The sequence below is a fragment of the uncultured Cyclobacterium sp. genome (assembly GCF_963977555.1).
In the GTDB taxonomy this organism is placed as follows: Bacteria; Bacteroidota; Bacteroidia; order Cytophagales; family Cyclobacteriaceae; genus Cyclobacterium.
Genome location: NZ_CAXBPD010000002.1, coordinates 230,685 through 288,355 on the forward strand (window position 1 = coordinate 230,685; position 57,671 = coordinate 288,355).

The window sequence follows — 57,671 nt, forward strand, 5'->3', positions numbered from 1 at the left end:
ATAATTCATTCCTACAGTTACCAGATTCGAGACAAATCGCTTGAAATAATCTATGAGCCGGACTTTGCATTGCCAAAGCTACTTATAGGAGACCCTGTTCGAATTGCTCAAATCCTCAATAACCTTATTAGCAATGCCATCAAGTTTACGGACGAAGGCTATATTAAAATCTCTCTTGAACTTGTCAGCCAGGAAGAGGAATGGGTAAATGTACGGTTCACAGTGCAGGATACAGGGATAGGAGTATCACCTAGTAAGGTTAAGTCAATCTTTGATGCCTTTACTCAGGCCAGTACTGATACTACCAGAAAGTACGGCGGAACTGGATTAGGGCTAGCGATTGTCAAAAAACTTACCAAATTATTTGGCACAGAAATTCACCTAGAATCCAAAATTGGAGAAGGGTCTACCTTCTGGTTTGATATAAACTTTGAAATCCAGAATGAGCAAAAATTAAAAGCTATTTCAGAAACAGTGGTTATGGATGGTAAACTTGGAGACAAGAGTATATTAGTGGCAGAGGACAACCTCGTGAACCAGGTGCTTTTAAGAAAATACTTGTCCAAATGGGGCGTTGGAGAAATCAAATTTGCAGAAAATGGCAAAATTGCTTTGGATCATTTTATAAAGCAGGATTTCGATTTGGTTCTTTTAGATCTTCAGATGCCTGAAATGGATGGATTTGAAGTAGCAAAAATAATTAGAAAACTAGACTTACTATCCAAAAGAAATGTCCCGATTATTGCCCTTACTGCTTCATCTTTGCTGGAGGTAAAAGACCAGCTTGAAGCTTCAGGAATGGACGATTACATCTCTAAACCTTTCACCCCTGAGAACCTTTATGGAAAAATAATCAATTATCTATGATTAGCGATGGTTTTTTATGGTTAAAAGGTAGCGGAATTCACCAGCTAAAATGATATCTTTGCAACTTTGATTAGCCCTATGAGATGGATTTTATACATACCGCTTTGGCTGGGATTAACCTTTAATCTGCATGCACAGGGCAAGGTTTCCGAGCGATCGACGATTTACGTTTTGGCAGGTTCCTCGGGAGCAAACCTAAGGGAGTTCAATGAGATGCTTTCCGATAAAGGCATTTCAAACCTTAGAGGAGGATACTCTACTTTGGGTATTGGCTATCAATACCGCTTGTCTGATTTTATTCTTGGTTTTGAACTGTATCAAAATACAGGGGCCAACTCCTATTATAAAGATTATATTATAGACAATAAGAGCACACGCTTTTATTTGAATGTGGGCTATTCTCTCACTGAGGAAGGTAAATTTCACCTTATTCATTACATGTCCTTAGGGGCTGGTTATGTAAATTTTGAGATGCTGAAAGACCAGAGCAAGGTGGATGATCTGAGTGCATTTTTACAGCAGCCAGCGCAGGGTTTTATTTTAAGGGAGCGCAATATTCACAAAGGGACGCAAAATTTTGGTGGGTTTTTGACAGAAATAGGTTTTCAGTTCGGTTATGATTTTAATGTTCCTGGACTTGAAGAAAATGTCAGCCTTCTTGGTAAATTCGGTTACTCTTTTAGCCCATTTGAAGGAGCCTGGAAAATGAATGACATTACTTTTGACAATCTACAAAGTGGTGCATTTTTTAGGTTAGGGGCTGGTATTTCTATGCCAGATGAAAATCTGTTTTTTCCAGATGCTGGTATTGGTGTACACTTTTTTTATGGTTTGAACTTCACCAATCCAGACAAGCTTAATGATTATTTGGTAAACAATGGATTGGCACCTTTCAATGAAACACCTAATAATATTGGGATGAAAATCATTGGTGAAAACCGAAGGTGGATTTATTCATTTGATGTCTTTAACATCGCCAATGCCGGCAGGGCTGATGAAATCCGTGAGCATACCTTAAACAGTGTGAGGTTATATGGTAATTATGGTTACCAACTTTATAAAATGAGAAATTTGGAATTAGGGGTTACTGGTGGATTGGGATATGGAAACATCCGATATACTTTAACAAACAACAATAAACCAGATTTTCCCGCCCTATTTGAAGAACCTGATTATGATGGTTATTTAAAAACCAGAGGGTTTATGGGAAAGTCTGAGGTAATGGTTGCTTATGCAATACCCGTTTTTAATAAAATGTTTAGGCTTGTAACCTCTGCGCATGCAGGTTATGAATTACCATTAAGCACCTATAAATTAGGAGAACTGAACATGTCAAGCTATATGGCAGGCCCCTATTTGCAATTTGGTATTGGTTTAAGACCTTAAAATTTATCCGTTTCAGGCTTTGTTAAAATACGTGCATTAAATCGTCCCATCTTCTGTTAGGTTTAAAGGTAGAAGGTTTTTCTGTTGCCAATGATTATTTTTTAACTTATGCCAAAAAAGTAATTTTTATTTGGAGATCACAGCCACTTGTGGTCGCTAATGTTTTGGGAATTTTGGTCAACAGTATTATATAATCCAGTTCTAACCAGGGAATTTTAAAGTTTTTCGGAAAAAGAGAATCTTTTTCCTGAATTCATGTTACTTTTGAATTGCTTATCGAGAAAGACGGAGGGTAGGGCCCTATGATGTCTTAGCAACCTGAGTTGACAAGGTGCTAATTCCCATTCCGGAAATGCCGGATAAAGATGAGCCGCAAAAGTTAGAAACGCTCTCTAGTTTTACTCGGTTCATGCTCGTATAAGCTTTTTAATTAATATACGAACCACATGGAAAGAAGAACTGACTTATTACTCCAACAATTACAAAAGCGAATTTTGATATTGGATGGTGCTATGGGTACCATGATACAAAGATACGGCCTACAGGAAGAAGATTTTAGAAATCAAGAGCTTGCTGCTGTAAAGAAATCCTTAAAAGGAAACAATGACTTACTTTCTTTGACCCGTCCGGGAATTATCAAGGACATACATAAAGCCTATTTTGAAGCTGGAGCCGATATTGTCGAAACCAATACCTTTAGTAGCACATCTATCGCTCAGGAAGATTATGGTCTATCTGAAATAGCCTATAAACTTAATTATGAATCAGCAAAGATTGCGCGTGAAGTAGCGGATGATTTCTCTGCCAGAGAACGGGATAAACCCAGGTTTGTCGCTGGGGCAATTGGACCTACCAATAGGACCGCTTCCTTGTCACCAGATGTCAATGATCCAGGATTTAGAGCTGTTAGCTTTGATCAACTGGTGGAAGCCTATTCAGAGCAGATAGAAGGCTTAATAGAGGGTGGGGTTGACCTTCTTTTGGTAGAAACAGTTTTTGATACTTTAAACGCCAAAGCAGCCATTTTTGCTATTCAGGAAGTGTATGAAAAGCGAAACATCCCCTTAGAACCAACAGAAGGTGGTATCCCTATTATGGTTTCAGGTACCATTACGGATGCCTCTGGAAGGACCCTTTCAGGCCAGACTACCGAGGCATTTTTGATCTCTATTTCACATGTTCCTTTACTTAGTATTGGATTAAACTGTGCATTAGGAGCTGCCGAATTGAGACCTTATCTAAAGGTGCTTTCAGATAAATCCCCCTTTAATGTGAGCGTTTATCCCAATGCAGGACTTCCCAATGAGTTTGGTGAATACGATCAGGGACCAGAAGAAATGAGTGAGGAAGTGACCCTGTTTTTGAAACAAGGTTGGCTCAATATTGTAGGTGGATGTTGTGGGACTACCCCTGAGCATATAGCAGCCTTGGCAAAGTCAGCCAGTAATTTCCCACCTAGAATTAAGCAGGTATTAACCGAAGAAGATTAATTTCATGAGCAATTCTACAAAAGTGTCCAACTTACAGTTATCAGGATTAGAACCCTTGGTTTTCAATAAGACCTTAAATTTTGTAAATATAGGGGAGCGTACCAATGTAACTGGTTCTAAGAAATTCGCAAGGCTTGTTCTTAATGACAATTATGATGAAGCCCTAGAAGTGGCTCTGGATCAGGTAAGGGGAGGAGCTCAGATTCTCGACGTCTGTATGGATGAAGCCATGCTTGATGGCGAAGCTGCTATGGTGAAATTCCTTAATCTAGTGGCTTCTGAACCAGAAATTAGCCGGATCCCGGTAATGGTCGATAGCTCCAAATGGAAGATTATTCTGGCAGGACTCAAATGTATTCAAGGCAAGGGAATTGTTAATTCAATTAGCTTAAAGAATGGTGAGGAGGAGTTTTTGTACCAAGCCAAAATGATCAAGAAGTTCGGTGCAGCAGTTGTTGTCATGGCTTTTGATGAAAAGGGACAAGCAGATACCTATGATCGACGCATTGAAATATGCAAAAAATCCTATGACCTACTGACACAAAAGATAAAATTCAAACCCCAGGACATTATTTTTGATCCGAATGTCTTTCCAGTGGCTACTGGTATGGACGAACATAAAAACAATGCCGTAGATTATTTTCGTGCCACGAAATGGATAAAGGAAAACCTACCTGGTGCAAAAGTAAGTGGAGGGGTGAGCAATGTCTCGTTCTCATTTAGAGGGAATAACCCTGTAAGAGAAGCCATGCATGCAGTATTTTTATACCATGCCATCCAACATGGCATGGATATGGGGATCGTCAATCCAGCAATGCTGGAAATATACGATGATATTCCAAAGGAATTGCTGGAGCGGGTAGAGGATGTAATGTGGAACAAGAGAGAGGATGCTACCGAAAGGTTGCTCGATTTTGCTGATTCTGTAAAATCCCGGGGAAAAAAGGGCAAAGAAGACGAAGCCTGGAGAAGTTTTACAGTAGAAAAGCGAATGCAGCATGCCTTGGTCAAAGGAGTGCTAGACTATATCTTGGAAGATACGGAAGAAGCAAGGCTAAAATTAAAGGATGCGCTAAAGGTAATAGAAGGTCCTCTCATGGATGGGATGAATGTTGTTGGAGACCTGTTTGGGGAAGGGAAAATGTTCTTGCCTCAAGTAGTGAAAAGTGCAAGGGTAATGAAAAAAGCCGTAGCCTACCTCGAGCCATTCATGCCTTTGCCAGGCACCAATGAGACGACAGGTGAGCAAGAAGACAATGTGAAAAGGATTTTATTGGCTACTGTCAAAGGTGATGTCCATGACATTGGTAAAAATATCGTGGGCGTAGTGCTGGCTTGTAACTCTTACAAGATTATTGATTTGGGGGTGATGGTGGAAACGGATCGAATCATTCAGGAAGCGCTAGACAATAATGCCCATATTATAGGTCTAAGTGGATTGATTACACCATCTCTTGATGAAATGGTAAATGTGGCTGCTGAAATGGAAAGGAGAGGTTTGGATATACCTCTTTTAATAGGAGGGGCGACCACTTCTAGAATTCACACAGCAGTGAAAATTGATCCGGTATACAGTGGCATAGTAGTACATGTTGCAGATGCTTCTAAATCAGTTCCAGTAGCAGGAGACGCCATAAATAAAGAAACCAGAGCCGCGTATAAAAAGGAAATAAAGGCTACTTATCAGAAACTTCGCGAGGTACATGCCGCCAAGCAGGAAGTTAAACAAATGGCCACCTATAAAGAAGCCAAATCAAACCCTGTAGCCATTGATTGGGCAAACTATGTACCTGTAGAACCAAATAAAATAGGAGTATCGGTATTAAATGACCTGGACCTCTCTGTCATTAGAGAATACATAGATTGGACACCTTTTTTCAGTACTTGGATGCTATCAGGTAGATTTCCAAAGATTCTAAAGGATCCAGTGGTAGGAACTGAAGCACTCAAATTATACAATGACGCTAACAAGATGCTTGACCGAATAATCAACGAGGGTTGGTTAAAAGCCAATGCTGTCTTCGGTCTTTTTCCTGTGCAAAGGTCAGGAGACGATTTGGTGGTAGATCCGCAATTCACGGGAGGGAAACCCTACTCCTTTCATTTTCTAAGACAGCAGGGGCGAAAGGGAAAGAATGTTCCTAACCGGTCTTTGACAGATTATATTCATCCAGATGCTACGGATTATATGGGCGGCTTTGCTGTGACAGCAGGCCTGAACATTGAAGAGAAGCTCAAGGATTTTAAGGAGCAGGGAGATGATTACAATGACATTATGTTGAAAGCCATGGCAGATCGCTTGGCTGAAGCAGCTGCGGAATACTTGCATTTAAGGGTTAGGAAAGATTTCTGGGGCTATTCACCTGACGAGTCTTTGGAAAATGAAGCCTTAATTAAGGAAACATACACGGGTATTCGTCCAGCACCGGGATATCCTGCTTGTCCTGAGCATTCAGAGAAAAGGACGCTCTTTGACTTGTTGGAGGTGGAGAAAAATGCCCGTATGACGCTAACAGATAGCTTTGCAATGTATCCAACCTCCTCTGTGAGCGGGTTTTATTTTGGTCATCCAGAAAGTAAATATTTTGGTTTAGGCAAAATTGGCGAAGACCAGGTTGCCGACTATGCACGTAGAAAAGGAGTTTCCTTAGCGCAAGCGGAAAAATGGCTTTCGCCCAACCTTGCTTATACACCAAAATTAACTTCCGCACCCCAATAGGTCTGCAGCACCAATAGGAGTAATTGAATCAATAGCGCTACCTTTACTTATTCCGTCAGTAATAATTGGACTATGGCCTGTTATAGGATTCAAGAAGTTTAGCGTAGAGAATAAATTCAGAAATTTTTAAAAGCACCTTATATTGCTTATCAATATACTATCATGAAGGTTACCGAATACTTAAAAGATACAGATAAAACGCATTTTTCTTTTGAAATTCTTCCTCCGCTTAAAGGACAGAGTTTGACCAATCTATTAGAAGGAATTACCCCTCTAATGGAATTCAATCCCCCTTTTATAGATGTCACTTATCACAGAGAGGAGTACATCTATAAAAAGCACGCCAATGGATTCCTTGAAAAAATAAGTACCAGGAAACGACCAGGGACAGTCGGAATTTGTGCGGCGATCATGAACAAGTTTAAGGTAGATGCAGTGCCTCATTTATTATGTGGAGGATTTTCCAAGGAAGAGACGGAGAATGCACTTATCGATTTGTATTTTATAGGAGTAGAGAATGTATTGGCCTTAAGGGGGGATGCCCCAAAATTGGAACCGAATTTCACTCCCAATAAAGATGGGCACCGGTTTGCCTCCGAGCTTGTAGCGCAAATCACAGGAATGAATCAGGGTAAATACCTTCATGACGAGACGGAGGTTGGCTTTCAAACCGACTTCTGTATAGGAGTTGCTGGCTATCCTGAAAAACACTTTGAAGCACCCAGTCTGAATTTCGATTTAAAAAAATTGAAGGCGAAAATTGCCGCTGGTGCTACCTATATTGTAACCCAAATGTTTTTCGACAATCAAAAATATTTTGATTTCGTAGAAAAGGTAAGGGAAGCAGGAATAAATGTTCCGATCATTCCAGGGTTGAAACCCATCACTACGCTTTCACAGATGGTTAATTTGCCGAAAATGTTTTTCTTGGATTTGCCTGATGATTTAATGGTCGAATTGGAAAAATGCAAAAACAATGCTGATGTTAAAGAAGTAGGGATTGAGTGGGCCATACAGCAAAGTAAGGAATTGGTTAAATATGGTGTGCCTACTTTGCATTATTACACCATGAGTAAAGCCGATACCACTTATAAGGTGGCCAAAGAGGTGTTTTAACAAATAAAAAAGTAAAATTGTGGACTATAAGGAAGTAAGTAAACAGTTTACCCATACAGGTCAATTAAGTTTTCAGGACAAAAGTGGAACCAGCTTTACTTTGATAAAAGCGGAACTATGGGAACCGGAAATGGAGGGCCTATTTCTGGTGCATGAAATTTATCAGTTAAAATCCTTAGTAGGTAACTTTTCTGATGTTGCCTTGGACATAGTAGAATATGCAGCAGACCAGACTATTTTCCTTAGTCCACAACCGACATGGAATATAAATAAAGGTAAATCCGGTGGATTAATTAAGTTTGCATTGGTAAGCTCAGCCTACTGGAAGCAGCTACTTCACCAAATTAGGGAAATAGTATTTCTGAAATGGGAGGATGATGTGCTGCCTTCAGCTATCAAAGGGACTCAAAATTTTCCTTTCAACAGGAAATCAAGGGTTATGGAGCTACATGAAGACGGTAGAGTGAAAATAATAAATGGATGAATCTGACAAATTCTTTGGGAAATATTCAAACCTTTGAAAAGGTTGGTGAGATAGCCGATAAATTAAATCTAGAATCCTATGTAGTAGGTGGCTATGTTCGGGATATCCTATTAAAACGGCCAAGCAAGGACATTGACTTTGTATGCATCGGTGATGGAATAAAGTTGGCAAAAGCAGTGGCTGATTCCCTGGACAACAAACCTCCTGTTTCGGTTTTCAAAAATTTTGGTACAGCCATGATAAAAATGGATGACTGGGAGCTGGAATTTGTAGGTGCGAGAAAAGAGTCTTACCAAATCGATTCTCGAAAACCTAAAGTAGAGGCGGGAACGCTTCAGGAGGACCAGGAACGAAGGGATTTCACCATCAATACCCTTGGTATTTCCTTGAATGGCAAAAATTTCGGAGAACTTTTGGATCCCTTTGATGGGGTCAAAGACCTTAAAAGAAAAATCATTCGTACGCCTACAGATCCCAACATTACTTTCTCGGATGATCCCTTGCGGATGATGCGTGCTGTCCGATTTGCTGCCCAGTTAAAATTTGACATTGAAGCCAGTACCTTTGATGGGATCATCAATAATTCCCACCGAATGTCTATAATTTCTGGTGAGCGGACCATAGTAGAGCTCAATAAAATTATAATGTCTGATAAGCCCTCTTATGGTTTTAAGTTGCTTTTTGTCAGTGGATTGCTAAAAGAGTTTTTTCCAGAGATGGTGGCGCTTCAGGGGGTAGATTCAGTAGGAGACAAGTCACACAAAGATAATTTTTACCATACTTTACAAGTACTGGACAATGTGGCTTCCAGGTCAAATAGCCTTTGGCTAAGATGGGCTGCCATTATGCACGACATTGCCAAGCCACCTACCAAGCGATTTAACCAAAAAGTGGGTTGGACCTTCCATGGACACGAAGACAAAGGAGCCAGAATGGTCCCCGGAATTTTCAGAAGATTAAAGCTTCCTATGGATGAAAGGATGAAATATGTGCAAAAATTAGTAAAATTACATCTCAGACCCATCGCCTTAGTGAATGAGACGGTAACTGATGCAGCTGTAAGAAGACTTCTTTTTGAAGCTGGAGATGATGTAGATGACCTAATGCAGCTTTGTAGAGCAGACGTTACCTCTAAAAACAACAGTAAAGTCAAACGATTTTTAGCCAATTTTGACAGGGTAGAAATCAAACTTCAGGAGGTAGAATCAAAAGATCAGGTAAGAAATTTTCAACCTCCTGTATCTGGTGACGAAATCATGGTTATATTTGGTTTGAAACCATCAAGGGTGGTCGGAGATTTAAAAGAAGAAATCAAAGAAGCCATCCTGGAGGGACATATTCAAAACAATAAAAATGAAGCCTTGGAGTTAATGTACAAGTTAGCTGCAAAAAAAGGAATAGTGAAAACAACTTAAGATAGATGATGAAAATGAAATTTGCCGTATTGATTTTGTTGCTGTGCATCAGCGCACAAAATATTTCCCTTGCCCAGGAAGAAACAAAAATCACCCCTGCTACAAAGGAGTCCAGTGAAAGCATCAAAGCTAAAAATGAATCGGATAACAGGATCTATTCTCTTGCCATGAGATACAATGATGCCTCTGTGGCTAAATTAAAGCTCTATGAGTTGATGGAAAGGAATCCTGGAAATCTTGCTTATGCTGAAACCCTATCTTCCATGTATTTCGAAATGGAACAGTATGGTTCTGCAGCCCTTGTTGCCCTGGATTTATTAGAAAGAAATGACAAAAGTTTGACAGCCTTAGAAGTGGCTGCATTTTCTCTTGAGCAATTGGGTGCATTAGAACGTGCATTGCCACATTTCGAGTCACTTCATTTATTGTCAGGTGACTTGTTCAGCTTGTATAAAGCGGGGTACCTTCAGTACACATTAAAGAAATACGATGAGGGGCTAAACTCTGTTAACATGTTGATTAAGGACAGCAAAGCCGCAGAGCAAAAATTGAACTTCCCAAAAGGAGAAAACAATGAGATGCAAGAAGTAAGCATGGTGGCTGCCGCTCAAAACCTTAAAGGCTTGATCTACAAAGATCAAGGAAGTGTTGCAGAAGCCAAAACTGCTTTTGAAGCCGCTTTGGCTGATAACCCTGATTTTGAATTGGCCAAAGAAAATTTGGCTGGATTATAAAATATTCACATTTCTATTATTACGTGTTGGATACCCCAAAGCATAGAATTTTGCTTTGGGGTATCCAATTCTCGTTTATGGATATTTAGTATTGGTGAAAACTGATTTGAAGACAGTGAAACGTTACATAATGATGCCTACTTAGGGAGATTTTGTCAGCATTGTTGCAGAAAAAAAGCAACAATACCGCCAAAATCGCGTAATGCTCATTGTTTTTCCAAGGGCTTTGGCCCTTGGCTACAAAAATGTCACTCCTCTGGAGTTTTTCGTATTTATGAAAGTTCACAGGCCACATTTACAAAGAAACCTCTGTCCGATTTAAAATTGTCCTAATAAAACGGCCAAATCCTCATTGCGAATCCTTTCGAGTGGCTATGGCGTAGGGAAGGGGTGTGGCAGTTTCAACCTACCGTCACTGCGAAGCCTTTTGGGAGGGCAAAAGTGAGGAAAGGCTGCGGCAGTCTCGATCAATCCTCATTGCGAACCCTTTCGGGTGGTCATGGCGTAGGGAAGGGGTGTGGCAATCCCAGCTGTTTAAGTATTCACGAAACTTTATCAACAGTAAGGACCAATCAATCTACTAGCGAGGGATTCCCACGGCTTTCTTCCCACAAAGCCCTCGCTAAGCCTCGGAATGACGATCATTTTCCGTCATTGCGAACCCTTTCGGGTGGCCATGGCGTAGGGAAAGGGTGTGGCAATCCCAGCTGTTTAAGTATTCACGAAACTTTATCAACAGTAAGGACCAATCAATCTACTAGCGAGGGATTCCCACGGCTTTCTTCCCACAAAGCCCTCGCTAAGCCTCGGAATGACGATCATTTTCCGTCATTGCGAACCCTTTTGGGTGGCCATGGCGTAGGGAAGGGATGTGGCAATCCCGGCTGGTTAAGTATTCACGAAACTTTATCAGCAAGAATGACAAAACCAGGATATACCGCGAGAATAATTACCTGCGAGGGATTCCAATGACTTTCACCGCGCACAAAATATTCTCTAAACTTACCGATAACGGATTTTTCATAAAACTGAATTGGGTTAAAGTCATATGGTAAATTAATTTCCGCCTTGTAGCTTTTTGGGGTTAAAAAATTTGAGCAGGGATTGGCAAAGGCACAGGCACTGTTTGACGAAGTTTTTGGTTTAGATAACATCCATAAAGTAACTCAAATATTAAAACCAAAAACATGGAGTTTGCCTGAGTGCGGGAGGCCTTAAATTTTAGCCAAAAAGATATTCAGCAGCGGGCTTTTCCCCGAAGTCTCAGGACAGGTTGGTTACTTTTTGGGCCACTGACTAGGGTCAGGACAGGCCTGCAGCAAAAAAGTGATAATCGAAATGGTGAAAGACTCGGTGTAGATATACTAAATTGTTTTTGATTTAAAATCTCAATTAGAGTTACAATTGTTCTAGCAATATCGTTCCATCGTCATTACTAACCATTTTTAGGGGAGTGTGCCGTTGGTAAGACTGCGGCAGTCCCTCATTACCGATGATCTTCGCAACATTCTCCAATCAAAGCCCAACTGGGGATTTCATTGCCAAATTGATTGATTAAGCCTAATCCGAATTTAAGAAAGGATTAAAATGATATTTGCTTCAGGCTTTCCTCCGTTTTATTTCCATTTTAGGGAATAAAATTGCAGTTTTGCAAAAATAAAAACAGCTCATGACCGTACGCTTCCAGTCACTGAAAATCATCACAGAAAAAGAAATCCTACCTGCCGCTGATTATGTATTTGATGGAGAAACCATAAAAAAAGCAAACAGGGACAATGCTACTGAAGACCAAATACTGGTTGATTGTAAGGGCTTATTGGGCTCAAAGGGATGGACTGATTTAAGGTGTTTTTCTGGTGAACCGGGTCAGGAGTACCGCGAGACCCTTGAAAGCCTGGCAAATGCCTTAATGCAAGGGGGCATGACTGAAGCAGTTCTGCTTCCTAATAGCAATCCCCCCATTCAGTCTAAAAGTGAGGTGGCTTATTTAAAGAACCACAGCCATCTATTGTTTCCAACCTTTAATGTGCAGGCGGCTGTTACTAAAAATTTTGAAGGCAAGGAGCTAACTGAAATGTTGGACTTGAACCATTACGGTGTGAAGCTGTTTGGTGAAGGTTTGGTCTCCCTCGCTCATTCAGACCGCATGATGAAGGCATTGCAATACCTTCAAAAATTCAATGGCGTATTGTTCGATCAAAGTCAGGATCCTATGCTGGCTCTTTTTGGTCAAATGCATGAAGGTATTCCTTCCACCATGTTGGGGTTAAAAGGCATCCCTGACCTGGCTGAAGAAGTCGCGGTACAAAAAAACCTGGAAATCCTTCGGTATACAGGAGGTAAGCTGCATTTTCAAACCATAAGCACTCGCGGTGCAGTGGCCCAAATTCGGAAAGCCAAGAAAGAAGGTTTAGCAGTGACTGCGGATGTTTCCATCTACCAATTACTTTTTACTGACGATGATTTATTGGATTTTGATACCCGACTAAAAGTACTTCCCCCTTTTCGAGGAAAAGCACAACAAGCAGCGCTAATTGAAGGACTAAAGGATGGGACGATTGATGCTTTGGTCTCCAACCATATTCCTCATGAGCCAGATGCTAAAAACATGGAGTTTGACCTTTCCCCATTTGGGATGGCTGGTTTGCCTACCTTTGTGCCTGCAGTGGTCAAATTATCGAAGGAGTTGGGGTATCCCTTATTGATTGAAAAGCTAACCAAAGGTCCTCAGGCCATCTTAGGGAACGAAGCCAAGGAATGGAACAGTCTCACCGTATTTGATCCTAATGAAGAATGGTTATTTGATGAAAAAAGCAACGCCTCCTTGGCTGATAATAACCCTTACTTCAATCAAACATTAAATGGAAAAGTAAAATACCTGATAAACCAGGGCAAAATTGAAGGGTTAAATGAATAGGTATTTAAAAGCAGCGTTACCCTTTGGACTATATGGTGGAGGCTTGTGTTTCCTGGGATATTTGACGATTTATTTGTTGGATATTGAGCCTATTAGTATGAATTTAATTATTGGCTACCTCGTTACGCCCATTTTTGTATTCTTTGGGGTGAAAAGTTTCCGGGACAATTTTAACGGCGGAAATCTTTATTTTGGACAGGGAATGACGGTAGGCTTTTTTACCTACACAATTATTGCCATGATTTCTGCACTTTATATTTTTGGGAGTATTCAGTTAGATGAGGAATTGTTTACCACCTTCAGACAAATCAATCTTGAGTTGATGAGCGCGAATAAAACGGTTTTAGAGGAAAACCTGAATGAAGCGGCCTATGAAGAAACATATGCCAATATTTCGAAAATGTCCATTTTTGATGTAGCATTAAACGATTTTTTAAGAAAAATATTCCCTGGTTTGTTCTTTACCATCATAATTTCCATAATTTTAAAGAGAAACGTTGAATTTTAAATAGCTGTAATTATGGAACAACAAACAATATCCCCATCTAAGGCTGCACTTAAACCTGGATTTGTCACTGGCTTAATTATGTTGGTGATTACTTTTATAATTTATTTTATAGACTATACTTATTTAGTATCCGCTTGGTATGGTTTTGTATCCATCATTTTTTTCTTTGGACTTGTGATCTATTTTGGTAGGCAATACCGGAAGGAAATTGGTGGTTTTATGACATTTGGCACAGCTTTTCAGTTTGCCTTTGTCACTTTAATTATTGCTGGATTGGTTGCCATGGTAGGTAATATACTGTTGTACCAAGTAATCCATCCCGGCTTGTCTGAGCTTTTGGTGAAAGTTCAACTTGAAAACATGATGGACATGCTCGATAATTTCGGTGCGGGTGACAGTCTTTCAAGTGACCAAATTAAGGACATGCGTACAGATATGGAGGAGGCCTATACCTTTGGAGGACAAATCAAAAGTTTTGGAATTGCCTTAATCATCTATGCCATTCTGTCCTTAATTCTAGGCGCTATTATCAAAAAGAGAGATAAATCAACTGACTTTTAATTGAGTATGCCCCAAATTTCTATTATTATACCTGTTTACGATGAAGAAGAATCATTGCCGGAGTTACAGGCATGGATTGTAAAGGTAATGGAAACAAAAGGCCTCAGTTATGAAGTTATTTATGTAGACGATGGCTCCAAAGATGATTCCTGGCAGGTGATCAGCGACTTGTCTTTGCGGAATGGGAATGTGAAAGCCATCAAATTTATTCGTAATTATGGTAAATCTGCAGCACTAAATGTAGGTTTTTCAAAAGCCACGGGTGAAGTGGTGGTTACCATGGATGCTGATTTGCAGGATAGCCCAGAGGAGATTCCAGCGCTATACCGCATGATCACAGAAGAGGGCTTTGACCTTGTCAGTGGCTGGAAACGCAAACGCCATGACCCTATGTCCAAAACCATCCCTTCCCGTTTATTCAATGGGGTAACCAGGTTTATCTCTGGTATTAAGCTTCATGATTTCAATTGTGGCTTGAAAGCCTATTCCAACAAAGTCGCAAAAAATATAGACATCTACGGGGAAATGCACCGGTACATCCCCCTTATTGCCAAGTGGAATGGCTTTGGCAAAATAGGCGAAAAAGAAGTGGCCCACAGTCCCAGAAAATACGGTACAACCAAATTCGGTATTGAGCGTTTTGTCAATGGTTTTTTAGATTTGATTTCCGTTTCATTTGTCAATCGATACCGGAAGAACCCCATGCACTTTTTTGGAAGTTTGGGATCCCTTTCCTTTGTATCCGGTTTTGTGATTACAGTCTGGTTAATCTACGAGAAAATTTCGGGCCTTAGAAATGGTTTGCACGTAAGAGAAATTACCGACCAACCTTTGTTTTTTCTTGCCCTTGTCGCACTGATTGTAGGTGTACAGCTATTTCTTACCGGTTTTATGGCAGAAATGATGACCTCTAACAGCACCCATAAGAGCGATTATAATATTGACGACGAAATTAATGGAGAAGCCTAATGCGTTTTTCGGTGATCATCCCCGTTTACAATCGCCCTGAGGAACTCCAAAATTTACTTGAAAGCCTGAGTCTTCAGACGTTTAGTGACTTTGAGGTAGTCATAATAGAAGATGGCTCGGAGCAATCTTCTAAGGCTATTATTGGTGAATTTCAGGAGAGCATCAACCTAAACTATCACTTTCAGGAAAATACCGGACAGGGCTTTGCCCGCAACAAGGGCATAGCATTGGCAAAAGGCGACTATTTTGTTTTCTTTGATTCTGATTGTGTGATTCCGGCTGACTATTTGAAAATCCTTGATGCAGCCATTGAAGAGCGGAAACTGGATGCGCATGGTGGCCCGGATGATGCAGGAGAAAGTTTTTCTTCCTGGCAAAAGGCCATGAATTTTAGCATGACTGCTTATCTGACCACGGGTGGCATACGTGGAAAAATGAAAAAACCTGCCAAGTACCAGGCCCGTGGATACAATATGGGTTTTTCCAGAGAAGTGTATCAAAGGGTAGGGGGATTTATTCATCCCAACATGGCCGAGGACATAGAGCTTAGCATTCGGATCAAAAAAGCCGGTTTTAAGTTGGAATTGGTGCGTGAGGCCTTTGTGTACCATCACCGGAAAAATGATTTTTCATCCTTTTTCCGCCAGAGTCATCAATTTGGTAGGAATCGCGTTTTCATCACCCAATTTCACAAAGACGCCCTCAAACTGGTGCATTTGCTTCCGTTGGTTTTTTTATTAGGCCTTTTGGTTCTTCCATTGGCTTTTCTGATGTTTTCGCCGTTAGGGTATGCAATAGGTGCCGTGTATTTACTTTGGACAATTGCGGTTTTCTTCAGTTCCGGTCCAGGTTTAAAAGTAAAATGCTTAGCCTTGCTGACCTCCTATGGACAATTGATAGGATATGGTACAGGAGTACTGCGGGAAGCCATAAAGCCAGCATCCAAAAAGCACCATTAAGCCCAACGCTACCGTCATTGCGAGCCCTTTTAGATTGGCCATAGCGCAGGAAAAGGGCGCGGCAATCTGGATCTACCGTCATTGCGAACCCTTTCGGGTGGCCATAGCGCTGGGAAAGGGTGCGGCAATCTCAGCTGGTTAATTATTCACGAAACTTTATCAAGAGGTAGTATAAAACCAGGACATTGTATGGCGATCTTGACTTTCGAGAGATTGCTTCGGCTTTCTCCACACAATGCCTGCCCTAATCCTCGCAATGACGATCTGCTACCGTCATTGCGAGCCCTTTTGTGAGGCCATAGCGTAGGGAAAGGCTGCGGCAATCTCGACCTTCGAGGGATTGCTTCGGCTTTCTCCCCACAACGCCTGCCCTAATCCTCGCAATGACGATCTGCTACCTTCATTGCAAACTTTTTTTGTGAGGCCATGGCGTAGGGAAAGGCTGCGGCAATCTCGATTTACCGTCATTGCGAGCCCTTTTAGATTGGCCATAGGGCAGGAAAAGGGCGCGGCAATCTCGGCCTTTGAGGATTGCTTCTGAATTCTTCCCACAAAGCTTGCCCTAATCGGCGCAATGACGATTTTTTTCTCCAAAAGAACTTATATAGCACAAATGACACATTTCACACATCATTTAATGTATTTCGACCTATCAATACCGCCATTTGGCCTTTCTAATGAAAAAAAGGTATTAAACAGTTTTTTACTGGCTGACTTTTAAATATCTTTGCCAAGAATTATAAAGTTCATTTTATATAACCAAAATGAAGCCACTCAACAGATTATTTTTTACCCTTTTGATTTTAATTGCTGCCGGCTCTTGCGTTTCCAATAAAAAAATCATCTACATGCAAGACATGTCTGAAGAAGACACTCCCCTTTTTACTGAAAGCGAGCTTGTGGCCAACAGTACTGATGAATATTATTTGCAATACAACGATGTTGTGGATATCAATGTTACAACTACCTCCACGGAATTGAATAAAATTTTTGGAATAGCATCTGGAAATCAAAATTCCAATATGAACATGAGTCAGGGTGCTCAAAATGGTGGAGATATCTTTTTTATCAATGGATATACGGTTGATGAAAATGGAATAGTGGAATTGCCTTTGCTTGGGGAAATCAAATTATTGGGATTGACGACCAAACAGTCTCAGGCATTAATAGAATCAAAGCTCAAAGCCTATGTAAACAAAGAGGATTTTTTTGTAAGGGTACGTCTAGGAGGTATCCGTTTTTCTGCATTAGGTGAATTCAAAAAGAATGGTAATTATACCATTTTACAAAATCGCATTAGTATTTTTCAGGCTATTGCACTTGCTGGGGATTTAACCACCACTGCTAAAAGAGATCAATTGGTACTGATGCGACAATATCCTGAAGGAACCAAAACCTTTCGAATCAACCTTACAGATGAACGACTAATAGCCTCTGAATTCTATTTTATTCGTCCCAATGACATGCTTTATGCAGAGCCCATGAAAATCCGGGAACTGGGTACAGGAGTGAATTTTGTCCAAACTTTTCAATTGGCAGTGACTACCCTTTCAGCAGTTTTACTAGTTCTGAATGCCATCAATTAATTACTAAATGAACCAATCTGAAATCAACAGAACACCGGTAATCGGACAGGAAGAAGAAGTAATCGATATCAAAGATATTGTCCTTAGGATTTGGCGCATCTGGCCATACATTGCACTTTCGGTTATCATTGCCTTGGGTATTGCCTATATGCTAATCCGATATTCGGTACCGGAATACCAGGTATCTAGTAAGTTTTTTGTTAAGGAGCAGGAAACACCTTTCAATTTATTTGAATCCACAGGCTTGGGTTTGGGCGGTTCTGGTGAAATGGAGTTGGGCAATCAAATCATCATATTAAAATCCAGACCAATTGCAAATGCAACCTTAGATCGTTTAAATTTTGAAGTAGAGTATTTCAAAGAAGGAAGATTTATACAAACGGAAATATACGAAAAGACACCTATTGCCGTAGAAGTGGATTGGACCTATCCCCAACTGACAAATGGAGATTTGCTAATTAATTGGTTGGATAGGCAGAAATTCACTGTGACCTATTTGGATGAAGCCTATAGTCAGGTTTTTCCAGATTCCGATAAAAGGGGATCCTTGAAAGATCCCAGTTCTCCTACACAAACCTTTCAGTTTGGTGAATGGGTAGAGTTACCCATGAATCGATTCAAGGTTAGTCAAACTTCTATGGAGGAAAGTGGGCAAATTATTATTAGGTTTAGGGATCGTCAGAGTTTAATCAATCATTATACCGGGGCGAGTCTTGAGGTCGCTTCTATTGATAAGCAATCTACGATTCTTAAGCTGACAATTAATACGGAAACCCCAAATAAAGGAAGGGACTACCTTAATACCTTGCAAGAGGTTTACCTAGAGGATGAGTTGCAGGAAATGAACACCATGGCTACCAATACCATTGATTTCATTGACAATCAGCTGGTTTTATTGTCTGATTCTTTGATGTACATAGAAAATAGGCTGGAAACTTTTCGTTCTAACAATTCCATTTATGATTTAAGTTCTGAGGGCACAGCTATTTTTCAGCAACTGAAAGCACTTGAAACGGAGTTGGCCAAAGAGGAATTTAAAAGAGAATATTACCAACAACTCGACAGCTATCTCAAAAGAGGGGATTACAATAGTATTGTGGTACCTTCTGGATTGGGAATTGATGACCCCATTTTAAATACCTTGATTGAAAACCTTTTGGAGTTACAGGCACAGAAATCAATGCATGCCTCTAAAATGACTGCCATATCTCCACCATTAAGGGAAGTTAGTAGGGAAATAGAAGACATGAACTTGTCAATACTCGAATTGTTGCAAAATGTGGACAATAATGCCGAGTTGTTGATCAACGATTTAAAGGCTCGTATAGATAAAATTACCAAAACCTTTAGTAGTTTGCCTCAAACTGAGCAAAATTTATTGCGCATTCAGAGAGAATTTTCCTTAAATAATGATTTGTACACCTTCTTACAAGAAAAAAGAGCGGAATCCGCCATTACCAGGGCGTCCAATACGCCTAGCAATAAGATCATTGAAACAGCATTGATCAATTCTACTCCGATTAGTCCTAAAAAGACTTTGACTTATCTTATTGCCCTTATATTGGGATTAGCTCTACCAATAGGCTTTACTTTGGCACGCACTTATTTTAGTAATAAAATTAAGGATGGAAAGGAACTGGAGAAAAAATCTCAGCTCAATGTAATCTCTACCATTGGCCTAAGTGAAGAAGGGGACAATTTGGTGGTACTAAAAAAACACCGATCTGGTGTCACGGAAGCATTTCGATCGCTTAGGGCGAATATGAATTTCCTTCTCCCTAAGGACAAAAGCGCTATTGTTTTGATTACCTCCAGCATCTCTGGAGAAGGGAAGACTTTTTCGAGTATAAATTTGGCTTCCGTTTATGCTTTGAGCAATAAGAAAACCTTATTGATAGGATGTGACATGCGGAAACCCAAAATCTTTGATGATTTTGGAATTAGCAATAAAGAAGGTTTGTCAACTTATTTGAGTAACAATCAAGACGATGTCAACAAAGTCATCCAAAAGACAGCTTATGAAAACCTGGACATTATTGTTTCTGGCCCTATCCCTCCAAATCCGGCAGAATTGCTGATCACCAATCGTTTTGCAGATTTGTTGGAAGAGATGAAAGGGCGTTATGATATGGTGGTGTTGGATACCCCTCCTGTGGGGCTTGTTTCAGAGACTTTAGACCTTATAAGACTGGCGGACATTTCCCTTTTTGTGGTCCGTTACAATTACAGCAGCAAACAGTTTATTGACCATATCAATAGTCTGAAGCAACAGGGAATTCTGACAAAGGCCTATATTATATTTAATGGGCTGGACAAAGAAGCCAATCATTATGGGTATGGAACAGGTTATGGTTACGGTTATGGCTATGGTTACGGTTATGGATACTACGATGAAGACCAGGACAATAGAAACTTCATTAAAAAGTTATTTCGAAGAAAGTAGTATATAATCACACCCAGGCTATATACTAAATTTCTAAAATAGTTATACATCTAAGGCATTAGCCTTCTTGGATTTAACAATATTTTTTATTGAGCATTTGGCTCGTTTCAAATTTTACTTGGGACTGAGGAGGCGAAGCTGTGTAAAGTTGTAGTCATTTTTCACAACTCCCCATTAAGGGGTAAGGGGATTTCAACGAGAACATCTCGTTGAACAATCTTTAAAAAGTTGTTGAATATTATTTTACTACTATTTTAAATTTATTGTTTACGAAAAAATCCCCCTGCCCCCTTTGAAAAGGGGGATTCTTCTTGCCACTTTTTTTCGGAGAATTTCTGCCAAGACAAATTTTAACAAAGTATAATTAAAAGTAATAACACAATGCGGATTATAAGAAGTCAATCATTTCACTGGATTCATTGATTTATTGAAATAATATTCTGTTTGTACTGAAATCTAGACAGAAACAATTATTTAAATTAGCGTATATTTGCACTTTACTTATTTTAATCTTTACAACTAATATTTTTATCCACATGAGCGTTCCTTTAAAAGATGTGAAAATTGCCGTAATTGGGCTGGGTTATGTTGGACTTCCCTTGGCAGCAGAATTTGCCAAAAAATTTCCTGTAGTTGGTTTTGACATTTCCTCTAAAAGGGTAAATGAATTGAATAGTGGTCATGATTTCACCCTTGAGGTAGAAGACCAGGATTTACAAGCAGTATTGGCTACAAAAAGCTCAAAAGACAAAGGACTTTTTAATTCTAATAACCCTGATGATCTTGCAGATTGTCAGGTATACATTGTTACTGTTCCTACTCCAACGGACAGACACAATAGGCCAGTATTGACGCCCATGCTGAAGGCATCCGAGACCATTGCAAAATACTTGAAAAAAGGAGATGTGGTCATCTATGAATCTACCGTTTACCCTGGGGTAACTGAGGAAGAATGTGTGCCTTTACTGGAGAAAATCAGTGGATTGACCTATAATGTAGACTTTTTTGCTGGCTATTCTCCTGAAAGGATTAATCCAGGAGACAAGGAGCATACTGTTTCTAAAATATTAAAAGTAACGTCTGGCTCAACACCTGAAATAGCTACCTATGTAGACAATCTTTATCGTGAGGTAATTGTAGCAGGAACCTTTAAAGCAAGCAGCATAAAGGTAGCAGAAGCTGCCAAGGTAATCGAAAACTCACAAAGGGACATCAACATTGCTTTTGTCAATGAATTGTCCAAGATTTTTAATCTATTGGGAATAGACACCCAGGAAGTATTGGAAGCTGCAGGAACTAAATGGAATTTCCTTCCTTTTAAACCGGGATTGGTTGGTGGACATTGCATTAGTGTAGATCCTTTTTACCTGGCACAAAAAGCACAGGAAGTAGGCTATCATCCAGAGATCATATTAGCAGGAAGAAGGTTGAATGACTCTATGGGCAAGCATGTTGCCACAGAGGTCATCAAGCACATGATGCGAAAAGACCTTAAGGTCATTGATAGCAAAGTATTGATCCTTGGTTTCACTTTTAAAGAGGATTGTCCTGATGTCCGAAATACCCGTGTCATTGATATTTACACAGAATTGAAAAATTTTGATATTGAAGTGGATGTGTATGATCCATGGGCAAATCCTGAAGAAGTGTCCCATGAATATGGTGTAAACATCATAAGTGGCAAAGCTTGTCCACCACTCGATGAATATTCAGGAGTAATATTGGCCGTAGCGCACAAAGAGTTCAAAAACCTGCCAATAGAGAAGAGCAATAAATTAGTGGTTTTTGATGTCAAGGCTGTATTAGACAAGGACAAAGTCGATGCAAGACTTTAATTAAACCTCGCTTGAGTAATTAATTTATGCAGAATGATAAATAATTACACCTACTTCTTGTCATTTCTCCTAAGGGAACGCAGGAATAAGGCTAATCAAAACAATTATGTGTAATTATTTAATAGCATCAATATATTGACCAAAGTCAAGAAGTTAGCACTTTCTGGAATTATTTGGAACATCATCCAGCTGCTAGTCAATCAAGGGGCATCTTTTATTGTCAAACTTGTGCTTGCCAGGGTGCTTTTCCCTGATCAGTTTGGTTTGGTTGGCATGGCGGTGGTTTTTATAGGTTTTGTTCAGGTATTCAATGATTTGGGTATTGGATCAGCCTTAATTCAAAGGAAAGAAGCCGATCTTAAGGAGGCTCACTTTCATACAGCTTTCTGGACTGGAGTGACATGGTCCATTTTAATGTATTTGTTCATTTGTTTTGTCGTGGCACCCTTTGCTGCCAATTTTTATGGTGAACCCCTATTGAAAGACCTTGTTCCTGTTCTAGGACTGGGAATATTGGTCAATCCTTTCAACATGGTTCACAAGGCGCAATTGACCAAAAAAATGAACTTTAAAAGAATGGCCCTAATCAACAATACGGCTAATATTTCTGCTGGGATATTGTCTGTCATTTTGGCCTTCTCAGGTGCAGGGGTTTGGTCTTTGGCTTTTAATTCCGTTGCCACATTTGTAATCACCGTACCCCTGTATTTTAATGCCACAAAATGGGTTCCGAAATTTATATTTGAAGCGCAGGCCTTTAAAGATATTTTTGGCTTTGGGATCTACACTACTGGAACGAATATTACCAATTACCTTATAAGTAATGTAGATTATTTGTTGATAGGTAAGTTGGCGACCGCTCAGGCATTGGGTATTTATACTTTTGCCTTTATTTTAACGGATATATTTAGAGGAAGGTTAATGAGCGTGATGAATACGGTATTTTATCCACTGTATAGCAGAATGCAAGACAATCCGGCCTCCTTAAAAAAGTACTACCTAAAAGTAGTCGAATACAATAGTATAGCAATATTCCCAATCATGACTTTTTTCATTTTGATGGGAGATCCTGTTATTTTGATTGTTTTCGGAGACAAATGGCAAGATTCTTTAGATCCATTAAAAATCCTGGCTTTAGCGGTGATGGTACATATGGTGGTCAATAGCAATACGGCTTTAATTCGAGGTTTAGGCAAGCCTGATTTGGAAATGAAATTGCAAATTTTTAAAGCGATCCTTTATTTACCTATAGTTTATTATGCCATCCTTAATTATGGGATTATAGGAGCAGCCACGGCAGTACTAATCAATAAAGTCATAGCGGTAATCATTGCCCAAATTACCTTTAACAAGTTTTTATCTGTAAAAATATCCTCCATGGATTTTTTCAGAGCGATCAGAGTGCCCTTATTGGCTACGATTTTCACCTATATCGTCATTAATTTTCTAAACAATACCCTGCATTTTCACTATATATTGTCCTCAGTGCTTTTATTCGGAATATATGGAGCAATTATCTGGTTTGTAATGGGCAAAGAAGCATTGGCAGAGTTTAAAGAAATAAAATCAATGTAGCAATGTATTTCAAACTCGAAATAAACCTAGCCCTGAAGGGCATCCTCTCACAGGGATGGGTGCAGCCCATCTAACAATAGGGCTAATCTAATTTTAAAGCCCCGTAGGGGCGTAATAATATTTCTATTTTGGATTGAAACTGATTTTATGTCACCCTTTCAGGGCTTAAAATCTATATATTTAGCTTTTTAATCACAGGGCTTCACCCTGTGCTAAGGTATATCGCCCTTTCAGGGCTAAAGAAAAGTAAATTTGTGGTAGTACTAACAAGGAATAAATTTTAAAACGGTAAACTTTTTTCATGACGGGTCATATTTCGAAATAACCAAGCCCTGAAAGGGCATCATCTCACAGGGATAGGTGCAGCCCATCTAGCAATAGGGCTAATCTAATTTTAAAGCCCTGTAGGGGCGTGATAATATTTCTATTTTGGATTGAAACTGATTTTATGTCACCCTTTCAGGGCTTAAAATCTATATATTTAGCTTTTTAATCACAGGGCTTCACCCTGTGCTAAGGTATATCGCCCTTTCAGGGCTAAAGAAAAGTAAATTTGTGGTAGTACTAACAAGGAATAAATTTTAAAACGGTAAACTTTTTTCAGGACGGGTCATATTTCGAAATAACCAAGCCATGAAAGGGCATCATCTCACAGGGATGGGTGTAGCCCATCTACAATAGTGATAAATTTATTTTCAAGCCCTGTAGGGGCGTAATATCGATTTTATGGGGCAGTCATTAGTACAAAACTACATCCATTTAATATACAGCACTAAGAACGCGGTGCCATTCATTCAACCACCTGTTGAAACTGAATTGTATGGTTATTTAGGCGGTATTTGTAATCGGCTGGATTGCCAGTCCATAATAGTTGGAGGATATTATGATCATGTCCATATGTTATTCAAGCTTTCTAAAAAAATAGCACTTATAAAGTTGGTAGAGGAAGTGAAATCACATTCTTCAAAGTGGATTAAAACTAAAGGAGTAGCATATAAGGATTTTTATTGGCAAAATGGATATGGTGCATTCTCGGTAAATCCCAAACAAGTGGATACCGTAAAGACATATATCGCACATCAACATGAGCATCATACTAAGGTTACTTTTCAAGAGGAATACCTAGGATTTTTGAAAAAATACAATGTGGAATATAATGGTCGCTATATTTGGGATTGACATTTAATTGATGTCACCCTTTCAGGGCTTAAAATCTATATATTTAGCTTTTTAATCACAGGGCTTCACCCTGTGCTAAGGTATATCGCCCTTTCAGGGCTAAAGAAAAGTAAATTTGTGGTAGTACTAACAAGGAATAAATTTTAAAACGGTAAACTTTTTTCAGGACGGGTCAGTCCCTCTTTCAGCCTACAAACACAGTCCGATTATCAGAAAAATGCACGTTTGGTTAAACGACTACGACTCCCCCTTTTGAAAGGGGGATTTGCTGAAATGGAATGGTTAGGCTGATTTGTTATCCTTGAAACGACCTGAACAAATAAACGCCATCTTACCGGAAGAAATATAAATCAGCATCAGAGATGCTTCTATTGGCAATAAGATAGCCATTTAGTAAAATTCACGTTTAGTTAAACGATAACAACTCCCCCTTAATAAAGGGGGCAGAGCCTGTCCCGACCAAAGTCGGGAGGGATTTTAACGGAAATAATGAACTATTACGAATTGAAATTGAGAATGTTGGCTAAAAAAAATCCCCCTTACCCCCTTTTGAAAGGGGGATTTGCTGAAATGGAATGGTTATGCTGATTTGGTATCCTTGAAACGACCTGAACAAATAAACGCCATCTTACCGGAAGAAATATAAATCAGCATCAGAGATGCTTCTATTGGCAATAAGATAGCCATTTAGTAAAATTCACGTTTAGTTAAACGATAACAACTCCCCCTTAATAAAGGGGGCAGAGCCTTTCCCGACCAAAGTCGGGAGGGATTATAACGAGAATAACGAACTATTACGAATTGATATTGAGAATGATGGCTAAAAAAAATCCCCCTTACCCCCTTTTGAAAAGGGGATTTGCTGAAATGGAATGGTTAGGCTGATTTGGTATTATTGAAACGACCTGACCAAATAAACGCCGTCTTAACGGTAGAAATATAAATGAGCATCAGCGATGCGCTAAAAAAATTTATAACCCCCCCCTTTTAAAACCAACGCTACCTACAATAATTAATGATTAAAAAAATATTAAAATATCCTTTTAAAAAATTCTCAAAGGTTAAAAACAGCCTTTATAAGGAAAAACTGCCGCTTTATTTTCACAACAGCACTTTTCTTTCCTCCCTTTATTATTTTTTATTTAGCCCGACTTTTAGGAGGGAACATAGAGCTGTATTGTCCGGTAAAGTCAAACATATCCAAGAGGCGAAAAAATCTAAATACAATTATTTTTTATTGGTTCGAAATACCCATAGGATTGAGAAGGGTCTTTTGATGCGTCCAAGGAGGGATTTCTTTGCCGCCGATTTTATAGGGGAAACTGTGGACTCTTACCTAGGGGTAATCAAAAACCAAGAATTGGAAAAAAATCCTCAAATTAAATGGTTTAAGGATGTCTTGACAGAATATTTTAAAGTTTGCAAGCCCCATAAGGTGATAGATTCTGAGAGAGAAAGGTTTTTGAAGGCTGATACTGCCTTGTCTGGCGCAGACGTCTTATGCACTCAAATAGGTTCTCTTCCTTATAAAAGAGACCCGGATTCCTTTTCTGGAATAAGTTATGAGGACTATTATAAACTAAGCAAGCAAAGAAAATCCGTTCGATGGTTTTTAAACAAACCCGTAGATCGAGCACTTATTGACAAAGCTATATTGGCAGCTGTACAAGCTCCCAGTGCCTGCAACCGCCAACCCTTTGAATACCATATTATCGACGACAGGGCAAATTTGGATCAAGTGATAGAACTTCCCATGGGCACTAAGGGGTATGCCCATTCCATCCAAACTTTTATTGTGGCGGTAGGGAATTTAGATGCTTACTTTGATGAACGAGACCGTCACTTAATATACATTGATGCCTCCTTGGCCAATATGTCCTTGATGCTGGCTTTAGAAACTTTAGGACTTGGCAGTTGTCCAATTAACTGGCCTGATATAGAGCTTAGAGAACAAAGAATGACCGAATTTTTAAACTTAAAAGCGCATCAAAGACCTATTATGTGCATAGGGATTGGGTACCCTGATCCTGAGGGAAAAGTAGCATTTTCTGAAAAAAGATCACTGGATGACATTCGAAAATATTTAGCATAGCATACTTAGAAAAAATGATTGTAGAAATTAAAGGAGTTGGGACTACCAATAAGGGTGCTCATTTATTGTTGTTGGCCATACTTCAGGAATTTTCAAGACGTGGAATAAATGCGGAATTCTGTGCCTCCCCAGGATTTGGCATGGATTATTTTTCTGCAGCCAAACATGGGTTAAAATTAAAAGTTACCTTACCGTCAAGCAGGCTTCCGTGGAGCAGTATTTTAGGTCTACTGCCTAAAAGTACCAGAAATTCTTATGGCCTTATTTTGGACAAGGACATTGATCTGGTATTGGATGCTTCGGGATTTGCTTATGGTGATTTTTGGGGGGCTAAAAAACCCTTGTTCCGTCTAAACAATGTTATCGAAGGAAAAGTCCCAAGCAAAGCCAAAACGATCCTACTGCCACAAGCATTGGGGCCTTTTGATAAAAAAGAAGTCAAGGATTCATTTCATAAAGTGGTGGATAAAGTAGATTTGATTTTTGCCAGAGATACGGATTCATTGAATAACCTTAAGCGCAATTACGGCGATCAAAGCAAATTTTTACTGGCCCCTGATTTCACCAACTTATTGGAAGTGGTAGCGGCAGAAACTTACCCTGAAGGGAATGTGTGTATAGTACCTAATTATAAAATGATTGCTGAAGGCCAAAACAGTTACTTCAATTTCTTAAAAGACGCGCTCGTACATTTAATGCAGGAAAATGCAAAACCTTATTTCCTGATTCACGAGGGAGAGAAAGACAAGGCCATAGCAGATAAGCTTAACAAGGAGCTTAAAATCGACCTTCCTATTGTTATGGAGGAGGATCCTTTAATGATAAAGAAAAGGATAAAGGCCTCACAATTAATCATAGTTTCTCGTTTTCATGGCCTGGTAAGTGCTTTGTGTCAAGGAGTTCCTGTGATCGCAACTTCATGGAGCCACAAATACAAAATGTTGTTACAAGATTACCAAAAAGCAACTTCTTTGGTAGATATTAACAGTTACCAAAAGGAAGAATTGAATGCAATGATTGGGGAAAGGTTAGCCCTTTCAAAGAGAGAATATTATATTCAACAAAAAGAGATCATTCAAGAGCAAAAGAATAAAACTACGGACATGTGGGACAAAGTTTTTGACCTTATAAAGTGAAGGTTTTAAAGCATTTATTTTTAATAGGAATATAAGAAATAGCGTTAAAAGAAAATATGTCTTACGAGATTAAAAAACAAAAAGTGCTGGTAACAGGTGGAGCTGGATTTATCGGCTCCAATTTGATAGATGCCTTATTGGCAAATGAAAATACATTGCTTTGCTTGGACAATTTTTCCACGGGTAATATTGAAAACCTGGAAGCAGCCCAAAGTAATCCAAATTTCACCTTAATTGAAGGAGATATTCGTGACAGGGAAACCTGTATGAAAGCAGTTGCAGGCTGTGATTATGTGTTTCACCAGGCCGCTTTAGGATCAGTACCTCGTTCCATCGCGGATCCCATCACTAGTACTGAAGTGAATATCCTTGGCTTTGTAAATTTATTGTTTGCAGCCAAGGAGGCAGGGGTAAAGCGATTTGTCTATGCTGCCAGTTCCTCAACTTACGGAGATCATCCTGCTTTACCCAAGGTGGAACATGTCATTGGAAATTCGCTTTCTCCCTATGCCATTACAAAATATGTAGATGAACTTTTTGCCAAAAATTTCTCAGATAGCTATGGGATAGAAACGGTAGGTTTGCGTTATTTTAATGTTTTCGGCAGGCGTCAGGATCCCAATGGCGCTTATGCTGCGGTGATTCCTAAATTTGTTTCCAGCTTAATAAAACATCAAAGCCCTTATATCAATGGGGATGGGGCCAATTCCAGGGATTTTACCTATATAGACAATGTGATTCAAGCCAATCTATTGGCGGCAGCGGTTCCTACTGCTGTTTTTAAGGAAGGATTGAAGGAGTACCAAGAAAACACAGCGGGTGTACCTGAAGTTGAAAATGAAGCTATTATTTCAGAGGTATTTAATGTGGCTTTTGGAGAAAGAACTTCTTTAAATGAATTGGCAGAAGCCCTAAAGAAGGGGCTTACACCCTATGACCATGCAATTTCTAAAGTGGAATTTCAATATGGACCCAATAGGGCAGGCGATGTGGCCCATTCCATGGCTTCCATACAAAAAGGTAAAACGGTTTTGGGTTATAATCCAAAATATTCTTTTCAATCGGGTCTGGAAGAAGCTTGTGCCTGGTACTGGGAGAATATGGGGTAAGTTAATGAGTTTGAATTTATTTAATTACTTCCACTAGTGGAGAAAAGAGTTTTTCATTGATCATAATTAACTATGTCATAATGTATCCTTTTTAATCAAATCTCTCAATTGTTAATAAATTGTTTAATTAATATACACAATAACTTTTTTTTAATAGAATAACATTATGATTTCATCATTTATTACTTGCTCAGATTATTTAATATGCCCAAAAATAAGTCCTATTTTACTTCAAAAATAAAGATAGAAATTATTGTTTTGGAAATTTACAATTTGAAGTTTAGGTTTTAAAATTCCCAACATCAAAAACTCTAATTCTGATTTAGAATTGCTGCATTGTAATAATTGTAAAATCTAGAATGTGTTTTTTCTGGAGAAAGTTTTTCATTTACTTAATTCATCAATTGAGCTTTTAGGCTAACGTTTATATATTTTTATTCATGACAATTGAAACATCCTCGCAGCGAAATAAGCGAATAGCAAAAAACACACTTCTCCTATATGTTCGGATGATCATTTCGATGGGGGTGTCCTTGTATACAGTTCGTATAATTTTAAATACACTAGGCGTCGAGGATTATGGATTGTACAATGTTGTTGGTGGGGTGGTTGCATTACTTAGTTTTCTACCGGGTTCAATGGCATCGGCAACCCAACGATTTTTTTCACATGCACTAGGGCAGAAAGATCAAAAAAAATTGAATAATATATTCGGTGTTAACGTCTTAATTTATTTAGGAATAGGAATTATTGCTCTTGTAGTTCTAAATACTGGTGGAGTTTGGTTTGTTGAAAACCAACTTCAAGTCCCTGAGGGTCGGCTTGATGCATTAGTTTCTCTTTTTTATATAGCAGTATTTACTTTCGTTTTGACTATTTTGAAGGCACCTTTTATGGCTATCATTATAGCTCATGAGGACATGAAAATCTATGCTTACATGGCAATTGTAGATGCATTGCTAAAGTTAGGCGCTGTTTTTTTATTGATTTATCTACCAGGGGATAAAATTTTGGTTTATGGATTACTTCTATTAGCTGTTTCTTCAATTGATACTTTTATTTATTTATTAATTTGCTTTAATAAATATGTTGAATGCCGAATTCAACATATCAGTTGGGATTCTGGCTTAGCGAAAGAAATTGTTGGTTTTACAGGATGGACTTTATTTGGTCAATTGACGACCGTAGCCCGAGGAGCTGCTATAACCATACTTTTAAATCAATATTTTACTCCGGTTGTTGTTGCAGCGCGAGCTATTGCGGTCAACATTGCTGGGCAATCTAATTTGCTCGCCACACAATTTAACACAAGTTTATATTCTCCAATTATAAAAGCATATGCAGCTAATGAGAGAAAAGAGATGATCGAACTTGTGATTAATGGCTCAAAGGCTACCTTTTTTCTTATGTGGATTCTTGCCCTACCTATTTTTATTGAAATGAAAAGTATTCTTTCTATATGGCTCAAAAACACGCCAAATTACACTGTAGAATTTGCGAGATTAACTTTGGTTGAAGGCCTCATTTTTGCTGTAAGTCTTCCATTGACAACCGTTGCTCGGGCTCCGGGAAAAATGGCAGCTTATGAATCTATTTTAGGTTTCTTTCAATTCAGTATTCTTGCAATCTCATGGTTTTTATTTAGGAATAACTTTGAACCACAGGCGACTTTTTATGTGGCTATAATAGTTAATTTGGTTATGTTTATCGTTCGCTTACAAATTGTTAGTAGATTGACTGGACTCCCTGTTGTACCTTATTTGAAACAAACCATGCTTCCTGTTTTTAATGTTGTCCTTATATCATCATGTCTTTGTGCATTATTAAGGTATTTGTTGCCTACAGGTCTTGTCTATTTTGTCATTTCTTTAGGAGGCATCTTTTTTATTACGGCATTTACAATTTACTATTTAGGATTGCCTTTAGAAATTCGAGAAAAATTGACAAGCTTTGTTTCTTTAAAAGTCAAAAATTTATCGAATTTAAATCGTTAGCATTATGAATTATTATCATCATTCTACTTTCTCGTTTCCTTTTCTATAGACAAATAAAAGTAATGTATCGAATTATTTTAAATAAAGTAAAAACAACTTTAAAAGCTTCTATCAAAATAGTAAGTAATTTTCCGAGATTATTGAAACTGGCTCCTAAAATTCTAATTGAGGGAGGTCATCTTTCTATAAATGTAGCGTATGTGAAATATGGAGAGCTTTTGAAAGGAAAGCATGTTATAGTTACTGGTGGTGGATCTGGTATTGGAATGGCTATCGCGCGTAAGGCTCTAGATTTGGGAGCTAAAGTTTTAATTACAGGTCGAAATCATTCTAAATTGAAAAGAGCTGAACAGATTCTTAATAATTCAAACCTAAAGATTTTAGTTTGGGATATCAGTGAAACAGAAAAAATTTCAGAGAATTTGAATATTGCATTAAAATTATTAGATGGAAATCTTGATATCCTCGTCAATAATGCGGGTGTATTATCAAAGAAAATCTTCCCGAACGTTACAGAAGAAGATTGGGACAATGTTTATGGAATTAATTCAAAAGGAGCATATTTTTTAACCCAAGAAGTTTGTCAATATTGGTTAGGAAATAGTACAAATGATGTCAAAAAAGTAATAAATATATCTTCTCAAGGTGGGTACGTAGGAGCAACTTATCCGTATAGGATGACTAAATGGGATATTGCAGGTCTAACACAAGGTTTAGGTAATTTATTGGCTTCAAAAAATATAATTATCAATGGGATTGCACCGGGAATTATTTCTACTGAAATGCAAAAAAATTATTTAAAACAAGGCGAAAACAGCTATTGTGACCTAAACCCCCAGAAACGAATAGCATCTCCCGAAGAAATAGCAGAGTTAGCAGCATTTCTTCTGGGGGATGCATCAAATTTTATAATTGGGCAAACTATTTTGTGTGATGGAGGATTTTCCCTCAAATAATTAATTCTAATTTTCTATAACTAATTTTTGTACTATGAACACAATGTATACAGATGAGAAAAATGTACAAGTTCTATTGTCTTTATTAAAAGCAAATGGAATTAAACGAATAATTGCATCACCAGGGAGCGCTAATTCACCCTTTGTCGCAAGTGTTCAATTTGATAAGTATTTTGAGGTTTATTCTTGTGTAGATGAAAGATCAGCTGCGTATTTAGCTTGTGGACTTGCTTCAGAGACAAATGAACCAGTTGTAATAAGCTGTACTGGAGCAACTGCTTCTAGAAATTATTCACCAGGCTTAACAGAGGCTTATTATCGAAAACTTTCTGTTTTAGCTATAACTTCTACCCAACCGTTAAGTAAAGTAGGGCACCATATAGCACAAGTTATTGATAGATCTATTATTCCTAAAGATGTCGCAAAATTAAGTGTGACATTACCTATTATAAAGGATGCAGAGGATGAATGGGATTGTATGATATCGGTAAATAAGGCTATTCTTGAATTAAACCGATCTGGAGGTGGACCTGTTCATATAAATTTACAAACGAGTTCCCAAAGTACATATACAACAAAAGAACTCCCTTCTTACCGTAAAATTTCCCGGTTTACCAAAGAAGATGAATTACCTAAATTACCTAAAGTTAATAAAATAGGTGTTTTTGTAGGCTCACATAAAAAATGGACACAAAGTGAAACAGATACACTAGAGAAATTCTGTTTATCTACAGGAGCAATTGTATTGTGTGACCATACAAGTGGATATTATGGGAAGAACCGATTGTTATTTTCATTAGTAGGTTCCCAGCAGTTCCTTGAGAAATCTCAATTAAAACCTGATTTAATGATACATATTGGGGAGATTACTGGAGATTATACATTGTCTACTTTTTCTGGTTCCGAAGTTTGGCGTGTTAACCCTGATGGTGAAATAAGAGATACTTTTCGTAAGTTAACTAATGTATTTGAAATGAGCGAATTATCTTTTTTTAAATCCTATTCTAACGATAAGAAAAACAATAATTCATATTTTGACTTGTGTCAAAAGGCTCTTCAATCAATTAGGGAAAACATTCCTGAATTGCCCTTTTCAAATATATATTTGGCTTCGAAAATGGCCAATGAAATTCCTCAAAATTCAGTAGTACATCTTGCAATATTGAATAGTTTACGGTCTTGGAATCTTTTTGATTTTCCAAAAGGTGTCGAATCAATGTGTAATGTTGGTGGGTTTGGAATTGACGGTTGTCTATCATCGCTTATTGGTGCTTCATTTGCAAATAGAAAGAAAAAGTATTATTGTGTAACTGGGGATTTAGCTTTCTTTTATGACATGAATGTATTGGGAAACAGAGATGTCGGGAGTAATGTAAGAGTCTTGGTTGTGAATAATGGAAAAGGAACTGAGTTTAAACAATATAAACACCATACCTCACATTTTCGTGATTATGCAGATGATTTCATTTCTGCAGCTGGCCATTTTGGTAATCAATCACCATTATTGGTTAAACATTATGCTGAAAACCTTGGATTTGAATATATATCAGCTAACAATAAAGAAGAATTCCAAACAGTTTATAAGCGTTTCTTACATTCTGAATGTACTGATCGTCCTCTACTTTTCGAAGTATTTACAAATAGTGAGGACGAAAGTAAGGCTTTGGAAATGATAGTGAACATTAAAAAAGATTTTAAGCCAGCTGCTAAAGATTCTGTTAAAAATCTTGCCACCTCATTAATAGGAAAAAGTGGTCTAGGATTGCTTAGGGATCTGAAGAAAAGTTAATTTTTTAGATAAATTAATTTCTATTTTAAACACTTACATTAAGAATGAAAAAAATTAAGATTTTAACATTTGTAAATGAAAATAATTATGGTGCTTTATTGCAATCTTTTGCATTACAAGAGGCCTGTAAATCAATTGGTTTCACTGCCTCTTTTATTGACTACAAATTCCGTCGACCTAATGGTGGAACTCTAAGTAAAGTGTTATTTTGGATTAAAAATCCTTTTATAATCTTACAAAAATTCAAAATTCTGCCTACTCCAGAGCCAGTAGATTTTTCATCTTTTGTAGACTTTAGGAATAGGTATTTGTCAATTGAAGGTGAATCTTATTCTAATTTTAATAAATTATCATCTCATCCTCCAAATGCGGACGTCTATATAACTGGAAGTGATCAAGTTTGGAGTCCAAGGATTGTATCTAAGGAGGACTTAAAAAGTTTTTTTCTATGTTTTGGTGATCAAAAAGTAAAAAGAGTAAGTTACGCAGCAAGTTTTGGAGGAGAGTCATTATCAGAAGAATACATTAATTTTATATCAAACGTTTCCTTAGGTTTTGATTTTTGTTCAATTAGAGAAAAGGATAATAACGGGATATTGAAAAAAATAGGTGTTGATGATTATAAATTGGTGCCAGATCCAACCCTATTAGTTGAGTGGTCTAAGGTTCAGGATCTTTCTATTTCTAAACATAAAAATATAGAAATTGGATTATTTATTTTAAATCCCAAACATCGTGAAATATTTTTTAGTACGGTCAATGCCTTATATTCTGAATCCAATCCATTTGAAGTCAATTTAGATTCGAAAGGAAATTCTGTTAATCCATTTGTATGGATAGAAAATATAAGTAAGTGTCAGTTTTTTGTTACTGATTCATACCATGCTGTAATTTTTTGTATTTTGACAAGAACAAAGTTTGCAGTCTTATTACATGATGGAGAGGGTTCAGCAAGAAATCTTCGAATTATTGAACTGTTGAGTCGATTTGGTTTGGAAGATAGAAGTTCTAAAGATTTTAATAGTAAAGATTTAACGCAGTTAATGAAAAATGAAATTGACTGGATTGATGTAGAAAAACGACTTATTGATTATAGAAAAATTGGGTTAGAATTTCTTAAGTCTATTTAAATTTTATTAGCCTACTAAGTATTCAATCTATTTTAGCTTTAATGATATCTTTTTCTATAATTACCCCTGTATTTAACACTTCTACTTGGTTAGAAGCCTGTATTAATTCTGTTATTGATCAAACGTATTTTAACTGGGAGTTGATCCTCGTAGATGATGGATCTACTGATGGATCTTGGATGATTTGTGAATCTTTAAAGGAAATAGATGCTCGTATTAAACCTATTAGACAAAAAAATCAAGGGGTTGTGGCTGCTCGATTTAACGGGTTTCAAACTTCTTCAGGAAATGTAATTTTGTTTTTAGATTCTGATGATAAATTGAGGCCTTATGCGCTTCAAGGAATTGAAAAAGAAATGAGGAGTGGTAATTTTGACCTGCTAAGATTCGGATTTGATTACTGTGACATGAATTGGAATTCAAAACAAACTCTTTTGCCCCCCCTATCTGGTAGTTTAGAGCGACGAAGTTTGATGTTAGAAAATCATGGTCCGTTAAAGCAATATTCATCCCCTAGTATTTGGGACAAAGCTTATACTCGAGAATTAGCAAGTAAAGTTTTTGCACTTACTAAGGATAAACGTATTAAACATTCAGAAGATATGTTATTTTCCTTAACCGCTTTGGTCTTATCCCATAATACGTTTTTTTTGAAAAAAGCTTGTTATCTTTATTTGCAAAGACCTGGTTCAGCTATTCATTCTCTTAATATAAATTCTATAAATGATAAGGAATCATATATAGAAGGTTTGGTTCATTTATTAGATATTTTACCAAATGAATATCATAAAAGATTGAAGAAGCTTATTAACGAAGAATCTAATGAAGCTATTACCTATGTTTTAAACAATGGTTCTTGTTATGCCAAAGGGTATTATGATCTTACTAAAATTATCATAAATTTAAAAAAGTCCACTCTTTATCGGAAATATGTTTTGATGGTAAACCGAAAACCTAAATATCTTTTACGTGATATTTTGCTTCATATCCCTCCATTTTTCGCAATATTGTTAATTTCCAGAGTGAAATTTAATAAAATAATTAATTATTTTAGATGATTAAAATTTCTTTTTTGATTTCGTTTGCTTCATTTTGTTCGGTTATGATAAAATACTGTAAATTGAATTATGTACTATATGTTTATTTATAACTTTTTGAATCGTTTACGAAAAATCATTTAAATTATATATAATTAGTTAATTCTATTACCATAAATCTCATATAGGAATTTTAATATTTTGAATTATTCAAATTTTTTAAAAAATTTTAATTAAAAAATATTATATACTGTTTACTATCTTTATTATTACTAATATGATTAGAATAGCCGTTCTTTTAACTTGCTATAATAGAGTCCAATCCACTTTAAAATGTTTAAATCAATTATTTGAAAGCGAATTACCTGATACTTTCCAATTGGATGTGTTTTTGGTTGATGACAATTCACCTGATAATACTGGGAGATGCGTTAAAGAGGCCTTTCCTAAGGTAAATGTCATCGAAGGTTCTGGTAATTTATTTTGGAATCATGGAATGCATCTAGCTTGGGAAGAAGCTGCGAAAATCAATGATTTTGACTTCTATTTTTGGTTAAACGATGATACCTTTATTTTCCCAAATGCAATATTAAATATTGTTAATGATTATTATTCAGTTAAAAAGGAAAAACTAAAAGAGACAATTATTATTAGTACAGTAGTTGATCCTGAAACACATGAAATTAGCTACGGAGGAAGGAAGAATGGGTTATTGTTAGCCCCTATTGGAAGTCCTTTGGAATGTGATACTGTAAATGGAAATTTCGTTCTTATCCCTAAAGAGATTTTCCATACGATTGGCAATATGAATACTGCCTTTACTCATGGAATGGGTGATATCGATTACGGTTTAAGAGCTATTGAAAAAGGTTTTCTTGTAAATATCGCTAGTAAATTATGTGGATATTGTGCTAATAATCCTAAAGTCCCTTGGTTTAGTTCAGATTTTACCTTTAGTCAAAGATATGACTTGCTATTTCAAAAAACTAATGGGAATATTAAGGAATATTTGCATTTTGTTCGTATCCATAAAGGTTTACCTTATATGTTTCTAAGTTTTTCTAAAACAGTAATAAGGTTGTTTTTTCCTAAATTGTTTTAATCTGAACATCAAATTTTATTTTCAGATATTTTATGCCTAAAATATATTCTAATGTTTCATTTATAAATCTAAAGCGAAAGTAATGAGTATTTTTTATAAATTATTTTTTTTTATTTCTGTACTCATAATATTTGTAACATTAGATTTAAATATTTTCAACCCAGTTGATTGTACTTTTGTTATTTTATTATTTATTAACTCCATTGCTTTATTTAGTTACGCTCGTCAACCTATTTCAATTTTTAGAAATATTCAATTATTTTTCTCTTTTTTTCTTATTCTTGCTCCTTTTATTCAGTTTAAAGAATCTATTGTTTTTTGGGGTAATACCTCTTTTTCTCAGTATGACTATTTTGAATGTAATATTATTTTAATTTTAATACTTTCTTCGTATTGTTTATTCTATTATTATTTTCAAAATAAATTATTTATATCTAAATTCAATAAGATTTTTGTAGACTTTATTCAGACTAGTAATAATATTAATATCCTTAAATTAGTATTATTATATTTTATCTCCATAGGATGTTTTTTTATTACTTTTTCCAATAATGGTTATAGTATCATGAGTTTAATGTTTAGAGGTGGGGAATTTTCTGAAATGTCATCTAGTATTACAGGGCCATTATGGCTTATTTCTCAGTATTTTGTTAGACCATTGCCAATGATTTTGTTTTTATCCTATTACATATATAAAAATAGGATTGATTTTCATTTTATTGTTTTCGGGTTTATGGCTATTTTAACTGCTTTCCCTCTTGGAATGGCTCGATTTAGTATTGCGGCCTTATATATTCCTTTATTGATATTGTTCTTTCCTATTTTGCGTAAGAAATTTAATTTTACAATAACTTTTGTTTTTGGATTATTGTTTCTTTTTCCTTTTATGGATACATTTAGGAGATATACGTCAGATACCAATTTAAAGTTTGGACTCGATTTTGATATGTTTAAGGAGGGTCATTTTGATACTTATCAAAGTATCCTTTCTGTTTTAAAACATGATATAATAACATATGGAAATCAATTATTTGGAGTTGTGTTTTTTTGGGTTCCTAGGAGTTTATGGCCTAATAAACCAATTGGATCAGGTGCATTTAGTGCAGAATTATCTAATTTAGATTTCGCAAATATTTCGATGAACTTTTTTGCTGAAGGATATATTAATTTTGGTTATTTTGGTATATTTCTGTTTACTATCTTATTGTCTTATCTCTCTGCGTATTTTGATATTAAATTTTATAAAGATAAAAACTCGAATAGGTTATTTATTTTATGGTACTATATTTTTGTTGGTTTTACCTTTTATATTTTAAGAGGCGATTTATTAAGTTCCTTTGCTTATCTTATTGGTTTTACTTTGGGATTTTTATTGGTTAAAAAGATTTTAATTGTAAAAAATTAATTTTTTTAATATGTTGTTCTTTTATTTAATTATTTATGAAAACCATTAGATTTTTTACAAATATTGCTCCCCACTATCGTAAACCTTTATGGATGCGACTATTGAAGTCAAATGAAATAGATATTAATTTCTATTTTGGGGATCCTGGAAAAACTGGAATTAAAGAAATTGATTTTGATAGTTTAGATATTTTGGAATTTAACAATAGACTTATAAGAATCAAAAATTTCTGGATTTTAAATAAAATTGTGTTTTGGCAGTCTGGAGTTATTAAAAACTGTCTTTTAAAAAAAATGGATGTTTCCATTTTTACTGCTGAAATGAATTGTATTTCTACTTGGATTGCAGCCATTATTTGTCGGATGCGAAATATTGAAGTTGTGTTTTGGGGCCACGGAATCTATGGTAATGAATCCAAAGTAAAGTTATTTTTTCGAAAATTATTTTACAGATTGGCAGATAAACATCTACTTTATGAAAGAAGAGGGAAATCATTGATGCTTCAAAATGGGTTTAATCCAGATAAACTGTATGTGATTTTCAATTCTTTAGATTATGATTTACACCTTAAACTTAGGGAGAAGTTTGAATTATTAAATAAAGCTGATGTTTTCCCTTTTTTTGGTAATCCTGAACTGCCTGTTTTAATTTTTATTGGTCGGTTAACTCCCCAAAAAAGGGTTGAGCTTGTCATTGAAGCTGTTAAATTGATTAATGCTGATCAAGTCTTGTTTAATTTATTGATTATAGGAGATGGATCAGAACGTGAGAATTTAACTGAACGTAGTAAAAAGGGTATCAATAATAATTGGATTCATTTTACTGGAGGTTTGTATGATGAAAATCTTATTTGCAAGTATTTGTATTGTTCAGATCTTTGCGTTTCTCCTGGGAATGTAGGCCTAACTGCTATACATTCATTAAGTATGGGGACTCCAGTTGCTACCCATAATAATTTCTTTAATCAAATGCCTGAGGTTGAATCTATAATTGAGGGATTTAACGGATTTCTTTTTCCAGAAAATTCCATTGCGATAATGCGTAATAAGATTTTGGATTGGGTTCGTATGGTGAAACAAAGAGAATTAATTCGTTTAAATTGCTATAAAGTTGTCGACGAAAAATACAATCCAAAAAATCAACTTATAATAATTCAACGAATTTTAAATAGCGAAAAACCAACTTTATAATAATTATTTATGTTAAAAAATATTTTATTTGATAATGTAATTTTTGATTTACAAATGTCAGGAGGTATTTCTGTTTATTGGAAAGAAATTATTTCTAGGGCTCTTTCTGAAAGTAAAATGGACTCTTTTTTTTTAGAGAGCGCCACAAGTGCTGGAAGTAATATATTTAGAAAGGAAGTTTCCATTCCATTAGATAAAATTATTGTAAATAATTCTATCTTTCCTTTAATTGTTTCAAGATATCTTCCGGTTTCTACTGTCAATTCTTTTAATATTTTCCACTCTAGTTATTATCGTTATAATAATAATAAAAATATTAATAATATTACGACCGTTCATGATTTTACATATGAAAAATTTAATAAGGGTATAGTTAAACATATTCATTCTCAACAAAAAAAGACTGCATTGTTTAACTCTGAAGCAATAATTTGTGTTTCTGAAAATACTAAAAATGATTTATTATATTATTATCCAAAATTAGAAGAAAGTAAAATTTCTGTTATACATAATGGGGTAGGAGATAGCTTTTTCCCCATTGATAATAATGTTAACTTTTTTGATTCTTCTTTTCCTTTTGAAATGGATGGTTTTATTCTTTTTGTGGGTGATCGGAAAAGCCATTTTAAAAATTTTGATTTAGTAGTTAAAGCTAGCAAAAAGTTGGAAATCCCCCTTGTTTTAGTTGGTGGCGGAAGTTTATCTAAAAATGAATTAGAGTTTTTGGATGGTTCATTAAAGGCAAATCGTTATAAACAATATTTAGGTATAGATAATGTTTGTTTAAATCAATTATACAATGCTGCCTTATGCCTTCTATATCCAAGTAACTACGAAGGTTTTGGAATTCCAATAATTGAAGCACAAAAAGCTAAATGCCCTGTAGTTTGTGCAGCAGTTTCCTCTTTACCTGAAGTCAGTAATGATCATGTTTTTTACTTTGAAAATTTCACTGATTCTTCAATTGTTGAGGCTGTGAAAAGAGTTAAAAACACCTCGATTTCAGATGTACTAAATAATGGGTATATTAATTCTAAAAGATTTAGTTGGCAATCTTGCTATGAACGTACTTTTGAGGTTTATAATAAATTCATGTAGAAATTTTTCAAATGTTTAGAATATTAGAAATGGTTATTATCAGTTTCCGTTTCTTCTAACTGTTTTGTGAAGAACTCTTGCCTTATGAATATTAACCAATTCTTATTTTCTGTGTGTTCACTTTCTTTATTATATTTAGCTTCTCATATAATTTTTAGAACAATACAATAGCTAGAGTTTTTAAAACGCATTATTAATTCTTAAATCACCTTATAATTGAAAATCAGCTTAATTACTGTCACCTATAATTCAGCCAAGACTTTACAGGATACGATTTCTTCTGTAGCCAAACAAGTTCATCCGGAAATTGAATACATAATTGTAGACGGGAATTCAAAAGATGGTACGGTGGCTATTTTAAAAGAAAATGAATCCACCATTAGCAAATGGGTTTCTGAACCGGATAAGGGAATGTACGATGCCATGAACAAGGGCATTAAAATGGCTACAGGAGATGTGGTAGGTATATTAAACTCGGATGATTTCTTTTATGATTCCCATGTTCTTGCTGAAATTGCTAATGCTTTTAAGTCAGCTAGCACAGATGCCGTAATTGGTGACATTGTTTTTGTGGATGACAAAGATGCGGATAAAATTATCAGGAGGTATTCAGCAAAAAAATGGAAACCTTCAAAATTTGCCTGGGGCTATATGCCTCCTCACCCTTCTTTCTTTGTAAGGAAAGCGTTTTTTGAAAAGTTGGGACCGTATAAAACGGACTATAAAATTGCTGCCGATTATGAACTGCTCATACGCTTTTTGCTTAAGGGAGGCTTGCGATGGAAGTACTTGCCTATTGTTACTACCAAGATGCGTATGGGAGGGCTTAGTACTCAAGGTTTACAAAGTTTGATCACGCTTAACAAAGAGATTGCACGGGGATGCAGAGAAAACGAAGTGTATACCAACCTGGCCATGATTTATTCCAAATACCTTTTTAAACCCTTTGAATTTATTTTTAAGTAGGGCTAATCTTGTTAGTAATTAAAACAAACCTCATCCTCAATAATTATCAAAAACTTTTACCCCTAGCTAAACCTAGCTTCGATAAATATGAATAATACGCCTTCTTTTCTAATTACCGGCTCGACTGGTTTTGTTGGTCAAAATCTTTGTGATTACCTTAAGTCGGAAGGTGTTGAGAATATTGTCTCCTTGTTAAGAAAGGATGACAATGGTCTAGAAAAAGCATTGACTTATGATAAGTTTTTTTTGGATGTAGCTTCTTCAGCAACGCATTATATACACTTGGCAGGTAAAGCACATGATCTAAAAAAAACCAGTGATGATCAAGCCTATTTTGATGTGAACTATGGTTTAACTAAAAAACTTTACGATAAATTTTTGGCCGATCCTGAAGCCAAAAATTTTGTATTTATAAGTTCGGTAAAGGCATGTGCAGATACCGTAGAGGGTTGGCTTACAGAAGAAACAAAATGTGATCCTGTTACGCCCTATGGGAAATCTAAACTTCAGGCTGAGAATTACATTCTTGAAAACCTGCCTGCCGACAAACGAGTATATATCCTTCGTCCATGCATGATTCATGGCCCAGGGAACAAGGGTAATCTCAACTTACTCTTTGCCTTTGCTAAAAAAGGATTGCCTTTTCCCTTGGCGGCTTTTGATAATCAACGCTCTTTCTTGTCTGTGGATAACCTATGTTGGGTTATTCTTCAATTATTAAATAAAGACATTCCTTCGGGGGTTTATCAGGTGTCTGATGATGGAACCTTTTCTACCAATGATTTGATTCGCTTGATGGCGGGCTCGCTTGCCAAGAAAGCAAGACTTTGGAAGATACCAACCTCATTGATTATTTCGGGTGCAAAAGTAGGGGATAAGCTTCATTTGCCCCTTACCTCCGAAAGGTTACAAAAATTAACGGAGAGCTATAAGGTGAGCAATAAGAAATTACTAAACGAGTTAGGCAGTAATTTGCCGATAAGTGCTGAAAAAGGATTGAAGAAAACCTTTGAATCTTTTAAAGCTATTAAATGATTTAGTTTTCCCTTTACCTTAAAAAATTGATAAGCTACAGGTATCCGTATTGGATCGCTTGTAGCTTTTTATGTTTTAAGGAAAACCCGTCATTGCGAGGCTTAGGGGAGGCTTTGTGCGGCGCAAGCCGAAGCAATCCCCGCAGGAAAATACTTTCGTAAATTGTCTTGGCTTTATCTTTCCATTTGAAAAGGCTTCGTAAATACTAAACCAGCTGAGACTGCCGCAGCCTTTCCTCGCTTTCCCCCTCGCAAAAGGCTTCGCAGTGACGCTAAATGATCGTCATTGCGAGGCTTAGGGGAGGCTTTGAGCGGAGCAAGCCGCGGCAATCCCTGCTGGTAAAAAGACTCGGAGGATGTTATGGTTTTATCATTCCAGTTGAAAAGGCTTCGTAAATACTAAACCAGCTGAGACTGCCGCAGCCTTTCCTCGCTTTTCCCCTCGCTAGAGGCTTCGCAGTGACGATTGGTCGAATTGCCGCAGCCTTCCCCAAGGCCCTGCTAGGGCAAAGGGTTCGCAATGAGGGTTAGTTACCGTCATTGCGAGGCTTAGTGGAGGCTTTGTGCAGAGCAAGCCGCGGCAATCCCTGCTGGTAAAAAGACTCGGAGGATGTTATGGTTTTATCATTCCAGTTGAAAAGGCTTCGTAAATACTAAACCAGCTGAGACTGCCGCAGCCTTTCCTCGCTTTCCCCCTCGCAAAAGGCTTCGCAGTGACGATTACTGAGATTGCCACACCCTTTGCCATCGCTACGGTCAACAAAAAGGGTTCGCAATGACGACTGATTTGTCGCCACCGCCTTGGTGATATCAAAGAGGCTTCGCAGTGACGCTAAATGATCGTCATTGCGAGGCTTAGGGGAGGCTTTGTGCGGAGCAAGCCGCGGCAATCCCTGCAGGTAAATAGGCTCCGAGATTGTTATGGTTTTATCATTCTATTTGAATAGGCTTCGTAAATACTAAACCAGCTGAGACTGCCGCAGCCTTTCCTCGCTTATCCCCTCGCTAAAGGCTTCGCAGTGACGATTGCTGAATTGCCACATCCTTTCCCAAGGCCATGCCAACGCAAAAGGGTTCGCAATGACGACTGATTTGTTGCCACCGCCTTGGGGATATCGAAGAGGCTTCGCAGTGACGATTGTTGGATTACCACACCCTTTTCCAATGCTTCGGCCACCCAAAAGGGTTCGCAATGACGAAGTAACAAAGACTACCATTAAAATTAAATCGTCATTGTAAGTCTTAGGCTGGGCCTTGTGCGCGGATAGTGGGGATCTCCGTGATGGAAAAATCCCCCTGCACCCCCTTTGAAAAGGGGGATTTACTCACGTTGCTGCGTTTATTTTAAGGATGATACTGCTTGGCCAAATTTTGTTTTCCCTACCGCTAGAAATACACATTGATCAAAAAACTATCTACTAAAAATCTTGAATATTTCCGTTTAGATCAATGATTCCGACTCCCCCTTAAAAAGGGGGCTAGGGGGATTTTTACGAGAATAACCAGAATTACCAAATAACATGTGGTAACAAAGACTGCCGCACCGATACCTAATGCTTGGACCTGCCTATAAAAGGGTTCGCAATGACGATAATATAAATTTCACCCCGAACCCAGGACAATAGTAATCCCCAATACCAGAGTTTTTTAAAGTTTCCTTATATTTGCGCTTCCAAAACCAAATTTTTATGTACTATTTCATTGTTTTTCTGTTGCTATTGGCTGCTCAACTCTTGTATTTTCTTATTGCGGATAAGTATAACATTATAGACAAACCCAATGAACGTTCCTCCCATACCAAGGCTACCATCCGAGGGGGAGGAGTTGTTTTTGTATTGGCTGTTTTTTTATCCTGGATATTGGGGGTAGCCACTTGGCCTTTGGCACTGGGAATATTATTGGTGGGGGTTGTAAGTATGGTGGATGACATTCGTCCGCTACATCAATTGCCAAGAATTTCGGTGCATTTATTGGCTACGGGATTGTTGATTTATGATATCAGTCAAGGTACCTCCCTGGGGCTATGGATTCCAGTATTATTTTTCCTATTAATAGGATGGACCAATTTGTTCAATTTTATGGATGGCATCAATGGTATTACCGTTCTGTATGCCCTGGTGACTTTACTAACCTTTTATCAGCTTCCTTCTTTGACTTCAGACAAAGAGCTGATCCTTATTGTTGGTATTTCCGCCTTGATTTTTGCCTGGTTTAATGTGAGAAAAAAAGCCAAGTCCTTTGCAGGGGATGTAGGCAGCATAAGCATGGCCATGGTGCTCGGGTACTTGATGATCAAGCTGGTTTTCATTACGCAGAATCCTTTTTACCTGTTCTTCTTTAGCCTTTATGGAATTGATGCCTGCATGACCATTTTCATCAGGTTATCTAAGAAGGAAAACATTTTTAAGCCACACCGTACCCACCTTTATCAATACCTGGTAAATGAAAAAGGTTATTCTCATTTGTCCATTTCAATTTCCTATGCAGTCCTTCAATTATTAATAAATGCTATTTGGCTATATGGCATAGGTTTGGAGGAAATATACTGGATACCAGGATTAATTTTTGTGGGCGTTTTAATCCCTGTTTATTTCTTTTTACGCAAATATGCCCAACCTGCGAAAATAAATTTTGATCCCTCCTAATTTTTCCAATTTTTTAAATACTGCAAAATCCTATTTTAAATTAGAAAAAATGTAGCTTCAATAATCAAAAATGTAATTAGATTTTTACGGTTAAAAATAGGATATTTTGGTCTATTCGGTTGGGAAAAAACCCTTTGGTATTGTTTATGATTCGCTTAGATTTGTCTTATACTCCATTGTATAGGCAGTAGCAAACATTTAAAAATGACTAAAGAAAAAGGGAACATTTATTTGTCTTCTCCCCAATTTACGGGGGAGGAAATTGAGTATGTACAGCGTGCTTTAGATCAAGAAAATATTGCTACCAATGGCGTTTTTATCAGGCAATTTGAAATGGCTATACAAGAGCGATTTGATTCAGCTCATACTGTAGCCCTAAACTCAGGAACTTCTTCCATTCACCTGTCTCTTCACTTATTGGGTGTAGGCCCAGGAGACGAGGTGATTTGCCAAACTTTTACGTATATCGCCTCTACGAATCCGATTTTGTACCTGGGGGCTAAACCCATCTTTGTAGACAGTGAAGAAAGTACCTGGAACATGTGTCCTGAGAAATTAGGACATAGTATTGAAGACTGTATTGCACGGGGAAAAAAACCCAAAGCCATCATTGTTGTCAATCTTTTTGGAATGCCAGCGAATTGGCCCGAACTGTTATTAGTGGCCCAGAGGTATGACATACCTATGGTAGAGGATGCCGCCGAATCTGTTGGCGCTAAAATAGGGGACAAGTTTACTGGAACTTTCGGCGACTTAGGCATCTATTCCTTCAATGGAAATAAAATAATTACCACTGGAGGCGGTGGTGCCCTTTTGACCAATAATAGGTTTTGGGATAAAAAAGCTCGTTACTTTTCCACCCAAGCAAAATTGGATTTCCCTTATTTTGAGCATATTGAGATGGGCTTCAATTACAAAATGAATAATATTTCTGCTGGAATTGGCTTGGCCCAATTGGACGTTCTGGAAAATAGAATTGAGAAAAGGAGAAATATTTATGCCTATTATAAAAGGAATTTAGAAATGCTACCTGGTATAGCCTTTTTAAAAGAACCAGAAGGTTATTTCTCTAACAGGTGGCTGACTACGATTATCATTGAGCCTGACAGGGCAGGCTTTAAGGCAAGTGATTTAAGAGAGTTTCTCTTAAAAGATGGGATAGAATCCAGGTTTTTGTGGAAACCCATGCATTTGCAACCCATGTATAAAAACGCACCCTACTATGGGGGCAACATAGCAGAAAACTTATTTTTAAAGGGCCTTTGTTTACCTAGTGGTTCTGGATTGAATGAGGAGGAATTGGATAGGATTATCAATGCTGTTTTTATACTGCACAAAGAGGTGATATTGAAAACTGAGAAAACAGTTTAACTGTGAAATCATGAGCAAGCAAATTTTTGATATCGTTGTTTCCACTTGCCTGCTATTATTTTTTATCCCGGTAATGTTGTTTGTTGGTTTTCTTTTATTTTGGAAAAATAAGGGGAAAGTGTTTTTTGTTCAGCCCAGAACAGGTAAAAATGGAAAGCTTTTTAAATTACTCAAATTTAAAACCATGTCTGACGGCTATGATACAGATGGTACGTTACTGTCAGATGAACTCCGTTTGACACCTATTGGTACTATGCTAAGGAGCACTTCCTTAGATGAGTTGCCGCAATTAATTAATGTGCTGAAAGGAGAGATGAGTCTTGTCGGTCCTCGGCCCTTACTTCCTGAATACCTACCCTTATATTCATTAGAGCAAAATTCGAGGCATAATGTTTTACCAGGGATCACAGGGCTTGCTCAAGTAAAAGGAAGGAACAATATTGACTGGAAAACAAAATTCAGATATGATGTTTGGTATGTCAGAAACAGGAATTTTTCCCTGGACCTGAAAATTATGGTATTGACAATCAAGCCATTTCTTAAAAGAGAGAACATAGAATTTCAAAATAATGTCAGTACCGCAAAGTTTACAGGACAATAACGGCCACCCTAAATTTTAATTTTACATGTACATTTTTGGCGCTTCAGGACAAGCTAGAGCAATAATAGATATTTTAGATCCAGCTGTGAAAATAGCAGGTGTATTTGATGATGATACTACCATCAAGGAAGTTCTTGGCTTTAAGGTAAGTGGGCCTGTTCCTGATTCCTTTGTATTTGATCAACCCCTGTTTATAGCCATTGGAAACAACAAGCGCAGAGAACAACTCTACCTTAAATTTCAGAAGCGCACGAAATTTGGGATTATTGTTCATGAATCCGCATTGGTAAGTAAGCGTTCTTTTATAGATGAAGGAACAGTGGTGATGGAAGGCGCCATTATAAAAGTAAATGCGACCATAGGTAAGCAGGTAATCGTAAATACCAGTTCCTCGATCGACCATGATTGTGTAGTAGGTGATTTTGTGCACATTGCCCCCCAGGCAACTTTGTGTGGCGGCGCGCAAATTGGGGAGGGCACTTTGGTTGGAGCCAATAGTACCATATTACCAAACGTGAAAATCGGGAAATGGTGCACCATAGCTGCAGGTGCAGTGGTAAGCAAAGACTTAACAGATGGTGCCACGCAAATTGGCTACAGTTAATCTAATTTTTTTCTTCATTTGAATGGCCTATTCTATCCAAGATCTGGTATTTTAGTGAAGCACTATTGGCATCTATATGCTACCAAGATTCCGAGGCATTTCAAGCTCATTTGTTTCTCATCCAATTCATTTTATTGATAAACCCTTCAATTAAATGCTGTATATTTGCAGCTAAATAATATAGGATAAATAAAATTTAAAGCTTGGTTTATCCTATAATTAGAGAGGCGTTTTTATTTACAGATAGGAATAATTCTCAAAATTTTAAAGGTCTAATCGACTAGAAACCCCTTGATTCATTAAAGATTACATTCATTTTATGAAAGTCCTTAAGCATAAATTTTCTGTAAGTATTAGTAAAGGTTTCGCAATTCAGGGTGATTTGCTTGGAGTAGGCTTGACTCTTACTGGATCTAACCTTTAGAAGAAGCCTTCCATAAATAAAACCTTAGGTTGCTGATCATGGCAGGCCAAAATTAGGGAGGTTTTCCCATTGTTATTGCTTAAAAATTGTGGAATTGCTGTTGGCGTAGCCATGTTTTCTCTAGTGATATATTTTGTTGATTCATAGAATATTACTATTAAGTGCTGGTCAATAAAAGGATTTAAGAACTACTTATATGTTATTTTTACTTAGTGCTGAAATTCGGTATATTTATTGCTAATTATTTTGCTAAAATTTTAATTGATTTGGAAAAAGTGCTGAATTCAAAATTAAACCCACTCAAAAATTTCCTAAAGAATGATAAGCATATCCATCCTTTGTTAATTCTATCGGTGGATATTTTTATTGTTTTTATTTCATTCACCTTCGCCTTCCTTATAATTGGGGGATTTGGATTTGACCAAATGGAGTTTTTTCAATACGTCTTAGTGACGAGTTGTTTTTGTGCCATTGCCTTGCCTGTAATCTATTTCTCCAAATTGCACACAGGGCTCCTCAGGTATTCCAATTCAACAGATCTTTTCCATATTTTTATTGCGGCATTGGGTTTCTCATTGCTTTTTGTAGGGTTTTATTATGGCTTGGGTCATCGATGGATCACCTTAAATACTAGTTTCCTGATGCTGGTGTTGTTGGTTAATTTCTTTATTGTTTCTACTTTGTTGATCGCTTTTAGGCTTCTGGCCAAAGCCACTTTCTTGGTGCTCATAAGTAAAATGTCCAATAGATCTGTTCATAAAGTACTGATTTATGGAGCTGACCAAAATGCCGTATTGGTCAAGCAGGCTTTAAGCAATGACCCTAACATTAATTATATAGTTGAGGGCTTTATTAGTACGGATAGAAGTATGCTAAACAATTATCTGGTACAAAAGAAAGTATATCATATAAAGGAGCTTGCTAGGCTTAAAAAGCAAAAAGACATTCAGGAATTATTAATTACCAATGAAAACCTAAATGGAAGAGACAAGCGAGTAGTAATCGAACGATGTATTCGCCTAGGCATTAAAGTATTTACCATACCACCAGCCAAAAACTGGCTTTCAGGTGAGCTACCGAGTAAGCAAATTAAAAAGTTACGTATAGAAGACCTTTTGCAGCGTAAGCCAATTGTCATAGACCAAAGTAAAGTAAAAAGTGACCTGGAAGGCAAAAAGGTTTTGGTTACAGGTGCTGCCGGTTCGATTGGTTCGGAAATTGTTCGGCAGGTACTTTCCTACAAGCCATCCTTATTGATTTTATGCGACCATGCTGAATCTCCATTGCATGAGATTCAATTGTCCATGGAGGACGAATTTCCAGGGGCTAAAATGGAAGTGGTACTGGCAGATGTTAGTAATTATGAAAGGATGCACAAACTATTCAATGTTTGTCGCCCGCAAATCGTTTATCATGCAGCCGCTTACAAGCATGTGCCGATGATAGAAAACAACCCATTTGAAGCCATATCTGTAAATGTAGGGGGAACCAGGAACATTGCTGATCTTTCGGTGTTTTTTAAGGTTGATAAATTTGTGATGGTCTCTACCGATAAAGCGGTAAATCCAACCAATGTGATGGGGGCCTCTAAACGCTTGGCGGAAATTTATACCCAATCCTTAAATGGCCAGGAGTCATGTGAAACCCGGTTCATAACGACACGTTTTGGAAATGTATTGGGATCCAATGGATCAGTAATACCTCGATTTCGGTCCCAGATTAAGAATGGTGGGCCAATTACAGTTACCCATCCCGAAATCACCAGGTATTTTATGACCATACCGGAAGCGGTACAATTGGTTTTGGAAGCAGGTACCATGGGGAAAGGTGGTGAGATTTTCGTTTTTGACATGGGTAAGCCTATTAAAATTGTAGACCTGGCCAAGAAAATGATACAGCTTGCAGGTTTAGAGGAAGGTAAAGACATTGATATTGTTTTCTCTGGGCTGCGACCTGGAGAAAAACTATATGAAGAATTACTTTCGTCTGCTGAACTAACGCAACCTACCCACCACCATAAGATTAGTATTGCTAAAGTACTTGAATATCCTTATTCCGAAGCAAATGTCGCTATTAGTGAATTGTTGGTGATAAACAAGCATCATGACAATCTGGCTGTAGTACAAAAAATGAAACGAATAATTCCAGAGTTTTTAAGCAAAAACTCGGTTTATGAAGGATTGGATAGCACCATCTGAAATGATTCAAAAAGCGCAGTATTTTTTAGATTAAAATTTAATGTTGAAGCCCTGATTATATAATAGGATTCATCAAGCCTATTCCGTGTTTAGGGGAGGCGTTTTCATCGCAATTTTATCTTGCTGTTTTGAGATTAAAGCATAGCATCGCTACTGCGAATTGAAAACAGCCCTTTTGTATGCCACGGCAGATCAGCACCTAATAGATTGTCTATTGCATATTTGGGGTTAAATATTTACTGTGGCTAAACTTGGTGTTGGCTTCTTTCTTCCTTCTTTGATAGCCCAAAAGAAAAAGAGTATACTAAACGTGTTCGGTCTTGGTCCAATGGTTAAACTTCATGTGATTTGTCCATTAAAGTTGTTGTTTTTTTCTTAGCCATGCCGGCTAGGTTGTAATATAGACTTAAATATGTTTTTTTCAATTTGTTAATAAAATTAAGAAAGTATTAACGAATTGAGAACTTTTGTGACGAGGAATTATGTATATAATAGGGACTGTTAGCATCAGTTTTTAGTTAGGGGGTAATTCTGGACTGAAAAAGAAAATTTTTTACCCCAAAACATAATTTTTTTAACCTAAAACGATTTTTTTTATTTCGTCATTTTTCCATTAAGAAGTGCAATAATTGATGTTTGAAAAGTAGAAAATGGTATAAAAGTGAAAATTAGGTTCCAAATGACCGATGAAAAATTAGAATTGCCTGGTTTCAATATAAACTGGTAATAGTGCTTTTTAAGGAAATTTACTATATTTGAGGACTTTATAAGACGGCTTAAAATTTATTAGATTTTTCTAAGTGGACATTTTATAAAGTAGAAAATAAACAGATTGTTTTTCAGCTCACTTAAATGAATATATCCCAGAATTTCCTTTTTAATTAATATATAGCTTTAAATACCATTGGATAAAATTCATAAATATTAATCTGTACCGCCATTCATTATACTAAATGTTAATTCTATTAAAATCAGCCCTTTATAACTTAAGTTTTGAATAGGCAAGCGTTTTGTATTTTCAAAATTTCGTTAAAATTAAAGCAATCTTTGACGCAATCGATTTTCAAGAATAATTAGTAAGGACCGTTAAATCGGGTCATTTTAACCAACCTTTTTATGATCAATTTCAGCAAAAAAATCAACATTCTTCCCAGATGGATTATAGCTTTCCTGGATGGTTTTATCATGTTCCAATGTGTTGTTTTGGCATTTTGGCTAAGAGCAAATTTTGACTGGTTAGCCTTGGCTGATTATCCGGTAGGGAGAGCTGCTGCTGCCTATTTGCTAATAGGTTCTTTGGTTATGTTTTTCACTAAAAGTTATGTAGGAATTGTTAGACATACCTCTTTAAGTGACGGATTATTACTAATGCGTACCACAGTTGCTACTGGTGTTATCGCTTTTTTATGTGATATGGGCTACAGCGTTTTTTTAGTCCCAGGTAAACACTTCCTTCCTTTGTCGGTGCTTGTAATTGCTTCAGTGCTTACCTTGTCCCTATTGATGGTTTATCGTCTTTTTGTCAAAGAAGTTTTCCGATTCATTAAAAACAATGGTGAGCCAAATCTTCCAGAAAAAGATGTTTTAATCTTTGGTGCTGGAGAAGCTGGGATCCTTATTCACAATGCCATTTTAAAGAACAGCCATTATAAATTCAATGTGCATGGTTTTCTGGATGATGATGCTTCAAAAAGAAAGAAGAAAATTGAAGGCATGAGGGTTCATGGAGGACTGGAAATGTTGGATACCCTGGTGAGAGAAAAAGGGGTTAAAGAATTGATAATTTCTGTATTGGAACTTTCTCCTGCTAGAAAAAGAGAAATAATTGACAGGTGCATTACCCTTAATATAAATGCCCTTACCATCACACCGGTAAATGAATGGGTAGATGGTGGTGCTAAACAAGGAAGTATCAGAGAAGTAAATATTGAAGATTTACTTAGCCGTGATGCGATCATGTTGAAAAATAAAAATGTAACAAGTTACCTAAGTGGTAAGACCATATTGGTAACAGGAGCGGCAGGATCTATAGGCAGCGAGATTTGTAAGCAGGTGGCTCGTGCCAATCCTGGCTTTTTGATTATGCTGGATAAAGCAGAGTCTCCTTTACACGATCAGGAGATTCGCTTAGAAAGTGAGTTTGGAGATTTGGCCATGCAAACGGTTTTGGCTGACGTCACCGATGAAGATACGCTTGATCATTTGATGAAAACTTACCGCCCGGAAGTAATATTCCATGCAGCAGCTTACAAACATGTGCCAATGATGGAAAGGTATCCTGCACAGGCAGTAAGGTGTAATGTTCTCGGTACCAAAACTGTTGCAGATTTGGCCGTGAAATATGGTGTAGATAAATTTGTTTTGGTAAGTACCGATAAAGCTGTGAACCCTACTAATGTGATGGGGGCCAGCAAGCGGATTGCTGAAATGTACATTCAGAGCCTTGATAAAAAACTTAGGGAATCCAACCAAGGAGGAACTCGTTTTATAACGACCCGCTTTGGAAATGTTTTGGGTTCCAATGGATCTGTAATACCTTTATTTAAAGAACAAATTAAAAAAGGAGGGCCACTTACTGTCACCGATGCGGCAGTTACCCGTTACTTTATGACCATTCCTGAAGCCTGCGACCTTGTTTTGGAAGCGGGAGTAATGGGCAATGGTGGGGAGATTTTTGTCTTCGATATGGGCGAACCGGTAAAAATTATAGACCTGGCAAGAAAAATGATCCACCTTAGTGGTAAAAAGCCCGACGTGGACATTATGATTCGCATTACAGGCTTAAGACCTGGTGAGAAATTATACGAGGAGGTTTTAAACGACCAAGAAAAAACTATAGAAACCCATCATGCGAAAATTCAAATTGCGCAGGTAAGGCCGGGAGTTTATAAGGATGTCAACCTAGAAGTAGCTTTATTGTTGGACATGGAAGGCAATGAAGGAGAAATGACACTGGTAGGACAAATGAAGAAACTAGTACCAGAATTCTTAAGTCACAAATCACGATTTGAAGCTATTGATCAAAAAGCGATTGCACAAGAGATAAAGCCTTGAACAGAGAATCTTCATTAGTAGAGACAACTCCATCTACTTTAGTTGAAACTCCCCTTTCTTTGAAGGGGGAGTTTCGTAAGTTTGGATTAACGGGTTCGGTATAACCAATTAGATTTCTCAGCCCGATGAAATAATTCCCAATCAGCATAATATACCCATTTCAGCAAATCCCCCTTTGTCCTCCTTTGAAGAAAAGGGGGATTTTGTACTTTCAGGAATGATAGTGTCTTTACAAACTTTACATTAAGTCAGCCCGTTTCAAAGCAACCAATTCAGCCATAAATTCCCATTTCCGCAAATCCCCCTTGACAAGGGGGAGGGGGATTTCAACGGGATTGTAAACCTATACTAGTATTTAAATAATAAAATGTAAAGCTTATATTTTAAAATGTTTATTAAAAAATCCCCCTTGGTCCCCCTTTAAAAGAAAGGGGGATTTTGTGCTATTAGGGTTATTGATTTCATAACTGTTTTACATTTTCTCAGGCTGTCTTAATGCCACAAGATGAGTGCTAAGGTTATTCTAGTTACTGGATACTGAGCGGATTCGATGGGGTAGGTATTCCGGACACGGGACCCTTTGGCTTCGGCTCCGCTCAGCCACCGTGCTTCGACTCCGCTCAGCCGCCGGGGATCGACTCCGCTCAGCCACTGTGCTTCGGCTCAACTCCTGGGAATCGACTTCGCTCAGCCACTGGCCTTGCAATTTTTTGGTTTAAAAACTACATTGCTCTTATAGTTTGATAAAAAATTCTCCTTATTCTCTTCCTAAATAAGGAGTCTAGAGGAATTTCTCCGAGCCAATTGAAAAATATATTAAAATACCTTTTTAAAGTGAACACCCTTTTCTATATTTGGTGATCGTTATGAAAAAACAAAATCAAAATTGGTGGTGGCTTACTTACTTCTTCTAAAGGGGAAACAGCTAACTATTGCCAAATTTTGATCAATCAGATATACTTAGGCTTGCTGGACTCCCGGCAAGCCTTTTTTTTATTTTAAATACCCAAAAAATGAATAAAATAAGAATCAAAACCCGGTATAAAAAACTATTGGCAGACACCATCACTCCAGTGAGTGTCTATCTTCAGATTCGTGACAGGTACAACAATACAATATTGTTGGAAAGTTCTGATTATCACGGGAATGAAAACAGTTATTCTTATATCTGCTGTGAACCCATGGCTACTTTTTCATTAATCAATGATGAAGTTCACCAGTCTTTTCCAGGGCAGCCTACTTCTGTAAAGAAGTTTGACAAGCAGGACAATATAATGGATGAGATAAGGGAGTTTGGCAATACTTTTCAGGAAGAAAAGCTTGATTTCAAGTTTATCACCAATGGCTTATTTGGGTACATCCAATACGATGGGGTCAGTTATTTTGAAGACATTACCATCAATAATCCGCAACCTTCGCCCACTCCCTTGATTCACTATGCGGTCTATAAAAACATGATCGTAGTGGATCACTTTAAAAATGAGCTGTATATTTTTGAACATTATCTGGAAGGAGAAGAGGAAGAGACTTCAGGGATTCCAAAAATTGAAGTGATCCTTAACAATAAAAACATACCGAGCTATTCATTTAGTCTGGATGGAGAGGAAAGTTCCAATTATACAGATGGGGAATTTCTTGATATCTTAGCAAAAGGAAGGGAACATTGTTTCAGAGGGGATGTTTTTCAAATTGTTTTGTCCCGTTCTTTTTCTACTGGATTCAAAGGGGATGAATTCAATGTGTACCGGGCATTGCGCTCCATAAATCCTTCTCCTTATTTGTTTTATTTCGATTATGGTTCCTATAAAATATTTGGAAGCAGTCCCGAAGCCCAGATAGTGGTTAAGGGAAGAAAAGCCACCATTTATCCTATTGCTGGAACCTTTAAGCGAACTGGTAATGACAAGTCAGATGCTGAATTGGCGGTGAAACTATTTGATGACCCTAAAGAGAATTCCGAACATGTTATGCTTGTGGACCTGGCAAGGAATGACCTAAGCAGGTCTTCAGAAAAGGTCAATGTGGAAGTTTTTAAGGAGATTCAATACTATTCCCATGTCATTCACCTGGTTTCAAAAGTTACGGGAGAGTTGCCTAAGGGAGCAAATCCTTTACAACTTGTTGCCGATACCTTTCCAGCAGGAACCTTATCTGGAGCACCTAAATACAGGGCAATGGAACTTATAGATGGATTGGAGAATAGCGCCAGAAAATTTTATGGGGGAGCCATAGGGTTTCTAGGGTTCAATGGAGATTTTAATCATGCCATTCTGATTCGGTCGTTTGTATCAGAAAACAACCAACTGCGGTTTCAAGCAGGAGCTGGTGTAGTAGCGAAGTCCTCGATAGAAAGTGAGCTTCAGGAAGTAAGCAATAAACTTGAGGCCTTGCGGGTAGCACTAAAATCCGCAGAGACAATTTAAATTTTACTAGAAAAGGATTTACAGATGAAAATACTGGTACTAGACAATTACGATTCTTTCACCTATAATTTGGTGTACATTATCCGTGAGTTGGGATATGGAGGATCGATGGATATCATTAGAAACGATAAAATAAGCCTCGATGAGGTGGATGCTTACGATAAAATCTTGCTTTCACCTGGCCCGGGGCTTCCTTCTGAAGCGGGGATAATGCCGGAATTGATCAAGAGATATGCCTCTAGTAAAGACATACTTGGCATATGCCTCGGCAATCAAGCCATAGGAGAAGCTTTCGGTGGGGAACTTATCAACCTAACTGAAGTGGTGCACGGGGTAGCGAGTAAGATTAAAATTAAACCTGATCCATTGTTTGCAGGACTTCCTGAGTATTTTACTGTAGGAAGGTACCACAGTTGGGTAATTGATGCCACGATGCTTCCAGACGAACTTGAGGTGATCTCCAAAACTCCAGATGGGCAAATTATGGCCATTAAGCACAAGGAGTTTGCAGTAAGAGGCTTACAATTTCACCCGGAAAGCATCCTTACAGAACATGGCGTACAAATAATTAAAAACTGGATTGAAGGCATAAAAACAACAAATCAATGAAAGAAATACTTAACCACCTGATAGAACATAAAACCCTAAGTAAAGAACAGGCTAAGGGAGTGCTAAAAGAAATGACATCTGGTGAAGTAAATACCAGCCAAATGGCAGCTTTCTTGACCATTTTTATGATGCGTACGGTCAGGGTTGAAGAGTTGATGGGTTTTAGAGAAGCCATGTTGGAAAGATGCATTGCTGTAGATATTCCTGAATATGATGCCATTGATTTGTGCGGTACGGGTGGGGATGGAAAGGATACTTTCAATGTATCCACACTTGCCTCATTTATAGTTGCCGGAGCAGGTCAGCCCGTTGCCAAGCATGGTAATGTGGGTGTTTCATCTGTCTGTGGCTCCTCCAACTTGTTACAATATTTTGGTTATGAATTTACCAGTGACATAGATAAACTTAAAAGTAGCCTGGACAGGGCAGGAATTTGCTTCCTTCACGCCCCACTGTTTCATCCAGCGATGAAGCACATAGGGCCCGTTAGAAAGGAATTGGGCGTGAAAACATTCTTCAATATGCTTGGGCCTATGGTGAACCCAAGTTTCCCCAAAAAACAATTGGTAGGTGTATTTAGCCTTGAACTTGCCAGATTGTACGGATATTTGTACCAGAACAATGATGTCAGGTTTAGTATTTTACATTCTTTAGATGGGTATGACGAAGTTTCGCTTACCGGAGATTTAAAATGGATATCCAACGATGGCGAAAAAGTAGTCAACCCCGAAGAATTAGGCTTTAGCACCATTTTGCCTGAAGCTATTAAGGGTGGAAGTTCAATCAAGGATTCTGCAGCTATTTTCATGGACATTTTAGAGGGCAAAGGAAGCCCTGAACAAGAAGCGGTAGTAATTGCAAACGCAACCATTGCTTTAACTACTTCCAAACCAACATGGAGCCTTGAAAAAGCAAGGGAAACAGCCCGTGAAACACTTAAAAATGGTACAGCGCTTAAAGT

The 57,671-nt window shown here is 37.4% G+C and carries 42 protein-coding genes and 1 riboswitch (2 of these 43 cut by a window edge); all 42 genes read left to right on the forward strand.

The window, feature by feature from the left end; translation table 11 throughout:
• Positions 1-867, forward strand: partial view of a PAS domain S-box protein gene (locus tag AAC073_RS03265; RefSeq protein WP_339922402.1) — the 3' end only. 3,087 nt of this gene lie to the left of the window's left edge; 867 of the gene's 3,954 nt are visible here — the last part of the coding sequence; its start codon lies off the left edge, out of view; its stop codon occupies positions 865-867.
• 78 nt (positions 868-945) lie between these two features.
• A complete protein-coding gene (locus AAC073_RS03270) occupies positions 946-2,253 on the forward strand; it encodes a hypothetical protein (protein ID WP_339922403.1) in 1,308 nt (435 codons plus the stop codon).
• A gap of 270 nt (positions 2,254-2,523) precedes the next feature.
• A riboswitch (SAM riboswitch) is annotated at positions 2,524-2,625 on the forward strand.
• Between the two features lie 74 nt (positions 2,626-2,699).
• Complete coding sequence (locus AAC073_RS03275; RefSeq protein ID WP_339922404.1) at positions 2,700-3,743, forward strand: homocysteine S-methyltransferase family protein; 1,044 nt, start codon at positions 2,700-2,702, stop codon at positions 3,741-3,743.
• Positions 3,744-3,747: 4 nt separating this feature from the next.
• On the forward strand, positions 3,748-6,462 hold the full coding sequence (metH, locus tag AAC073_RS03280) for a methionine synthase (RefSeq protein ID WP_339922405.1): 2,715 nt from the start codon (positions 3,748-3,750) through the stop codon (positions 6,460-6,462).
• 162 nt (positions 6,463-6,624) lie between these two features.
• Positions 6,625-7,578, forward strand: a complete 954-nt coding sequence (metF, locus tag AAC073_RS03285; protein ID WP_339922406.1) for a methylenetetrahydrofolate reductase [NAD(P)H] — start codon at positions 6,625-6,627, stop codon at positions 7,576-7,578.
• Between the two features lie 19 nt (positions 7,579-7,597).
• On the forward strand, positions 7,598-8,062 hold the full coding sequence (locus AAC073_RS03290; RefSeq protein WP_339922407.1) for a hypothetical protein: 465 nt from the start codon (positions 7,598-7,600) through the stop codon (positions 8,060-8,062).
• A complete protein-coding gene (locus AAC073_RS03295) occupies positions 8,059-9,477 on the forward strand; it encodes an HD domain-containing protein (RefSeq protein WP_339922408.1) in 1,419 nt (472 codons plus the stop codon). Before AAC073_RS03290 ends, AAC073_RS03295 begins: the two co-directional genes overlap by 4 nt.
• 5 nt (positions 9,478-9,482) lie before the next feature.
• On the forward strand, positions 9,483-10,211 hold the full coding sequence (locus AAC073_RS03300; RefSeq protein ID WP_339922409.1) for a hypothetical protein: 729 nt from the start codon (positions 9,483-9,485) through the stop codon (positions 10,209-10,211).
• Between the two features lie 441 nt (positions 10,212-10,652).
• Positions 10,653-11,183: a hypothetical protein gene (locus AAC073_RS03305; RefSeq protein ID WP_339922411.1), complete on the forward strand. Its 531-nt coding sequence runs from the start codon at positions 10,653-10,655 to the stop codon at positions 11,181-11,183.
• 697 nt (positions 11,184-11,880) lie between these two features.
• Positions 11,881-13,128: a dihydroorotase gene (locus AAC073_RS03310; RefSeq protein ID WP_339922412.1), complete on the forward strand. Its 1,248-nt coding sequence runs from the start codon at positions 11,881-11,883 to the stop codon at positions 13,126-13,128.
• The gene (locus tag AAC073_RS03315) at positions 13,121-13,636 is read left to right on the forward strand and encodes a DUF4199 domain-containing protein (protein ID WP_339922413.1); all 516 of its coding nucleotides are present in this window, start codon (positions 13,121-13,123) and stop codon (positions 13,634-13,636) included. The genes AAC073_RS03310 and AAC073_RS03315 overlap by 8 nt, the downstream gene beginning before the upstream one ends.
• Positions 13,637-13,648: 12 nt before the next feature.
• Complete coding sequence (locus tag AAC073_RS03320; protein WP_339922414.1) at positions 13,649-14,197, forward strand: DUF4199 domain-containing protein; 549 nt, start codon at positions 13,649-13,651, stop codon at positions 14,195-14,197.
• A 6-nt stretch (positions 14,198-14,203) separates the two neighbouring features.
• The gene (locus AAC073_RS03325) at positions 14,204-15,166 is read left to right on the forward strand and encodes a glycosyltransferase family 2 protein (protein WP_339922415.1); all 963 of its coding nucleotides are present in this window, start codon (positions 14,204-14,206) and stop codon (positions 15,164-15,166) included.
• Positions 15,166-16,125 carry a glycosyltransferase gene (locus AAC073_RS03330; RefSeq protein WP_339922416.1) on the forward strand — a complete coding sequence of 320 codons (960 nt, stop codon included), beginning with the start codon at positions 15,166-15,168 and terminating at the stop codon, positions 16,123-16,125. Before AAC073_RS03325 ends, AAC073_RS03330 begins: the two co-directional genes overlap by 1 nt.
• A gap of 848 nt (positions 16,126-16,973) precedes the next feature.
• On the forward strand, positions 16,974-17,711 hold the full coding sequence (locus AAC073_RS03335; RefSeq protein WP_339922567.1) for a polysaccharide biosynthesis/export family protein: 738 nt from the start codon (positions 16,974-16,976) through the stop codon (positions 17,709-17,711).
• A gap of 7 nt (positions 17,712-17,718) precedes the next feature.
• Positions 17,719-20,154 (forward strand): polysaccharide biosynthesis tyrosine autokinase, encoded by a 2,436-nt coding sequence (locus AAC073_RS03340; protein WP_339922417.1) that lies wholly within the window; start codon positions 17,719-17,721, stop codon positions 20,152-20,154.
• A gap of 536 nt (positions 20,155-20,690) precedes the next feature.
• A complete protein-coding gene (locus AAC073_RS03345; protein ID WP_339922418.1) occupies positions 20,691-21,989 on the forward strand; it encodes a nucleotide sugar dehydrogenase in 1,299 nt (432 codons plus the stop codon).
• A 135-nt stretch (positions 21,990-22,124) separates the two neighbouring features.
• On the forward strand, positions 22,125-23,564 hold the full coding sequence (locus AAC073_RS03350) for a lipopolysaccharide biosynthesis protein (RefSeq protein ID WP_339922419.1): 1,440 nt from the start codon (positions 22,125-22,127) through the stop codon (positions 23,562-23,564).
• A 726-nt stretch (positions 23,565-24,290) separates the two neighbouring features.
• On the forward strand, positions 24,291-24,743 hold the full coding sequence (gene tnpA, locus AAC073_RS03355; RefSeq protein WP_339922420.1) for an IS200/IS605 family transposase: 453 nt from the start codon (positions 24,291-24,293) through the stop codon (positions 24,741-24,743).
• A 1,015-nt stretch (positions 24,744-25,758) separates the two neighbouring features.
• Positions 25,759-26,835 (forward strand): nitroreductase family protein, encoded by a 1,077-nt coding sequence (locus AAC073_RS03360; protein ID WP_339922421.1) that lies wholly within the window; start codon positions 25,759-25,761, stop codon positions 26,833-26,835.
• A gap of 14 nt (positions 26,836-26,849) precedes the next feature.
• Positions 26,850-27,971, forward strand: a complete 1,122-nt coding sequence (locus AAC073_RS03365; protein ID WP_339922422.1) for a polysaccharide pyruvyl transferase family protein — start codon at positions 26,850-26,852, stop codon at positions 27,969-27,971.
• A 56-nt stretch (positions 27,972-28,027) separates the two neighbouring features.
• Positions 28,028-29,080 carry an SDR family oxidoreductase gene (locus AAC073_RS03370; protein ID WP_339922423.1) on the forward strand — a complete coding sequence of 351 codons (1,053 nt, stop codon included), beginning with the start codon at positions 28,028-28,030 and terminating at the stop codon, positions 29,078-29,080.
• 440 nt (positions 29,081-29,520) lie between these two features.
• Complete coding sequence (locus AAC073_RS03375) at positions 29,521-31,074, forward strand: oligosaccharide flippase family protein (protein ID WP_339922424.1); 1,554 nt, start codon at positions 29,521-29,523, stop codon at positions 31,072-31,074.
• A gap of 62 nt (positions 31,075-31,136) precedes the next feature.
• Entirely contained in the window at positions 31,137-32,030 is an 894-nt protein-coding gene (locus tag AAC073_RS03380; RefSeq protein WP_339922426.1) for an SDR family oxidoreductase, read from the forward strand.
• Positions 32,031-32,064: 34 nt separating this feature from the next.
• On the forward strand, positions 32,065-33,819 hold the full coding sequence (locus tag AAC073_RS03385; RefSeq protein WP_339922427.1) for a thiamine pyrophosphate-binding protein: 1,755 nt from the start codon (positions 32,065-32,067) through the stop codon (positions 33,817-33,819).
• A gap of 44 nt (positions 33,820-33,863) precedes the next feature.
• On the forward strand, positions 33,864-34,949 hold the full coding sequence (locus tag AAC073_RS03390; protein WP_339922428.1) for a polysaccharide pyruvyl transferase family protein: 1,086 nt from the start codon (positions 33,864-33,866) through the stop codon (positions 34,947-34,949).
• Between the two features lie 41 nt (positions 34,950-34,990).
• The gene (locus AAC073_RS03395) at positions 34,991-36,007 is read left to right on the forward strand and encodes a glycosyltransferase family 2 protein (protein ID WP_339922429.1); all 1,017 of its coding nucleotides are present in this window, start codon (positions 34,991-34,993) and stop codon (positions 36,005-36,007) included.
• Positions 36,008-36,263: 256 nt separating this feature from the next.
• On the forward strand, positions 36,264-37,088 hold the full coding sequence (locus AAC073_RS03400) for a glycosyltransferase family 2 protein (RefSeq protein WP_339922430.1): 825 nt from the start codon (positions 36,264-36,266) through the stop codon (positions 37,086-37,088).
• Between the two features lie 82 nt (positions 37,089-37,170).
• The gene (locus AAC073_RS03405; protein WP_339922432.1) at positions 37,171-38,493 is read left to right on the forward strand and encodes an O-antigen polymerase; all 1,323 of its coding nucleotides are present in this window, start codon (positions 37,171-37,173) and stop codon (positions 38,491-38,493) included.
• A gap of 35 nt (positions 38,494-38,528) precedes the next feature.
• Complete coding sequence (locus AAC073_RS03410; RefSeq protein WP_339922433.1) at positions 38,529-39,683, forward strand: glycosyltransferase; 1,155 nt, start codon at positions 38,529-38,531, stop codon at positions 39,681-39,683.
• A 9-nt stretch (positions 39,684-39,692) separates the two neighbouring features.
• Positions 39,693-40,781 (forward strand): glycosyltransferase family 1 protein, encoded by a 1,089-nt coding sequence (locus tag AAC073_RS03415; protein WP_339922434.1) that lies wholly within the window; start codon positions 39,693-39,695, stop codon positions 40,779-40,781.
• A gap of 216 nt (positions 40,782-40,997) precedes the next feature.
• On the forward strand, positions 40,998-41,747 hold the full coding sequence (locus AAC073_RS03420; RefSeq protein ID WP_339922435.1) for a glycosyltransferase family 2 protein: 750 nt from the start codon (positions 40,998-41,000) through the stop codon (positions 41,745-41,747).
• Between the two features lie 87 nt (positions 41,748-41,834).
• On the forward strand, positions 41,835-42,782 hold the full coding sequence (locus tag AAC073_RS03425) for an NAD-dependent epimerase/dehydratase family protein (protein ID WP_339922436.1): 948 nt from the start codon (positions 41,835-41,837) through the stop codon (positions 42,780-42,782).
• A gap of 1,687 nt (positions 42,783-44,469) precedes the next feature.
• Positions 44,470-45,426 carry a glycosyltransferase family 4 protein gene (locus tag AAC073_RS03430; protein WP_339922437.1) on the forward strand — a complete coding sequence of 319 codons (957 nt, stop codon included), beginning with the start codon at positions 44,470-44,472 and terminating at the stop codon, positions 45,424-45,426.
• A gap of 204 nt (positions 45,427-45,630) precedes the next feature.
• A complete protein-coding gene (locus AAC073_RS03435; protein WP_339922438.1) occupies positions 45,631-46,797 on the forward strand; it encodes a DegT/DnrJ/EryC1/StrS family aminotransferase in 1,167 nt (388 codons plus the stop codon).
• A gap of 10 nt (positions 46,798-46,807) precedes the next feature.
• On the forward strand, positions 46,808-47,398 hold the full coding sequence (locus AAC073_RS03440; protein WP_339922439.1) for a sugar transferase: 591 nt from the start codon (positions 46,808-46,810) through the stop codon (positions 47,396-47,398).
• Positions 47,399-47,423: 25 nt separating this feature from the next.
• Positions 47,424-48,002 carry an acetyltransferase gene (locus AAC073_RS03445; RefSeq protein WP_339922440.1) on the forward strand — a complete coding sequence of 193 codons (579 nt, stop codon included), beginning with the start codon at positions 47,424-47,426 and terminating at the stop codon, positions 48,000-48,002.
• A 699-nt stretch (positions 48,003-48,701) separates the two neighbouring features.
• Complete coding sequence (locus tag AAC073_RS03450; RefSeq protein ID WP_339922568.1) at positions 48,702-50,624, forward strand: nucleoside-diphosphate sugar epimerase/dehydratase; 1,923 nt, start codon at positions 48,702-48,704, stop codon at positions 50,622-50,624.
• Positions 50,625-51,740: 1,116 nt separating this feature from the next.
• Positions 51,741-53,678, forward strand: a complete 1,938-nt coding sequence (locus tag AAC073_RS03455; protein ID WP_339922441.1) for a nucleoside-diphosphate sugar epimerase/dehydratase — start codon at positions 51,741-51,743, stop codon at positions 53,676-53,678.
• A gap of 1,013 nt (positions 53,679-54,691) precedes the next feature.
• Entirely contained in the window at positions 54,692-56,101 is a 1,410-nt protein-coding gene (locus AAC073_RS03460; protein ID WP_339922442.1) for an anthranilate synthase component I family protein, read from the forward strand.
• A gap of 24 nt (positions 56,102-56,125) precedes the next feature.
• Complete coding sequence (locus AAC073_RS03465) at positions 56,126-56,710, forward strand: aminodeoxychorismate/anthranilate synthase component II (protein WP_339922443.1); 585 nt, start codon at positions 56,126-56,128, stop codon at positions 56,708-56,710.
• Positions 56,707-57,671, forward strand: partial view of an anthranilate phosphoribosyltransferase gene (gene trpD / locus AAC073_RS03470; protein ID WP_339922444.1) — the 5' portion only. It continues 46 nt past the right edge of the window; only the first 965 of its 1,011 coding nucleotides appear in the window; its start codon is at positions 56,707-56,709; its stop codon lies beyond the right edge, outside the window. Before AAC073_RS03465 ends, trpD begins: the two co-directional genes overlap by 4 nt.

What these genes read in the sequence shown, in the direction of transcription:
- AAC073_RS03270 (WP_339922403.1), top strand. Translation starts at nt 946, where the DNA reads ATGAGATGGATTTTATACATACCGCTTTGGCTGGGATTAACCTTTAAT.
- AAC073_RS03275 (WP_339922404.1), top strand. Translation starts at nt 2,700, where the DNA reads ATGGAAAGAAGAACTGACTTATTACTCCAACAATTACAAAAGCGAATT.
- metH (WP_339922405.1), top strand. Translation starts at nt 3,748, where the DNA reads ATGAGCAATTCTACAAAAGTGTCCAACTTACAGTTATCAGGATTAGAA.
- metF (WP_339922406.1), top strand. Translation starts at nt 6,625, where the DNA reads ATGAAGGTTACCGAATACTTAAAAGATACAGATAAAACGCATTTTTCT.
- AAC073_RS03295 (WP_339922408.1), top strand. Translation starts at nt 8,059, where the DNA reads ATGAATCTGACAAATTCTTTGGGAAATATTCAAACCTTTGAAAAGGTT.
- AAC073_RS03300 (WP_339922409.1), top strand. Translation starts at nt 9,483, where the DNA reads ATGATGAAAATGAAATTTGCCGTATTGATTTTGTTGCTGTGCATCAGC.
- AAC073_RS03310 (WP_339922412.1), top strand. Translation starts at nt 11,881, where the DNA reads ATGACCGTACGCTTCCAGTCACTGAAAATCATCACAGAAAAAGAAATC.
- AAC073_RS03315 (WP_339922413.1), top strand. Translation starts at nt 13,121, where the DNA reads ATGAATAGGTATTTAAAAGCAGCGTTACCCTTTGGACTATATGGTGGA.
- AAC073_RS03320 (WP_339922414.1), top strand. Translation starts at nt 13,649, where the DNA reads ATGGAACAACAAACAATATCCCCATCTAAGGCTGCACTTAAACCTGGA.
- AAC073_RS03325 (WP_339922415.1), top strand. Translation starts at nt 14,204, where the DNA reads ATGCCCCAAATTTCTATTATTATACCTGTTTACGATGAAGAAGAATCA.
- AAC073_RS03330 (WP_339922416.1), top strand. Translation starts at nt 15,166, where the DNA reads ATGCGTTTTTCGGTGATCATCCCCGTTTACAATCGCCCTGAGGAACTC.
- AAC073_RS03335 (WP_339922567.1), top strand. Translation starts at nt 16,974, where the DNA reads ATGCAAGACATGTCTGAAGAAGACACTCCCCTTTTTACTGAAAGCGAG.
- AAC073_RS03340 (WP_339922417.1), top strand. Translation starts at nt 17,719, where the DNA reads ATGAACCAATCTGAAATCAACAGAACACCGGTAATCGGACAGGAAGAA.
- AAC073_RS03345 (WP_339922418.1), top strand. Translation starts at nt 20,691, where the DNA reads ATGAGCGTTCCTTTAAAAGATGTGAAAATTGCCGTAATTGGGCTGGGT.
- tnpA (WP_339922420.1), top strand. Translation starts at nt 24,291, where the DNA reads ATGGGGCAGTCATTAGTACAAAACTACATCCATTTAATATACAGCACT.
- AAC073_RS03360 (WP_339922421.1), top strand. Translation starts at nt 25,759, where the DNA reads ATGATTAAAAAAATATTAAAATATCCTTTTAAAAAATTCTCAAAGGTT.
- AAC073_RS03365 (WP_339922422.1), top strand. Translation starts at nt 26,850, where the DNA reads ATGATTGTAGAAATTAAAGGAGTTGGGACTACCAATAAGGGTGCTCAT.
- AAC073_RS03370 (WP_339922423.1), top strand. Translation starts at nt 28,028, where the DNA reads ATGTCTTACGAGATTAAAAAACAAAAAGTGCTGGTAACAGGTGGAGCT.
- AAC073_RS03375 (WP_339922424.1), top strand. Translation starts at nt 29,521, where the DNA reads ATGACAATTGAAACATCCTCGCAGCGAAATAAGCGAATAGCAAAAAAC.
- AAC073_RS03380 (WP_339922426.1), top strand. Translation starts at nt 31,137, where the DNA reads ATGTATCGAATTATTTTAAATAAAGTAAAAACAACTTTAAAAGCTTCT.
- AAC073_RS03385 (WP_339922427.1), top strand. Translation starts at nt 32,065, where the DNA reads ATGAACACAATGTATACAGATGAGAAAAATGTACAAGTTCTATTGTCT.
- AAC073_RS03390 (WP_339922428.1), top strand. Translation starts at nt 33,864, where the DNA reads ATGAAAAAAATTAAGATTTTAACATTTGTAAATGAAAATAATTATGGT.
- AAC073_RS03395 (WP_339922429.1), top strand. Translation starts at nt 34,991, where the DNA reads ATGATATCTTTTTCTATAATTACCCCTGTATTTAACACTTCTACTTGG.
- AAC073_RS03400 (WP_339922430.1), top strand. Translation starts at nt 36,264, where the DNA reads ATGATTAGAATAGCCGTTCTTTTAACTTGCTATAATAGAGTCCAATCC.
- AAC073_RS03405 (WP_339922432.1), top strand. Translation starts at nt 37,171, where the DNA reads ATGAGTATTTTTTATAAATTATTTTTTTTTATTTCTGTACTCATAATA.
- AAC073_RS03410 (WP_339922433.1), top strand. Translation starts at nt 38,529, where the DNA reads ATGAAAACCATTAGATTTTTTACAAATATTGCTCCCCACTATCGTAAA.
- AAC073_RS03415 (WP_339922434.1), top strand. Translation starts at nt 39,693, where the DNA reads ATGTTAAAAAATATTTTATTTGATAATGTAATTTTTGATTTACAAATG.
- AAC073_RS03425 (WP_339922436.1), top strand. Translation starts at nt 41,835, where the DNA reads ATGAATAATACGCCTTCTTTTCTAATTACCGGCTCGACTGGTTTTGTT.
- AAC073_RS03430 (WP_339922437.1), top strand. Translation starts at nt 44,470, where the DNA reads ATGTACTATTTCATTGTTTTTCTGTTGCTATTGGCTGCTCAACTCTTG.
- AAC073_RS03435 (WP_339922438.1), top strand. Translation starts at nt 45,631, where the DNA reads ATGACTAAAGAAAAAGGGAACATTTATTTGTCTTCTCCCCAATTTACG.
- AAC073_RS03440 (WP_339922439.1), top strand. Translation starts at nt 46,808, where the DNA reads ATGAGCAAGCAAATTTTTGATATCGTTGTTTCCACTTGCCTGCTATTA.
- AAC073_RS03445 (WP_339922440.1), top strand. Translation starts at nt 47,424, where the DNA reads ATGTACATTTTTGGCGCTTCAGGACAAGCTAGAGCAATAATAGATATT.
- AAC073_RS03455 (WP_339922441.1), top strand. Translation starts at nt 51,741, where the DNA reads ATGATCAATTTCAGCAAAAAAATCAACATTCTTCCCAGATGGATTATA.
- AAC073_RS03460 (WP_339922442.1), top strand. Translation starts at nt 54,692, where the DNA reads ATGAATAAAATAAGAATCAAAACCCGGTATAAAAAACTATTGGCAGAC.
- AAC073_RS03465 (WP_339922443.1), top strand. Translation starts at nt 56,126, where the DNA reads ATGAAAATACTGGTACTAGACAATTACGATTCTTTCACCTATAATTTG.